The organism is Arthrobacter sp. Edens01 (assembly GCF_001307035.1).
Classification (GTDB): Bacteria; Actinomycetota; Actinomycetes; order Actinomycetales; family Micrococcaceae; genus Arthrobacter_B.
The window spans coordinates 195,007-252,677 of sequence record NZ_LKIU01000005.1 but is presented as its reverse complement, the minus strand read 5'-3'; the positions used below and the strand labels follow the sequence as shown (position 1 = coordinate 252,677).

39 protein-coding genes and 1 tRNA gene (2 of these 40 only partly in view) are annotated in these 57,671 nt (G+C 66.1%); 8 read left to right on the top strand and 32 right to left on the bottom strand.

Translation table 11 applies throughout. The features are described 5' to 3' along the window. Both AO716_RS07345 and AO716_RS07340 read right to left on the bottom strand, forming a co-directional pair. A protein-coding gene (locus AO716_RS07345; RefSeq protein WP_055240294.1) for a hypothetical protein crosses the window boundary here: on the bottom strand, positions 1–1,061 show its 5' portion. 388 nt of this gene lie to the left of the window's left edge; only the first 1,061 of its 1,449 coding nucleotides appear in the window; its start codon is at positions 1,059–1,061; its stop codon lies off the left edge, out of view. Beyond that, positions 1,058–2,374, bottom strand: coding sequence for a glycosyltransferase (locus AO716_RS07340; RefSeq protein WP_160317916.1), 1,317 nt, complete (start codon positions 2,372–2,374; stop codon positions 1,058–1,060). The genes AO716_RS07345 and AO716_RS07340 overlap by 4 nt, the downstream gene beginning before the upstream one ends. A 438-nt stretch (positions 2,375–2,812) precedes the next feature. Between AO716_RS07340 and AO716_RS07335 the strand changes: the two genes are divergently transcribed. After that, on the top strand, positions 2,813–3,595 hold the full coding sequence (locus AO716_RS07335) for an SGNH/GDSL hydrolase family protein (protein WP_160317915.1): 783 nt from the start codon (positions 2,813–2,815) through the stop codon (positions 3,593–3,595). 11 nt (positions 3,596–3,606) lie between these two features. Here the strand turns inward: AO716_RS07335 and AO716_RS07330 are convergent, their stop codons facing one another. From AO716_RS07330 to AO716_RS07300, 7 genes are all read right to left on the bottom strand, one after another. Continuing rightward, positions 3,607–4,254, bottom strand: coding sequence for an acetyltransferase (locus tag AO716_RS07330; protein ID WP_235472030.1), 648 nt, complete (start codon positions 4,252–4,254; stop codon positions 3,607–3,609). Further along, positions 4,241–5,536 (bottom strand): glycosyltransferase, encoded by a 1,296-nt coding sequence (locus AO716_RS07325; RefSeq protein WP_055240291.1) that lies wholly within the window; start codon positions 5,534–5,536, stop codon positions 4,241–4,243. The genes AO716_RS07330 and AO716_RS07325 overlap by 14 nt, the downstream gene beginning before the upstream one ends. Continuing rightward, positions 5,517–6,509, bottom strand: a complete 993-nt coding sequence (locus tag AO716_RS07320) for an NAD-dependent epimerase/dehydratase family protein (protein WP_055240290.1) — start codon at positions 6,507–6,509, stop codon at positions 5,517–5,519. The genes AO716_RS07325 and AO716_RS07320 overlap by 20 nt, the downstream gene beginning before the upstream one ends. Positions 6,510–6,556: 47 nt before the next feature. Beyond that, positions 6,557–8,296 carry a sugar transferase gene (locus AO716_RS07315; RefSeq protein WP_082413415.1) on the bottom strand — a complete coding sequence of 580 codons (1,740 nt, stop codon included), beginning with the start codon at positions 8,294–8,296 and terminating at the stop codon, positions 6,557–6,559. A gap of 654 nt (positions 8,297–8,950) precedes the next feature. Further along, complete coding sequence (locus AO716_RS07310; RefSeq protein ID WP_055240289.1) at positions 8,951–11,680, bottom strand: LuxR C-terminal-related transcriptional regulator; 2,730 nt, start codon at positions 11,678–11,680, stop codon at positions 8,951–8,953. Continuing rightward, positions 11,680–14,379, bottom strand: a complete 2,700-nt coding sequence (locus tag AO716_RS07305) for a LuxR family transcriptional regulator (RefSeq protein ID WP_268753569.1) — start codon at positions 14,377–14,379, stop codon at positions 11,680–11,682. The genes AO716_RS07310 and AO716_RS07305 overlap by 1 nt, the downstream gene beginning before the upstream one ends. Positions 14,380–14,646: 267 nt before the next feature. Continuing rightward, entirely contained in the window at positions 14,647–17,382 is a 2,736-nt protein-coding gene (locus tag AO716_RS07300) for a helix-turn-helix transcriptional regulator (RefSeq protein WP_235472029.1), read from the bottom strand. A gap of 229 nt (positions 17,383–17,611) precedes the next feature. On the opposite strand from AO716_RS07300, the gene AO716_RS07295 reads away from it, so the two are divergent. Then, the gene (locus AO716_RS07295; protein ID WP_055240286.1) at positions 17,612–18,244 is read left to right on the top strand and encodes an acyltransferase; all 633 of its coding nucleotides are present in this window, start codon (positions 17,612–17,614) and stop codon (positions 18,242–18,244) included. Between the two features lie 192 nt (positions 18,245–18,436). Beyond that, complete coding sequence (locus AO716_RS17005) at positions 18,437–21,130, top strand: WecB/TagA/CpsF family glycosyltransferase (protein WP_082413413.1); 2,694 nt, start codon at positions 18,437–18,439, stop codon at positions 21,128–21,130. A gap of 60 nt (positions 21,131–21,190) precedes the next feature. On the opposite strand, the gene AO716_RS07285 is transcribed toward AO716_RS17005, so the two are convergent. From AO716_RS07285 to AO716_RS07200, 18 genes are all read right to left on the bottom strand, one after another. Beyond that, entirely contained in the window at positions 21,191–22,555 is a 1,365-nt protein-coding gene (locus AO716_RS07285) for an O-antigen ligase family protein (protein ID WP_055240285.1), read from the bottom strand. Next, on the bottom strand, positions 22,543–23,259 hold the full coding sequence (locus tag AO716_RS07280) for a hypothetical protein (protein ID WP_055240284.1): 717 nt from the start codon (positions 23,257–23,259) through the stop codon (positions 22,543–22,545). Before AO716_RS07280 ends, AO716_RS07285 begins: the two co-directional genes overlap by 13 nt. Then, entirely contained in the window at positions 23,256–24,065 is an 810-nt protein-coding gene (locus tag AO716_RS07275) for a hypothetical protein (RefSeq protein ID WP_055240283.1), read from the bottom strand. The genes AO716_RS07280 and AO716_RS07275 overlap by 4 nt, the downstream gene beginning before the upstream one ends. After that, positions 24,062–26,059 (bottom strand): glycosyltransferase, encoded by a 1,998-nt coding sequence (locus AO716_RS17000; protein ID WP_082413412.1) that lies wholly within the window; start codon positions 26,057–26,059, stop codon positions 24,062–24,064. Before AO716_RS17000 ends, AO716_RS07275 begins: the two co-directional genes overlap by 4 nt. Next, positions 26,056–28,224: a glycosyltransferase gene (locus tag AO716_RS07265; protein WP_082413411.1), complete on the bottom strand. Its 2,169-nt coding sequence runs from the start codon at positions 28,222–28,224 to the stop codon at positions 26,056–26,058. Before AO716_RS07265 ends, AO716_RS17000 begins: the two co-directional genes overlap by 4 nt. Beyond that, the gene (locus tag AO716_RS07260; protein WP_055240281.1) at positions 28,221–29,756 is read right to left on the bottom strand and encodes a lipopolysaccharide biosynthesis protein; all 1,536 of its coding nucleotides are present in this window, start codon (positions 29,754–29,756) and stop codon (positions 28,221–28,223) included. The genes AO716_RS07265 and AO716_RS07260 overlap by 4 nt, the downstream gene beginning before the upstream one ends. After that, positions 29,753–30,880: a DegT/DnrJ/EryC1/StrS family aminotransferase gene (locus tag AO716_RS07255; protein ID WP_055240280.1), complete on the bottom strand. Its 1,128-nt coding sequence runs from the start codon at positions 30,878–30,880 to the stop codon at positions 29,753–29,755. The genes AO716_RS07260 and AO716_RS07255 overlap by 4 nt, the downstream gene beginning before the upstream one ends. Beyond that, a complete protein-coding gene (locus tag AO716_RS07250; protein ID WP_055240279.1) occupies positions 30,877–31,569 on the bottom strand; it encodes a NeuD/PglB/VioB family sugar acetyltransferase in 693 nt (230 codons plus the stop codon). The genes AO716_RS07255 and AO716_RS07250 overlap by 4 nt, the downstream gene beginning before the upstream one ends. A gap of 2 nt (positions 31,570–31,571) precedes the next feature. Next, a complete protein-coding gene (locus AO716_RS07245) occupies positions 31,572–32,714 on the bottom strand; it encodes a DegT/DnrJ/EryC1/StrS family aminotransferase (protein WP_055240278.1) in 1,143 nt (380 codons plus the stop codon). Positions 32,715–32,718: 4 nt separating this feature from the next. Beyond that, positions 32,719–33,714, bottom strand: a complete 996-nt coding sequence (locus AO716_RS07240) for an SDR family NAD(P)-dependent oxidoreductase (protein ID WP_055240277.1) — start codon at positions 33,712–33,714, stop codon at positions 32,719–32,721. Continuing rightward, positions 33,711–34,799: a Gfo/Idh/MocA family protein gene (locus AO716_RS07235; protein ID WP_055240276.1), complete on the bottom strand. Its 1,089-nt coding sequence runs from the start codon at positions 34,797–34,799 to the stop codon at positions 33,711–33,713. Before AO716_RS07235 ends, AO716_RS07240 begins: the two co-directional genes overlap by 4 nt. Before the next feature lie 163 nt (positions 34,800–34,962). Further along, positions 34,963–37,638, bottom strand: coding sequence for a helix-turn-helix transcriptional regulator (locus AO716_RS07230; protein WP_055240275.1), 2,676 nt, complete (start codon positions 37,636–37,638; stop codon positions 34,963–34,965). 14 nt (positions 37,639–37,652) lie between these two features. Then, positions 37,653–40,235, bottom strand: a complete 2,583-nt coding sequence (locus AO716_RS07225; protein ID WP_055240274.1) for an AAA family ATPase — start codon at positions 40,233–40,235, stop codon at positions 37,653–37,655. Between the two features lie 480 nt (positions 40,236–40,715). Further along, positions 40,716–41,300 carry an aminoacyl-tRNA hydrolase gene (gene pth, locus AO716_RS07220; protein ID WP_055240273.1) on the bottom strand — a complete coding sequence of 195 codons (585 nt, stop codon included), beginning with the start codon at positions 41,298–41,300 and terminating at the stop codon, positions 40,716–40,718. A 6-nt stretch (positions 41,301–41,306) separates the two neighbouring features. After that, the gene (locus AO716_RS07215; RefSeq protein WP_055240272.1) at positions 41,307–41,915 is read right to left on the bottom strand and encodes a 50S ribosomal protein L25/general stress protein Ctc; all 609 of its coding nucleotides are present in this window, start codon (positions 41,913–41,915) and stop codon (positions 41,307–41,309) included. Between the two features lie 322 nt (positions 41,916–42,237). After that, on the bottom strand, positions 42,238–43,221 hold the full coding sequence (locus AO716_RS07210) for a ribose-phosphate diphosphokinase (protein WP_055240271.1): 984 nt from the start codon (positions 43,219–43,221) through the stop codon (positions 42,238–42,240). Continuing rightward, positions 43,218–44,729, bottom strand: a complete 1,512-nt coding sequence (glmU, locus tag AO716_RS07205; protein WP_055241972.1) for a bifunctional UDP-N-acetylglucosamine diphosphorylase/glucosamine-1-phosphate N-acetyltransferase GlmU — start codon at positions 44,727–44,729, stop codon at positions 43,218–43,220. The genes AO716_RS07210 and glmU overlap by 4 nt, the downstream gene beginning before the upstream one ends. An 82-nt stretch (positions 44,730–44,811) precedes the next feature. Next, a tRNA-Gln gene (locus AO716_RS07200) sits at positions 44,812–44,883 on the bottom strand. Between the two features lie 118 nt (positions 44,884–45,001). Between AO716_RS07200 and AO716_RS17850 the strand changes: the two genes are divergently transcribed. Beyond that, positions 45,002–46,096: a TetR family transcriptional regulator gene (locus AO716_RS17850; protein WP_152969898.1), complete on the top strand. Its 1,095-nt coding sequence runs from the start codon at positions 45,002–45,004 to the stop codon at positions 46,094–46,096. Between the two features lie 81 nt (positions 46,097–46,177). On the opposite strand, the gene AO716_RS07190 is transcribed toward AO716_RS17850, so the two are convergent. The 3 genes from AO716_RS07190 to rsmA are packed head-to-tail and all read right to left on the bottom strand — an operon-like array spanning position 46,178 to position 49,895. Next, complete coding sequence (locus tag AO716_RS07190; protein WP_055240270.1) at positions 46,178–48,037, bottom strand: ABC-F family ATP-binding cassette domain-containing protein; 1,860 nt, start codon at positions 48,035–48,037, stop codon at positions 46,178–46,180. Positions 48,038–48,060: 23 nt separating this feature from the next. After that, on the bottom strand, positions 48,061–49,020 hold the full coding sequence (locus tag AO716_RS07185; protein ID WP_235472028.1) for a 4-(cytidine 5'-diphospho)-2-C-methyl-D-erythritol kinase: 960 nt from the start codon (positions 49,018–49,020) through the stop codon (positions 48,061–48,063). Then, a complete protein-coding gene (rsmA, locus tag AO716_RS07180; protein ID WP_055240268.1) occupies positions 49,017–49,895 on the bottom strand; it encodes a 16S rRNA (adenine(1518)-N(6)/adenine(1519)-N(6))-dimethyltransferase RsmA in 879 nt (292 codons plus the stop codon). Before rsmA ends, AO716_RS07185 begins: the two co-directional genes overlap by 4 nt. Before the next feature lie 232 nt (positions 49,896–50,127). On the opposite strand from rsmA, the gene AO716_RS07175 reads away from it, so the two are divergent. Further along, positions 50,128–51,360, top strand: coding sequence for a helix-turn-helix domain-containing protein (locus tag AO716_RS07175; RefSeq protein ID WP_152969897.1), 1,233 nt, complete (start codon positions 50,128–50,130; stop codon positions 51,358–51,360). A 56-nt stretch (positions 51,361–51,416) separates the two neighbouring features. On the opposite strand, the gene AO716_RS07170 is transcribed toward AO716_RS07175, so the two are convergent. After that, a complete protein-coding gene (locus tag AO716_RS07170; RefSeq protein WP_321164364.1) occupies positions 51,417–52,550 on the bottom strand; it encodes a transglycosylase family protein in 1,134 nt (377 codons plus the stop codon). Positions 52,551–52,809: 259 nt separating this feature from the next. Next, the gene (locus AO716_RS07165; protein ID WP_082413408.1) at positions 52,810–53,727 is read right to left on the bottom strand and encodes a TatD family hydrolase; all 918 of its coding nucleotides are present in this window, start codon (positions 53,725–53,727) and stop codon (positions 52,810–52,812) included. Between the two features lie 98 nt (positions 53,728–53,825). On the opposite strand from AO716_RS07165, the gene AO716_RS07160 reads away from it, so the two are divergent. The 3 genes in view from AO716_RS07160 to AO716_RS07150 are tightly spaced (at most 3 nt apart) and all read left to right on the top strand, a layout consistent with a single transcriptional unit that may run on beyond the window. Beyond that, the gene (locus AO716_RS07160) at positions 53,826–54,881 is read left to right on the top strand and encodes an AAA family ATPase (RefSeq protein ID WP_055240266.1); all 1,056 of its coding nucleotides are present in this window, start codon (positions 53,826–53,828) and stop codon (positions 54,879–54,881) included. Positions 54,882–54,884: 3 nt separating this feature from the next. Further along, complete coding sequence (locus tag AO716_RS07155) at positions 54,885–56,354, top strand: DUF58 domain-containing protein (protein ID WP_055240265.1); 1,470 nt, start codon at positions 54,885–54,887, stop codon at positions 56,352–56,354. After that, positions 56,351–57,671, top strand: partial view of a transglutaminaseTgpA domain-containing protein gene (locus AO716_RS07150; protein WP_082413407.1) — the 5' portion only. It continues 1,052 nt past the right edge of the window; 1,321 of the gene's 2,373 nt are visible here — the first part of the coding sequence; it begins with the start codon at positions 56,351–56,353; the stop codon falls past the right edge of the window. Before AO716_RS07155 ends, AO716_RS07150 begins: the two co-directional genes overlap by 4 nt.

Here is a 57,671-nt window from a genome sequence, read left to right as displayed (position 1 = left end):
AGGGCCTGCATCCCCCAGGACAGTCCGTGGTCTGCCGTGTAGCCCAGCGTGTTGGCCAGCATGGTGAACTGGTCATAGTCCTTCGTTGCGATCATGGTCCAGACCGAATCAACCTCCAGCGGCGCCTGGGTACCGGCGGCCCGCCGGGAGATATCCGCCATCGGGAAGACGAGGATCGAGGCCAGGGTCCCGGCGACTATGGCGACGTTGAAGAGCACCTTGTGTCCGCGGACCAGGGGCAGGACCAGCCCGAAGAGCACTGCCAGGGTCCAGTAGCGGGAGTTGGAAATCGGGTTGTTAACGATGACGTTCAGCCCCACGAGGGCCACGATCAGGGCTATGTCCTGGAGGGCCAGCCGGTGCTGCCTGGCACGGATGACATGGAGATAGAAGATCAGCGCGCAGAGGCAGGCCACCGTACCGGCACCGGAGATGATCGCCCGCAGCGCGTCGCCGCTCTCCGGATTGATGGCGTCCAGCGCTTCGCCGGTTTCCTGGCGGCTGAGGAAAAACACGGCAGGGCCGCCCACCTGGACTATGTACACCAGGCCTGCGGCCAGGGCAGCGACGGAAAAGATGCGCAGTACCCTCAGGCTGCGCAGCTCACGGAAGCGCAGACGCGGGGCCAGAGCCGACGGCCGGCGCAGCCGCAGGTGGTAGGCGGCGTCGAAACAGGCGCATCCCAGCAGCGTCAGCAGGCTAGCGCCGGTCAGCATCCGCTCATCAACCTGGATTGCCAGGGCTGTAGTCCGGCCGGTTGTGAGCTGGGCCAGCGGCGCCACGCCCATGCAGGTGTAGATGAAGATCCAAAAGACCCCGGAGACCGGCCGCACCGCAGGCTGGCCAAGCAGGAGCGACAGTTTCACCGCAGCATAGAGAACCACGGCATAGCGGATCAGGAAGTCGGTGTCCGTATAGAACACCGCGCTGGAAGCACGCATGAGCAGGGGAATCACCACTGCAAAAACCACGAACGCTGCCAGGGCGCTGGCCGACCGTGAACCGGCGCGCGGCTTCGTCCCGTTGGCCGCGCCGAGCGCCGGCAGCAGGGAGGAACTCATGGCTGCCCGCCCTGCAGTCCGGCTGCGCCGCGGTAAGCATCCAACAGGTCCTGCGCCAGTGCCTCGGTGGACCAGTTCTCCCGGTGGACCAGCCGTGCGTTGCCGCCGATCCGCTCACGTTCCGCGCGGTCCCCCGCCAGCCTGAGCATCGCATCCCGCACGGCAGGGACACTGGGCTCCACCACCACAGCAGCCTCCTGCCTGTCCATCAGCGCAGCAAGACCGCACTGCTCAGTCAGGATCACCGGTGCACCCAGAGCGGCTGCCTCCAGCACCGTCATGGGATACGGCTCGGACAGCGCGGGCAGCACGTATGCTGTGCAGCCGGCCATCCGCTGGCGCACCTCTGCAGGCCCCAGCTCGCCGACCAGTTCGAACCGGTCCGCGTATCCGGAACCTTCTACCAGCGCCTGGACCTTCGCCGCTTCACCCTGGTCAGGCCCGGCCACTACAAACCGTGCGTCCAGTCCGGCGGCCAGCGCCTCCAGCGCCGCCTGCACAAAAACCCCGGGCTGTTTGCGCGGTGCGAGCCGGGCTGCGAACAGGAAAACAGGTTTCTCCGGGTCTGACCAAGCCTGCCCTGGCTCGGGCGTTGCGTTCACCACGCGGCGGAACCGTCCGGGGTCAACGCCCAGCCGGGCCAGTCCGCGTTCCTCGTCTTCCGTGAGGGTCAGCCAGAGCGCCGGTATCTGCAGAACCCTGCGGGTAATCAGCCGGTCAAACATACGCAGTGCCCGGCGGTCCGACGGCAGGAGCATCCCATGAGTCTGGGCCACCACCGGCGTGCCGGCGCGCCCGAGCAAAAGAGTCGAAATACAGGTCACGAAGTCCCTGCAGAGATGAACATGCGCCACATCAGCCGCAGGCGCACTTCTGCGCATGTGCCGGGGGAACGCAAAGCTGACTGGTGCCCGGAGCCCGGCGCCCGGAACCGGACGGCGCATCCGGAACAGCCGTGCAGCTACAGCCCGTTTTCCTTCCGCACTGCTTCCTTTATCACTGCTTCCGTCATCACGGCGCAGCTGCCGTGCAGGTTCCGGGTCCTCCTGCGGCAGGGTGCCCAGCCATCCGCCAACCAGCTCGACTTCCGCGCCGGCCGCGGCCAGCGCGTCGCTCTGCGTCCGCGCGACCACCCAGACACCGCCGGCCGCTGCCCCGGGACCTGCCAGCCCGCCCACCTGAAGGACTGCCGGGGTCCATCCCGGAAGGATCCGGCGCCTGCCCGTTCGCTTCGACGCCGGCACCGGGCCAGGCTTCACAGCAGGTACGACGCCGTTGCGGGCACCGAGCGCTCCCCTCAGCGGGGCGGTCACCTGCCCACCCCGCCACATTTGAACAACAGCCGTTGTGGAGCTGCCCTGAAAGGCGTTAATGAGCCGGCCTCCCGCCGGGAAAGAGGGTTTATTCCCATTCCCGCGAAATACCGGAAGAAGAGCGGATTGGCTGCTGCTCCACCCTGTGGCCGAAATGACGCAGGCCGGTATTTGGTGAAATGCCGCCGATGCCGGACCACGCCGCCCCGCAGGGCCTTTCCTTGTGCCTGCAGGCCCGCAGTGTGTCCGGAACATAGAGGATGGTGCGTCCATCCGCCCCTTATCCTGACACCGGCCGCAAGGGCGGAGACCTTTCCCCCATTACATTTTTCCGCCGGAACGAAAACAAGTATTTTATTCATGCACTTCCCCCTGAAGCGAGTAATAATTTCTCAAAATTGGTGTTCATTTAGGAGACCGTTCGATTACAATTCAGGAATGCCTACACGACGCGGTAACCACACAGCCAGCGCCCGCTTCAAAAGGCCGCGTGCCCCCAGGAGCCTGCTGCTTCTCCTCCTTGCAGTGCTCGCGGGACTGATCTCCGCTTATGCACTGTCCCAGTCCGGGACGGGCCAGGCACAGGAGCCGCAGACGCCGGTATCCACTGCCGCAGCACTGGAGGAAACACGCGCAAGGATCGATGTCCTCGGTGATTCCTACGTGGCCGGCTCCGATGAGGGAGGCAAAGGCCTGTCCAACTGGACCAGCCTGACAGGGACCCGGTTCTATGAGGACGGCAACCCGGTGGAACTCAACCCGGTTGCGCAGCCGGGTTCCGGTTACATCACCCGCGGCGCTACCGGCCTGGTCTTCGGCGAAGCCGCCAACCAGTTCCTGAGTCCGGAAGCCGACGTCGTGCTGGTCTTCGGCAGCCGCAATGACGGCCGCCAAAGTGACGCTGCCATGTACGAGGCGGCCCGCAGCCTGTACATGGACCTGCAGACCCTCGCCCCGAAGGCAGAGATCATTGTGGTGGGCCCGGTCTGGGTTGATGCCAACGTTCCGTCTTCCATTTCCGCCAACAACCAGGCCATCGCCCGTGCCGCGGCGGACGCCAAGGTCCGCTACGTGGATGCGCTGGCCGAAGGCTGGTTCGCCGGCAGTGACAGCACGCTGATCGGGACGGACGGAGTCCACCCCACCAACGCCGGGCACGCGTACCTTGCGGACAAGATCTACCCGATCCTGGCAGAGACGGTAGCGGGACTGGCCCGGTAACCTTGCCGGGTTCACGGCTGGTCCCCGGCCGCGGAGCCGCCTGCCTCATCGGGGAACCGGTCCCCCAGCTCCTCCGGCTGGACAGCAGCACCGTAGACACGGTTCTCCCCTACTGTTCCCTTGACCACGGTCATCGGCTGGATGACCGCTGAGCGTCCAATCCGGGAACCGCCCAGGACCATGCAGCGGGACGTAACCCAGGCGCCGTCGTCAATCCGGATGGGACTGGTGATCAGCCCCATGTCGGTGCGCACCCGGTGGCTGCCGGTAGTCAGGAAACTCTCCTGGGAGATGACAACGTCCGCCCCGATCCACACGTGGTCCTGGTTGTGGAACCACACACCCTCTCCGATCCATGAGCGGGGCCCGATGTGCAGTTTCCACGGAGCCTTGACTCGGGTCCGGGGACGGAAGATCACGCCGTCGGCGATCTCCGCGCCAAAGGCACGGAGCACCGCGACGCGCAGGCGCGAGGAGATCTGCCAGGGGTTGGTGACAAAGACCAACTCACAGGCGGACCACAGGTACACCACCGGCTTGGGCTTGCCCCAGGACTCGCCTGACCCGGGCGCCTTGGACAAATCAATGACAGCCGGGCGGCGGCTCTGCCGGGCAGAGCCGCCGTTCCCTTTTGCCGTTCCCGGTTTAGGCCGCAGCATCCTGCTGCCTCCGCCGGAACCTTGATGACCCTGCATGTGCCGGGCGGGAGCGGAGATCATCAGCCCGGTCCGCGCCGGGCACTGCCCGCCGCAGCACTGCCTCGAACCGGTCAGCGATCGGAACAATCCCGAACCGACTTTCGGCCAGTGCCCGGCCCTTGGCGCCCAGTGCTTCCGCGGCCGCCGGGTCCCGGTTCAGGGACCGGAGCCAGGCAACCGCACCGGCAACACCGAACTCGGTCGGCTGGCCAACATATCCCTCCGCCGCAAGGATGTCCGTGGCGGCCGGGTTGTCCTCCGGCATAAGTCCCAGCAGCGGCCGGCCCGCGGCGAGCGAGGAGAGCACCTTGCTGGGAATGGAGAACCTCGAGGCCTCCGGTTCCAGGATGGTGACCAGCACGTCCGCGGACCCCAGCATGTCCGGCAGGTCTGCCGCCGGCTGGAAGGGCAGCAGCGTCACCGGAAGGTCCGGATCCTGCTGCAGGTCCGCGCGGAGCATGTCAATGCCTTCTCCTTCGGAAGCGACGATCAGCCGTGCCGGAAGCCCGGCCGCCCGCGCCGAGCGGAGCAGGTCCGAGAGCAGGAGCGGATTGTGCTTGCGGCCCAGCGTGCCCGCGTAGAGCAGCCTCAGCTCAGGACCTGCCGGCAGGTTCGCCGCAGTCCAGGCATTGCTTCTTGGCCGTGGAACGATCTCTTCCAGCGGCGCCCAGTTGGGAATGATCGAAACATGCCCGGTGTCCAGACCCCAGCGTCGGTAGGCGAGCCGGAACTCCTCCCCAATGGCCACCACCTGCGAGGCGCTGCGGACTATGCCTGCCTCGATCCGGCGGACGAGGGAACTTCCCCCCGCTGCTGCAGGAGCCGGAAGCCTGCGGGTCAGTTCCTCCGAGATCGCATTGCTGAACAGGTCCTGGTGCCACAGCAGCCAGGGCTGGCTGCTGCGCGAAGCGGCACGGCGGAACTGGTCCAGGGCGAACAGCGGAACGTTGCACGCCACGATGCACTCCGGGGCCGTGCGCCGGTTGTGTTCCAGCCAGGTGCGGGCGTAGGCCTGCTCGAACCGCAGCCGGCCCAGCGCACTGTACTTCTGGAACGGTGCACCGGAATCCAGCGGCGAAAAGCTCAGCAGGTCCGGGTCCCCTGCGGTGCGCTCCAGGACCCCCTTGCCGCTGCTGTACTGGGCGGAATACACGTGGTCCACACTGTGGCCGCGCCCCGCCAGTTCCCGGGAAAGCTCAGCCTGAAACGGGTGGCCGGAGAAATCATGCAGCTGGAGTCGCATCAACCAGCCTCCTTTGCGCCTTGATCTCACCCAGGATCCATTCGTAGGTGCGTTCCAGGCCTTCCTGCAGCGAGATGGAGGGCTCCCAGCCGTAGGTGGATTTGAAAAGGGTGTTGTCACTGTTGCGCCCGCGGACGCCCTGGGGGGCATCCAGCTTGTACTGCCGGTTCACCACCGTGCCGGAAATCTGCTCCAGCAGGTCCGCCATCTGGTTGATCGAGACAAGTTCCGCCGAGCCCAGGTTGACCGGTTCCGCGGAGTCCCCGTTCATGATCTCCAGGATGCCGTGCACGCAGTCGTCGATGTACATAAAGCTGCGGGTCTGTTCGCCGTCGCCCCAGATCTCCAGGTCCGGCTTGCCGGTGAGCGCCGCCGTCGCGAACTTGCGGCAGAGTGCTGCCGGAGCCTTCTCCCGGCCGCCTTCCCACGTGCCTTCGGGTCCGTAGACGTTGTGGAACCGGGCCACCCGGGTCTGCAGTCCGTAGTCCTCCTGGAAGTGCCTGCACATACGTTCGGTGAAGAGCTTTTCCCAGCCGTAGCCGTCTTCGGGCTGTGCCGGGTAGGCGTCCTCTTCCTTCAGGGCGGTCACGTTGGAGGTGGTCTGGTGTTCCGCGGCGTAGACGCAGGCGGAGCTGGAGTAGAAGAAGCGTTCCACGCCCTGGTCCCGGGCAGCGACCAGCATGTGGGTGCTGGTGAGCACCGTCAGCATGCAGGCGGCCTTGTTGTTCTCGATGAACCCCATGCCGCCCATGTCGGCTGCCAGGTTGTAGACGTGCTGCATGCCACGGGTCACCTGCTGGGCCGTTTCCAGCAGCGAGCAATCCCCCTGGATGTTTTCCGCGCCGTCGTGGACCTGGTACCACTCGTGAAGCGGCTTGCAGTCAACGGCACGGACTTCGTGCCCTTCGCTGACCAGCTTGGCAACCAGGTGTCCCCCGATGAAGCCGCCGGCTCCGGTAACGAGACTTTTCATAACTTGGATTCCTTAATGTGAGACCAGCAAATGCCGGTGGGTTTGGGTTAGTAAGCCCCGACTGGCCGCAGCAGCATTTTTGCGGTGCGCCAGAGGATGATGATGTCGCCTGCAACGGACCAGTTCTCCACGTAGTAGAGGTCCAGCCGGACGCCGTCTTTCCAGTTCAGTTCCGAACGCCCGTTGATCTGCCACATGCCGGTAAGGCCCGGTTTGATGTACAGACGCCGGTGCACGCGGTCCCCGTACTGCGCCACCTCACGCGGGAGGGGCGGGCGTGGGCCAACCAGGGACATATGGCCCAGGAAGATGTTCCACAGCTGTGGCAGCTCGTCGAGTGAGTACTTGCGCATCCAGCGGCCCACATTCGTGACCCGCGGGTCGTGCTGCATCTTGAACAGCACGCCGGAGCCTTCGTTGCGGTCCAGCAGACCGGCTAGATCGTCCTCGGCGGTCTGGACCATGGAGCGGAACTTGAGCATTTCGAAGACCTCGCCTCCGCGTCCCACCCGTTCCTGGCGGAAGAGCACCGGACCCGGACTGTCCCGCCGGACCAGCAGGGCAAGGATCAGGAATACCGGAACCAGGGCCAGCAGCGCCAGCCCGGACAGGACGATGTCCATGCCGCGTTTGAGCAGGTGTTTTCCGCCCGCATACTGGGGCAGTTCAACATGCATCAGGGGCAGCCCCTCGACCGGCCGGGAGTGGATACGTGGACCGGCAACGTTGGTCAGCCCAGTGGTGAGGATCAGCTGGACCGCGGATTCCTCCAGTTTCCAGCCCAGCTCCTGGACGTAGCTGCTGCCACCCTTGGTGGGCCCGGCAACTATGACGGCGTCTGCTCCCAGCCGGCTGACCGCGTCTACCACGTGCTCTGTATCCGAGACCACCGGAAGGCTGACTCCGTCCACTTCCAGGCTGGACCGCCGTTTGCCCGATACCGCCACGCCCACCACCTTGTAGGCGGCGCCGGCTTTAGCTGCGATCTGGTGGGCCACGTAGCGGACGTCCTTGGGACGGCCCAGCACCACCACCCGCGAGAGGAAGCGCCCGCGCTGCCGCTGGCTCTTCAGCCATTGCCTCAGCAGCCACCGGGAACAGATGAGTCCCGCTGTGCCCGCGGGGAGGACGAAGGCGAAGTACCCCCTGGCAAGTTCGACCTGCAGTGCGAAGGAGGCGAAGACCATTCCCGCGGTTACAGCGAACGTTGCGTTGACCACCCGCTTGTATTCATCCGTCCCCATGCCCGCGATCTTCGGGTCACGGCTGCGGTAGATGTGCAGCGCCAGCAGCCAGCCGGCGGCCAGCAACAGCGAGAAGACCCAGTAGGTCGTTGCCACCGGCCCTACACGCAGTTCTCCGGCCTGTGCTCCAAACCGCGCCACTGTTCCGATCAGCACTGCGGCGAAAACCACCAGGGCGTCCGTAAGGATCAGGATGCGCTCGTAGCGCCGGTTCCAGACGACTGCGGATGTCTTTGACGCGCGTGCCGCGCTGGAGGGACGGGTGATGAAGGACGGAAAGACAAAGGGCTGCGCGGGAAGCGCTGCGGCTCCAGCTCCAGGTGTTACTTTTACCCCGTCCAGTGCAGCCGGAGGCGCCAGCACGAAATCGGTTCTCAGGTTCTTTTCCGCGCCGCGCGCGGGCTGGTGCGTTTCCCGCACCCCATGCCGCAGGGGCGCAGGGTGGTCCAGGACACCGGGTGGGTTTTGGATGTTCTCCGCAACCCCCCTTGCTTCCCCCTCCAGGAACTGGCCCGGCAGCAGCCGATGTGTATCTGAGCTCATAAAGAGTCCGTCATCCTTCGTAGCTTCCCCTAACTAACGAAGTCTGAATCTAGGAGTCGGCGTGAACCGGGGCACGAGTACCGAATACTCGCCTCAGGGGACCAACCTCGCCCTCCGCGGCAGCGGTACTTGCAAGCGCTACGCGGTTCGCCGCAATGGATTTCCCACGGCCCGGAGCGGATGGGATTAGGTGCCTGGACAATGCAGGCACGGCCGGTTTCGGGCAGAAAAAAAGCACCCCGAAGGATGCTCGAAACCCAAAGCGAAGGAGCCGGCGGCGGCTGGGGGGAAGCCTGGGTCTCAGCAGACTTCGACGCCGCCGGCTCCGCTTTGGGGGGCCCGCTCAGACACCGGATGCGGGCCTGGAATATCAGGAAGGGTTCCTCTGGCCGACCGGTAAGGACTGAATCCCGGCACAGCCTGCGGTGCAGCGAAAGCTGCTGCTTTCTCCCGCCCTGACAAGCACAGTTAACGACAGCCGGCACAGCGGCACACCAGTAATTCCCACTTCAAAACGCGCACGCTCCACTCGATCCGAACGGTTCCCTACCCTATGGGCCGGTCCCGCTACTTGGGCTGCGCTGCTACTTGGGCTGCGCTGCGCGGATCATCATCGGGGCTCCGGTCAGTACGCCGGAAGGATGCCGCCGCCGGTTACAGGCTGGCGTGCGCCTTCGGCTCCGCTTCCAGTGCCCGGTAGACCACTTCGAGTTCGGTGCGCTTGCTGATGCCAAGCTTCACGTATATGCGGTAAACATGGCCTTCCACGGTCCGCTGCGAGAGTGTGAACTTCGCAGCGATGTCCTTTGTCCCGGCGCCCTCGAGCAGAAGCTCGACAATTTCGTGCTCACGTTTTGTGAGCCTCACCTGATGGACACTTGGGCTCAGGTAGGACACGGTGACACCGGCGAGCTCGTCCCGCCTGCGCCGGAGCTGCTGGATGAGGGCACGTTGCCTGCGCAGGTTGTTGTGGGCGCCGTAGTACCGGATGGCGTGCCCGATGCACTCGACTGCCAGCAGGTACTTGCGGCGGCGGACGGCTTCATCTGCGGCAAGGACCATGCGTTCGGGGTTATCGGCCGCGACTGCAGCTGCGTACGCGTGCAGTGCCTCGGCTTCTCCCCCTTCAAATCTCTCAGCAAGATCCACAAGGCGCCGCGCCTGCTTCAGGTCCCCGACTGCCAGGGCGAGTTCCAGGATGTCTTTTTCCGCTGCGTACTGCCCAAGGGACCGTGCCTGTTCTGCGAATTCCCTTACCTGCGGGGGCGGTGCATCCTCACTTCCCTGCGGAGCCAATGCGGCCGCGGCAAAAGCCTGCGATGTCAGTTTCAGCGACGGCGGGCCGGCGTACCCCAGGCTACGGAGCTCCCCGGCGAACCGGATGGCCGGCGAGGTGTCCTCCACAACAACTGCTGTATAGCCCGACACCGCCAGGGCATAAGGAAGCAGGCGCTCAGGGTCCCCGGCTCGCAGCGCTTCGATGGCGGGCCTCAATCGTCGCAGCCCCTCGCGGAAACGTCCCTGGTGGATTTCCAGGGCGCCCTCCAGCACCCCCATGCTGCCGCCCATCCTCAGCAGATGGTGAGGTGCCGCTCCCAGCTCGCTGGTGATCAGGGTGCCGAGCTTCTCGAAGTGACCGCCGTGGAGCAGCGCGAACCCATGCCGCACGAGGACGCTGCCCCGGACCCTGCTATGTGCCATCGGCTCCTGATGGAGCTCCCTCTGTGCCTGCCCGGCGGCGCGCAGTGCTTCGGAGATGTTCCCGGCTGCAGTCTCAACCTCGCATACGAGGGCATAACCAAGCGCCCTCAGCTCATGCCGGGCTGCGGATGCGGACGCCGGCGCCAGCCCGGTTTCTTCCTCCAAAAGCTCCATTGTGGTAACTGCTGACTCACCCGGAGTCAGCAGGTTTCCGTCAGCAGCCCTCGCCCACAGCGCGAGCACGCTTCGGCCGGCGGCGAGCCATGCGGTCCGGGAAGCATCGGGGCCGGTGCCGGAAAGCTGCGCGTCGCGGGCTGCCCAGTCCTCCGCCAGCGCACGCAACCGCTCTGCGGACAGATCGGAACAGGCTGCCAGTTGGGCAGTGACCAGCACAGCCAGGTCCAGGGTTTCCTGATCCGGTGCGGATTTGACCACCCCTTCCAATCCTGCCCGTGCCTCTGAAAGATTACCCAAAGCCAATTCGGAGGACGCAGCCTCCACTCGGGCCCGGACTGCCATGGGGCCTGGCCGGACGGCAAGTGCCAGCCGCAGCGCCAGCTCTGCATCGCCGTCCGCGTTCGCTGCCCGCGCAGCCTGCAGCAGCACTGAATCGGGAGGAGTTCCTCCGCTGTCAAGCGCCCATGCCACCTGTCGCGGGTCCTGGACGAGGCGCTCATCGGATGTGCCGCCGGCCAGCTGGCTGCGGATTTCGATGCTGCGCATGGGCGGAACCAGGCTGCGGATGGCGTCGGAGTGGAGCCGCTGGGCCATTCGCAGCTGGTCCGGGGTGTCCATAGCCGTGGCCAGATACCCCTCGTCCAGCAGGGACTGGACAGCCGCAGGGCCTGCGATGGCCGCGAGGCTGGAACGGGAGAGAGACCCGGACAGCGCCACAGCTTCCAGAACTGTACGCTCCTGCGCGGACCTGCCCGCGAGCAGCCTTTTGGCCAGGTCCTGAACCGTGGGTTCCAGGACTCCCGGCAGGGACCGCAGATACCAGGAGCCGTTGCGCTGCAGCAGGTCGCCGCGTTTCCGCGCTGCGGCCAGCAGTGCTTTGACATACAGCGGATTGCCCCCGGAGACCTGGGCCAGCACGGCGCTGGACGCACGCAGCACAGGCCCGCCCAATTCCTCTGCGCAGAACCGGTGCACTGCCCCCGGGGAGAGCGGTTCCAGGTCCACCCGTGACAGCAGACCGTCGCGGGCAAGGGACAGCAGCTCCTGGATGTTCTCGCTGCGGCTGCGCGCCAGCACAAGCAAACGGACTTCGCCGGACATGACCAGCTGCACCAGCACATGGCTGGAGGATTCGTCCAAATGGTGGGCGTCGTCGACGACCAGCAATGCCTGAGGATGACCGGACTCCGCACGGGCACGGAAGTACCTGCGGATGTTCCGCAGCACCATCAGGGGTGACCCGAGGTCTTCCGCCAATGCCCGCTCCATGAACGGCGTGAGCGCTCCGTACGGAATGCTGGCCAGCACCGGGCTGCTGTGGACTCGGTAAGGAGTGACGATTCCTTCCAGCCTGCCAAGGACTGCTTCGGCGAGGACACTCTTGCCCATGCCTTCGGGGGCCAGGACAATCGATCCCCGCAGTACCGGATCCAGCAGGTGATTGGCGATGGCTTCAGCTTCGGCCATCCGGAGGAAGAGACCGGTGTTTCGGACCTGGGTTTCCATCACCGCACCCCGCGTACTGCGCCGGACTGGTTTGCGCTGCCGGTCTGGCTTGCTGACAGCAAGTGGGACAGTTCCCTCCGGCTGCCGACGTGCAGCTTGGAGTAAATCTGGTAAAGGTGGCCTTCAACGGTGCGGACAGAGATTGAGAGCTCTGCGGCGATCATCTTGTTACTCGTTCCGGAGGCAGCCTGGCGTGCGATCACCCGTTCGCGTGCCGTCAGCCCGCGCAGGCAGTCTTCCACCTCGGCGTCGTTTTCTGTCTCCCCCGACTGCAGCCGCCGGCTGCGGTGGATGAAGCGGACGGTGGCGCGGTCCCCCGATCCGGCCGCGATTTCCAGGGCCCGCTCTCCGGTGTCCCGTGCGAACAGTTCATGGCCCATGGCCGCCGCAGCGTCGGACGCGAGCAGGAGCTGCTGCGGATCGCAGCCCGCCGCGCCCTTGGCGTAGTCCTCGCACAGCCGGGCGAAGCGTCCCTGCAGAACTGAGGCGGTATCCAGCAGCTGCTGGGCGGCAGCGGTGTCCCCCAGCCGCACGGCACTCAGCAGGCTAAGGACGGCGTAGGCTCCAGCGCCGCGGGCGTCGTCCTTGGCCGCAAGTTCAGCCAGCGCTTCATGGGCGTCTTCCGAGCCCAGGAGATTCCAGGCGAGCACGGTGAAATGGGCTGCAGTGCGCTGCAGTGCCCATGATGGCGTGGCCGGCACCGCGTCGGCGGTACGGAGGTGCTCCTCTGCCCGCTCGTACTGGCCCTGGAGTGCAGCGCAGTACGCTGCCACGGCGCTCACGGTGTGCTGCAGCCCGTCCGGATCAAACACGGCCAGCTGCGTTGCGGCCGGGTGAAGCAAGGCGATGGCTGCGGCCCCGCGGCCTGCGAATGCATGAAGCATCCCTTCGCAGACTTCGCGGAGGGTCCCGCCAAGACTGCCGTCCCCCTCCGTTCCGGCATCCTGGTAGAGGAAGTCTGCGGCAGCATCAAGCGCGCCGGTGACCATTAGGACATGCAGGATCCTCGCCTGGGCGGGCGCGGCCTGGCCCTCGTCCAGATCCGGCTGGTGCACGTCTGTGAGGATTGGCCACAGGGCTGCGGCAAGCTCGTGCGCGTCCGACTGCCGGTCGCTCATGCCCCACGCTACGCAGAGCCAGGAGCCCACCAGGGCACGGAATCCGCGGCCGTTTTCATCGCCGCGGGCATAAATTCCGGAGAGAAAGGAAGCTGCCTCGCTGTACTGACCGTGCTGTGTGAGGCAGCGCGCGCGCTCCAGGACCAGTTCCCGTTCCAGCATTGCCGCCTCACGGTGAGCCAGCCCCTGCTTCCTGAGCTCGGCGAGCATCCGGTCGGCGTCGCCGAACAGCGCAGCGTGCGGATCCGCAGAGCCGGAGGCAACGAATTGCTGCTCGGCGAGCGCGCGGCACCCGGACGCTGCTTCGACCAACAGCAGGCGCACTGAGTCAGGCGATACAATGCCTGTTTCGTCGAAGGAGCGGTGCCGGAGGATGGCGTCGGCGGCCTGGGCGGCATTGCCCCGACGGAGCTGGGCGCGGGACAGTTCCAGAACCGCCGCGGTGGAGGACAGGTAGTCCGGATCAGCTTCAATGTACTCCTGGGCTGCCTCCGGGTCTCCTGCCGCGTTTGCTGCACGGCCTGCGGAAAGCGCCAGCGGCGCGGACAGCTTGGCTCCCGCGCTTAGCAGCCATTCCGCGGCATGCGACGGCAAGGCAACTGCGGTGTCCGGCACCATGATCTCGAGGAGCTCCCGCCGCCTTCCGGAGTCCAGCTGTCCCCGCAGCACCGTGCCCAGGGCCGGATCGCCCAGTGAAAGCGCCGGCGCTCCTCTGTGCTGGAGCTGCAGCAGCCCCGCTTCCTGGAGAGCATCCACCTCAAGGCTGTCCAGCCGTTCCAGAACCTGCTCGAGCGGCAGCGCACCGGACAGTGCCAGCAGGTCAAGGAGCTCGCGCTGCCCTGCGGAAAGGCCTGTTAGCCGCACGGCCATAGCGGCGTAGAGGCGCGGGAAGGTGCAGTGGCGGGTCTTATCAAGGACCCAGACGCCATCCATGGATTTCACCCTGCCGCATTCCCGGTAGTCCTCCGCAACTGCCAGCAGCATGTTCGGGTTGCCGCCGCTGGCGCTGGCCAGTTCCTCTGCCGCTGCCCTGCTGATCGGGCCCCGCAGGTTTGCTTCGAGCAGGTGGGCGCACTCAGAGGGCAGCATGGGCTCCAAATCCAGCCGCGTGAGCAGCCCTTCCCGCCACAGGCCCATGAATTCGGCAGGTGCGGCGCTGAAGTCGCGGAAGGCCGCGAACATGTGAGCGGAGCGGTTGACGACCATTTGGCTAAGTACCATGGCGGAGAATTCGTCGAGTTCCTCGGCGTTGTCCACGGCGAGGATGACCTGGCGGCCGGCAGCGCGTTCCCGGATGAGCTCTGTCAGCCCGCGCAGGATCAGGACGGGGTGGGACGCAGACTCGGGTTCGAGCTCTGACAGCATGAATGTCAGGGCCCCAAAGGGAGTTCGTCCGGCAAAGGCAGATCCCCTGACATTCACCACGTAGGCGGCACCACCGTAGACGGAGAGCACGTGCCGGATCAGTGCGCTCTTGCCGGTTCCGGAATCGCCCACGACCAGGCAGCCCGAAACTGCTGATTCCGGTTTCAGGCAATCTGCCATGGCCTGAATGAGACCGGAGCGCCCGAGAAAGGGCACATCCTGGATCTGCTTTCCAACGGCTTGTTCTTGGATCAGCGGGGCATGCGCCAGAAGTGCATGTGCGCCGGACAAACGATGTTTCTCCACAGTGAGACCTCTTCCTAGCAAGCTATCTTGCCCACGGGGGGCAGTGCTCAAAAGACTAGGTAGAGCAAATGGCACCTGCCTGAGTAGGAATCACCAGTAATCAGTAGGCGGTACTTGAATTACACGGGTGTAACCGCACCCCGCTACCTGCCCGGATGCCCGGACGGACTGCAGACGCTACTTGTACACCCGGGTGGATTCCGTGGTTCTGGTGGCGCTGTCCCTCCCCGTGCCCGCGATGCCGCTCCCTTCCCCCAGCAGACGGCGGAGTTCAGCCCGTCCTGAGACGTGCAGCTTTTGAAAGATCCGGCCAAGATGCCAGTCAACCGTGCGGGGTGAGAGGTGCAGTGCGCTCCCCAGCCGCGCGCTGCTCGCTCCGGAAGCCGCACGGACGGCCAGGTCCCGCTCAAAGTCGGACAGTGTGTCCATTCGGCTTTGAAGGCTGTTGGCATCGGCGAGCATCCGGTAGCACTCGTTGGCCACCACACGGGCCCGGCGGGACAGCTCACGCTGGTCTGCGGCGTCGGCCGTTTCCTGTGCCGCGAGCGCGGCCTTGTAACCCATTCCGTAGAAACCCCGTGCCAACAGCGCTTCGGCGGCTTCGAAGAGTAACTGGGCAGATTGTTTCCAAAGCCCGGCACCGAGTTTCTGCCAGGTGCCGGCCATAGGTCCGTCTCCGGCGGCAGCCGTCGTTTCAAGCAGCTGCGCCGAGGCTAAGTCCCCGTCCAGGCCCGCAGCCGCCAGATACAGGACGGCCGCGGGAAAGCTGCCGGCGGCCGCTGCGCGTTGACCTTCCCTGGCCAGCTGGCCAGCTGGATCACCGCTCCGGCTCGTGGTGCCGCGGGAAAGGGCAGCAGCCAGCTGGAAATAGCGTGTGCCTACCAGTACGTGGCCTGCCGGGGCGGCCCTGAACTCCGGGACAGAGCCCAAATACTCCCCCATTTTGTCCCATTCCTGGCGCTCTGCGTAGCAGTACGCCATGGCTGCCCGGGCAAGAGGGAGCAGATCCCGGGGGTCGTCCACTTCAAGCTGCCGGAGTGCAGGAATTAAACACTCCAGCGCTGCGTCTGCACGTCCGGTCAGAGCGTGAATAACACCAGCAGGCAGCTCCGACCAGGCACTCAGATGGTGTTCCAGGTAGCGCACCCCGTTGGCCTGGTTCAGCATGGCCAGGGCCCGTCCGGGTTCGGCGCACATCACGTGCGTGCACAGGACGCCGCTCAGGATCTCGGAGCCGGTGGTGAGCGGGAGGGAATGCACCTGGCGCAGTCTCTCCCACAGCTCGGCAGCTTCCTTCTGCGCCTCCCCTGTCCGGCCTTCCAGGGCGAGCAACTGGCACCGGCTGGCCTGCGCACCCAGTACGAGGGCAGTGGGTGCAGTCCAATCCAGGCAGAGGGCAGATAGTTCCTCCGGGGCGGCGGAGGGGTCTGCATCCAGCACTGCGAACGCCGCACGCGCGGCGGTAATCAGGTGAAGGGATTGCGTATGCAGTGGTTCAGACTGGCCCTGCGCAGCGGTCTCTGCCTGCCGAAGAGCATCCTGCGGCGAAACGTAAGGGTCCGGCACCAGGCGGGCCACCTGTGCCAGTTCCAGCAGGGCGGGCACCAGGGTTTCGGGATCCTGGAGTCCTGTCAGGCTGCGCAGTTCAACCTCGGCAGCCGGTGCCTGATAGCACGCCCGCAGTGCCCTGGCCCGTTCAAGTTTCAGCCGGGGGTGGGGCCGGGGGTCCTCGACTGCCGCAGCGATCTTGATTGCGCTCTCGGGCGCGCCTGCCAGGTTCGCCACCGCGCACGCACGGGCGGCGAGGTCGGGGTCGACGGGGCCGCCGGCAGCGGCAGCCCATTCGGCAAACGCACGGGCCGGGATGTCTGCCCAGGTATCGAGATCAGGACCGGTGGCAAGAAGCTCCTGCCACAACTCGAAGAAATGTCCCATCGGGACCAGTTCGGCAATCAGCCGCGCGTACAGCGGTTCGCGCATCCATACCGTCCCTTCCCGCTGGGCAACGACGAGGATGCCCTGTTCTTCCAGGTTCTCCACGCTCCGCTCGTCCCCCATGGCCAGCAGCACCTGAAGCTGTATTCCGGGGCACAGGGATACCAGGTCCACGACTCGGCGCTCCGCGTCGTCGATGCGGCGGTACCAGGACGCCATCCAGTCGGCGATCTCGCCCTTGAAAGTCAGCGGCCCTGCAAGCGTCCAAATGCCGCCGCGTTCCTTCAGCCGGCCGGCTGTCATCTGGTCCCGGCACAGCAGGGAGGTGAACAACGGGTTGCCCCTGGTCTGCAGCCAGACCGAGTGGGCTGCGAGGGCGGAGAGACGGCCACCGGTAAGGTCCTCCATCAGAGCCAGCGAGTCTGGAGGCTCCAGGGGCCCTAAATCGATGCGGCGGATCATGCCTTCAGACCACAGCCGGACCAGCTCATCGCCGCAGCGCAGGAGGTCGGGGGTAGTTGCTACCAGCGCCGCGGCTGACTGCCGTATTAGTTGAACGGTGGCGGTCTGGCTCAGCGGATCCAGTTCGTGGATGTTGTCCACAACCAGCAGCGTCCGCCGTCCCCCTGCCCGCTCCTGCAAATAGGCCTTGAGCGCCCGCAGCACCTGAACGGGATCGTCCAGCGGGGTGTCCGGCAGCTCACTAAGCAGCCAGCCCAGTGCCCCGTACCCGGTGCCGGCGGAGAACCTGCTGCCGCGGATTTGGACCACATGAAAGCCCTGCCGCACTGCACGCGCAGCAGCGTTGGCGAGGGCAGTTTTCCCGATCCCCTCGGGTCCTACGATCACAGAGCCCCCGTTGGACTCTATGGCGGAAACCACCGCACGCAGTTCCTCGCTGCGGCCAACGAGGCGGATTTGGGAACTTGAGATATGTCCGGAAGGAGGATAAGGCTGTGGGGGTGGTGCAACGCGCATAGATTCCTGCCTCGAGTTTTGGGGCCCGAAAACAGAGCGTAGGTTTGGGGGCTTTGAAGTCCTACACGTAGTTATTACTGTCTTTCGACCACTTGGTTCCGGGGAATCAGCTTCAAAAGTGTCTCGACTACCTAGGCATCTCTTACTTGTGCGCGTCCGCGCGGCCAAGCGGTAGGGTGTGGCAGGCCCGGAAGACAACGGGTTGTCCCGGGAGCGAAAGGACACCGGTATGGACAACATCAATGCCACGGCAGACGTCGACGCCAACGCACAGATCGGAACCGGAACACTGATCTGGCACCTCGCGCAGGTGAGGGAAGACGCGGTAGTCGGCGCGAACTGCGTTATCGGACGGGGCGCGTACATCGGTCCGGGTGTCCGGGTGGGGAACAACTGCAAGATCCAGAACCATGCCCTGGTCTACGAACCGGCAGTGCTGGGCCACGGGGTATTTGTGGGGCCCGCCGTCGTCTTCACCAACGACACTTATCCGCGGGCAGTGAACCCGGACGGGTCGCTGAAGAACGCGGAGGACTGGAACCCGGTGGGTGTCGAAGTAAGTGAGGGTGCTGCCATCGGCGCCCGTGCTGTCTGCATCGCGCCCGTCAGGATTGGCGCGTGGGCAACAGTGGCTGCCGGCGCTGTCGTGACCAGGGATGTTCCTGCCTACGCCGTCGTCGCGGGAGTCCCTGCACGCCAGGTGGGCTGGGTTGGCCCGGCAGGGCACCCTCTTGTTCCCGGTTCCTCCGACGGCGAATGGACCTGCCCGCTCACCGGCGCGCTCTTCCGCGTTCACGACGGCGCGCTGGCACCGATTTCGGAGCATGTTTCAGACCCAGCCGCACTGACCTTCGGGGACTAACCGGCCGGGTTCGAAGCCAGCCTCCCGCAGGGTCCCGGCCCACCGCGGCCCCTACCCGCGTAGCACCTCGCAGAATTACCCTTTGCGGGCTCCACTGTCCGTGCAGAGACCAGTAGCACATACCCAGTGCCCCGCGTATGGCCCCTCCTATTGTCGCTGCCGGTAGCAACGATTGTGGAGGAGGAGCCGGACATGGCAAAGCTAGCAACGACAACGGACGGCCATGTATCCAAGGGGCGGTCATTCGGTTCCGGCCACGACAGCAGCAGGCTGTTGCTGGCCGATGTGCCGGTCGACCTCCTGACGGCTGAGGACGCAGTCAGGATGATCGTGGAGCGGGCGCGCAGCGGGGCCCGCGAACCGCTGGCTGTTGCATCCGTCAATCTGGACCACCTGCACTACTTTGGCGCAGCCGGACGATGGCATGGTGCCCTGGACGCCGCAGGACGCAGCGGAGCAGTTGAGTGGCTGAATCTGGTGGATGGGGCGCCCATCGCAGCCCGCGCCAGCGCCCTTACGCAGCGGCAATGGTCCCGTCTTGCCGGAAGCGACCTCATTGGCCCCCTCCTGGACGAGTGCGAGGAACACGGACTCAGCGTCGGTTTCCTGGGCGGAGCACTTCAAACCCAGGAGCGGCTGATGCAGGTCCTTCCCCGGCTGCGCCCCAAGCTGCGCATCGCCGGCTGCTGGGCGCCCGAACGCAGCATGCTGGGAGATGCCGCAGCCAATCTGCACCTGTGTTCGGAGATTTCAGGCGCAGGGGTGGACGTCCTGGTCGTCTGCCTTGGCAAACCCCGCCAGGAACTGTGGATCACCGAGAACGGTGCTGCAACCGGCGCGTCAGCACTGCTTGCCTTCGGAGCAGTGGTGGACTTCCTGGCCGGCAGGATCCAGCGTGCACCGGACTGGGCCAGCGCCAACGGGCTCGAGTGGGCCTGGCGGCTCGCCCTGGAACCACGCCGCCTGGCTAAGCGATACCTTCTTCAAGGCCCCCCGGCCTATCTGCGGTTGCAGCGCCCAGCCGGCCAGTCCGGATCCACGGTGCCGCCCGGCGCAGTACCGCGGCCGGCTGCTCCATCCCCCGCCCGTGTTCCGTTCCGTTTCGCGCCGCCGACTGGCTTCGCCGATGTTTGTGTTCTCTCTGTCACCCACAACAACGCCGGCGACGTCCCCGGTCTGATCGATTCCCTGCGGGCTGAGACGGATGACCTGGCCGTGCGGGTAGTCGTGGCGGACAACTCCTCTACAGACACCACCCTGGAACAGCTTGCCCTGCACAGTGATGTGCAGGTTGTGCAAACCGGCGGCAACCTCGGCTACGCCGGCGGGATCAACGCAGCTGCCCTGCATACCGGTGATGCGGGAGCCGTCCTGGTCCTCAACCCGGACCTCCGGGTCGGCCGCGGCGCCCTTAGAGCCATGCTGGAGCGCCTGCGGCAGCCGGGGACCGGGATAGTGGTGCCTTTGCTGGCTGATGAGGACGGCAGTACCTACCATTCCCTCCGACGGGAACCGAGTATTCCCCGGGCGCTGGGAGATGCACTCGCCGGGCGGCGGCTGGCGCATCGGCCGGGCTGGCTCTCGGAGATTGAGTACGACGCCGAGGCCTACCTCTACGCACATCCCGTGGATTGGGCTACGGGAGCGGCGCTGATGGTGGATATGCCCCTGGCCCGCAGGCTGAGCGGCTGGAACGAGGACTTCTTCCTGTACTCCGAGGAAACGGAGTACTTTCACCGAGCGCGCAGCACCGGTGCGGAAGTGTGGTTTGAACCGGCGGCCACCATGGTGCACCGCCGGGGCGGGTCAGGGCAGTCACCCGAGCTCACCGCGCTAATGGCCGTGAACCGGGTTCGATACGCCGAACTGCGCCACGGAAAAAGCTACGCCGCGGCGTTTCGGACAGCAGTCCTGCTGGCAGAAGTGCTGCGGACCGGCGGGGCAGGGCACCGCCTGGCGGTCCCGGCGCTGCTGCTTTCCCGGCACCGGAGGCGTCTCCCGGGGGCCGGCCGCGCCTCCGCCGCGGAAACTCCAGCGGCCGCAGACGAGGGCGCCGTATCCCTTCCCCGGGGCACGATCATCATTCCCTGCCACAATGAGGAACGCGTGATCGGCGCCACCCTTGATTCCCTGGCGTCGGTGATTGCCGCCGGAACCGAAGTCATCGTGGTGTGCAACGGCTGCACCGACGGCTCGGCTGCTGAGGCCGGGGCACGTGCGGGAGTGCGGGTGCTGGAGATTATGCAGGCGTCCAAGACAGCGGCCATCAATGCCGGCAACGCCGCCGCTTCCTTCTGGCCACGGCTGTATCTGGACGCGGACATCACGGTGGGCGAGGAGACTGTTCGCGCGGTTTTCGAGGCACTGGATACCGGGTCCCTCGCCGTTCGCCCGCCGGTGGACTACGACCTGAACGGCGCAGCTTTGCTGGTTCGCTCCTATTACCGTGCCCGCCGCCATCTGCCCGGGGCGGGGACAGCACTGTGGGGCGCCGGCGCCTACGCACTGAGCGCCGAGGCCGGGCAGCAACTGGGTACGCTCCCCCCGGTAGTAGCCGATGACCTGTACGTGGAGCGGTTTTTTCCGGCAGCGGAGAAGTCCGTCCTTGACTGCCCCCCAGTCCTGGTCCGGCTTCCCCGTGACGTTCCCAGCCTGCTGGCTGTCCTTCGCCGCACCTACCGGGGCAACGCCGAGCAGGGCGCCCTCAACAGCACAGCGCTAAACAGTGCCGCGGGGATCTTCGGTTCCGTTCGAGGTCCGCGAAGTGCGTTCGACGCCGTCGTCTACACCGCTTTCACCCTCGCGGGCCGTCGGCTTGCGGCAGCCTCGCACCCGGGAACAACGTGGGAGCGGGATGAAAGCACCCGGACCATGTTCCGTGCCTGACACGGGCCCCGCCTGCGTAGTGGTCGATCGTTGGCTCTGGCGGGACCCGGGCCGGAGAACTCATTCCCTGAGCGGGTCTCCGTCCGGCAGACGGATTCCGGTCCAGCTCCCTCGGCGTTCCCCGGACCTGTGCAGCCCGCGGTAGGCGCCTGCGAGTCCAACGGAAAGGAACAGGAGGGCCGCCGAGACGGAGAAATTCAACCCGTCGAAGAACGCCAGCAGGACGGCCCCGGCCAGGATTGAAGCGGCCAGGCCTGCCCCGAGCTCCCGGGCCCGGCTTCCGGCAGGGAACAGCCGGTACCCCGCGCCCAGGGTGTTCCACACGGCACAGAGCAGCAGCAGGACCAGCAGCATCAGTCCGACCAGCCCAACCTCCACCAAGGCGGTCAGGTAGCCGTTGTCGAAGATGCGGTAGCGCGGGAGGAACGTTCCAAAACCGCGGCCAAAAAAGAGGTTCCTTGTCGCGATCTCGATGGCCACACCGTAACTGTCCGTCCGGGACAGGGAACTTGAGTCATTGCCCATGCTCTGGAACATGCCGCGTGCCGTTCCTGCGACGCCGGGGACGGTGACGTAGACGATCCCCAGCAGCACCGCCAGACCGCCCAGCACCCGAATCCGGACAGCCCCGGACCAGGCAGGGACCAAGATGATGATGCCTACCGCAGCTCCGATGAACGCCGATTTGGAGCCGGACAGGATCGTAGCGAGGGCCAGTGCGAGCACGGGCCACCAGCGGGCGGCCTGGTTCCGGTGTTTGTCCGTCAGCGCGAGGGTAAGTGCCAGGGGCAGCGCCATTGACAGCACGACTGCGTACTCCAGAGGCTGCGTGGCCAGTCCTGACGGCCGGATGAAGTCTCCGCGAGTGGACGCTGAGTGCGCACTGTCAGCACTGAAGCCCGGGAGCGTAAGCCATTCGAGCAGGCTTTGGCCTGCAACGAACTGGGCCAGGCCCAGCAGTGCGGCCAGTCCACCGAGCAGAGTCATCCTGCGGACCAGAACCAGCCAGCGCTCCGCTGAACCAATCCCGTCGTTGGCCAGCAGCCCAATCCCCACCCAGCCGGCGGTCCGCAAAAGGCCGCTGTCAGCCGGTGAAGACTCGTTTGGCGGAATTCCCTGGAGATTGGATACGGCGTAGCTAATCAGCACCGCTGCCAGGAAACCCAGAAGCGCCCAGCGCACCGCCGAGGATCCTGCGTTCAGCCGGGTGGTGCGGCGCAGTCTTTCAAAGGCCCACCAGGACAGTCCCAGCAAACCCCACAGGGTTGAGGGCCGTCCCAGGGAGCCGAGTGCGGTGATGGTGAGGTAGGACGGGAGCGCCAGGGTAAGCAGGAGGTAGACAGACAGGAAGGTTGACACATCGCGCGACGTGCCGTTGGACCCCGCCGCCGGTGCCGCCGATGGATATTTCTTCAGCCCTGCCATGCCGCTGCCTCTGCCCGGGCTCTCTTTCCGTTACCGCTCCTGTGCCTTCGCCCGGTGCGGGCCCGGCGCAATGCCATCGCATCCGTTGCTGCCGCCGCGGCGCAGGACAGCCCCAGACCCGTCACGGACAGGACAGTCAGCGCCTTCGCCTCCCCCATCTTCGTCTTGCCAAAAGAGGTGATGATGAGGTCCTCCGGCGCGCGTTCCACGCTGATCATCGACGATGGGGCAGCTCCTGCATCGGCCTGAAGCGCTTCGCTCACGGCACGGACCTCAAGCAGGACCCGCTCCATCTCGGCGGAGACTTCTTCCGGAGACGGCGCCGCAACCTGCACGGACAGTACCGGGCGGCTGAAGGAAGAGAGCCACTGGCCGCCGGTGTCCAGCATGCTGATCGAGGTTCCCTGCCGGATCCCCGTACCGAATAACGACGCCGTGGGTGAGGCGAGTTTTGTGGACGTGGCTCCGGCCAGGACCTTGCGCTCCACAATGGCTGTGAAGTCGATCAGCGTTTGGGGTTCGGTGCCGGTAAGGGAACGGCCCTGGCCCGGAAGCCCCGGCTCTGCGAAAACGAAGTCCGACTGGGCTGCGTAAACCGGTGCGGATTGGCTAAGGCCCCAGTAGGCCAGCCCGGTGCAGCAGAGCCCTGCCAGCAGCACGTACCAGCGCCTTCGCAGTGTGGCCAGGAGGTCTGCGGACGTCACCGTGTACGCAGGTCTTCCCCGGTAACGGATTCCTGCGGCTTCTCCCCCGCTGCAGGCCGTTCTCCTCCGGTCCGAGCCGTGCGCTTTCCCTGGCTGTCTTTCCTCTCTCCGGCTCTCCGGCCGGCACCGCGGACATGAACATCACTTGCCGGTCCGGGTACGGATGCTTTTTGGTGCAGGTTCTCTTCGGCTGCAGGTTTGAGCCGGCGCTGCCGGGAGAGCAGCAGGCCGTCTGCCAGTGCCGTGAACATAAGCGTGCCTGCCAGCCCTATCGCGACGGCGACGGCCACGATCTGCAGTGTCTGCTTCACGTTCAGCGTCCCCTCGGCGTCCACAACCAGTGGCATGATGTCGATTCGCTGCTCCGGCGTCACCTCCAGGTCATCCTGCATGCGGGTGAGGACGGCCGGGAGCGTTTCCATGGCGCGGTCCAGCAGTTCCAGGGACTCGGCGTCGTTCTCTGCTGTGGCCTGCACAACCACAATGGACCCGCTGGTGCTGCGGTCCGGCTCAATCGTGTAGGTCGCCGACGGATACTCGTCGAGCACCTGGTCACGGACAGCGGGGGCGTTTGACTGCCGGACCAGTACGTCCAGCGCTTCGCTCATCCCGCCCAGCTGCAGGTAAGGGTTGCCGTCCTCGCCCACATTCGCTGACGGCGGCATCAGGACCATGCTTCCCTGCGCATCGTACGACGGCGGGACCAGCAGGCTTGCAGCCCAGCTGAGGAGGGCGGTGAGCACTATCCCGGAGAGGACCAGGTACCAGCGGCGGACAAATACCAGCAGGCTTTGCCGTGTTGTCACTGCTGCCCCCTCACAAGAACGCCCTGCATTGCACCAATCCGGTTCTTGACCCGGTCAAGGCCGTCCTTGCCCATGGTTCGAAGGAGCACGGTCTTTGCTGCCGTGCGCAGTCCTGCTCCTGCAGTCCTGCGCGGAGTCTCCAGCAGCAGTTCCCGGATACGTTCACCGGCGGTAGGAGCCTCAGCACCGCCCAGGAGTCCTTCAAAGCGCGGGCTGTGGATCTCAGGAACCGCCCTGACGCCCCGGACACGGTTGCTGACGTTTCCGCCATGGACAACCTGGAGCCATCCCGGGGGCCCGGGAACTTCCAGTACCGGCATGCTGCGTCCCAGCAGCGTGTGCCAGTCTGCCCAGCAGGTCACGGCGTCCGGCCACGGCTCAGCAACGGAACAAAATGCGTTGGTCCGGTCAGTCCTGGCAAAGAGCCTTCTCCCGGCGAGGATGAGGCCGTTTGGCAGATACAGCGCGGTGCGGCGGCCACCGGTCTTTCCCGCCGCGTGCTGCAGGCGGTCCACAAAGTCCGCTGCCAGTCCGTCGTCGTTGTCCAGGTTGGTGGTCATCAGTTCTGCCGCTGGTTCAGAGACCATGCTCCGCAAGTCCACCAACAGCTCGGTGCGTCCCACGGACGAGCGGTAGACAGGCGTGAAAAGTCCACCGGCCGACCATGCCCGTATACGTTCGATGAGCCAGGCCGGGCTCTCGGGATCGAAATAGATGATCCAACGAAACCGGGCGTTGGACTGCGCGGCCACGGAGGGCAGGCAAAAGCGCTCGAAGAGTCCGGCCCGTTCCTTCAGCCACCCTTCACGTGCCCGCACCAGTGATTCCGGACCGGGTGTTGGGAGGTTGAAACGGGTGATCAGGAAATGGTCGCCCGCCCATTCCGGGCTGGCGGCGCCGGCGGCGTCGAGAAGGGTACGTGCCCGAGCATCCCAGGAATGCGTACGCGCCAGCAGCTGCCTTTCCCGTATATGGCCGGCATCCGGAGCCTCGCCCAGTGCGCGGGTCACTGCGTCAGTGAACCCTTCCGGAGTGCGCTCACGCTTCACGTGGGGACTGCCAAGCCAGCGGGCCGCCGGGAGGTCGGTTGCCACGACCGGCAAGCCGGCAGACAGGTAGTCGAGGGTTTTCAGCGGAAAACTTGCCTGGTTGAAGGCTGTGTCGGCGTAGGGGGTGATGCCAACTGCCGCGGAGCTGAGCCGCTGCGGCACCTCCTCGGCAGGGACCTCAGGCTCCCAGCTGACGTTTCCCAGCGCAAGCAGGGCATCCAGTCTGGCTTGCACCGCCGGGTCCCGGGCCGTTCGGGGGCCGATGACGGCGAGCTCAATGCCCGCGGCTGCCACCGCGTCCAGAATGTCGAAGTCCAGCCGCTCGTTCAGCTGTCCGAGGAGTATGGCCCGTCGGGAACGGGGTCCCGGCGGGCGGGCCGGGAAAGGCACACAGCCGTTGGGCAGGTGGAGCACCTTCGTGCCGGGTGACAGGTCCTGGAGCCTGTCCGCCAGATCCTCAGTGACTGCGGCCACCAGGTCTGCTTCGGCAATGTTCGCGAGCATGCAGCGGCGGATCCGGCCCGCATCAATACCCATGAGCGGGGCTCCCGCCAGCCAGTCATCAGTCACGAAGAACACCTTCGTTCCAGTTGTCTTTCGCGGAAACCGGCCCAGCGGTCCCCCCACGACGACGACGGCGAACTCCGGGTCGGCATCCCGGGTCGCCGAATGGATCCCCCGGTGCAGGAGCCAGGTGGCCGCACGGTTCAGCACGGGACGCCAGGCGCCCGGCAGGACCGGCACGGTCAAACGGCTGAGCCGCGGCAGGACTTCCTCCAGCACCGGGTGCAGGCCGGGTGCGCGTCCTCCAAACAATGCTGCCGGAGGATCGACCCACAGCACCTGACGATGCTGCGCGAGTGCGCTGGCCAGCTGCTTTTCCGTCCCGCTGACGGCTGCCCATGGCGTTCCGGCGATCCATGCCACGGCGCCTTTTCCGCTCACTGCGCGCTCCCCTCTGTTTGCTGGAGAGCCTGTTCTCCGTGGTGCTTTTCTTGCACCGGAGGCCTGTCGGATCCCGCCAGTATCGCCGTCCCGCGTACTGGTTCGTGCCCCAGCAGAACAAACCGGCTGCCGGCGGTCAGCCCGGTCAGCAAGCGGTAGCCGCCGGGCGTCGTGGTATCCGTCAGGACCACCAGGGCACACCTGGAAAGGAACTCGGCCGACCCTTCAGCGGCTCGCGCATCCGCCACAAAAGCTGCTGTCCGGTTCGTGCCGGTCCCGCGTTCCGCGTCACCGGCTGCGCCGGCGATTACGGAGGTATCGACCTGTGCGGCGCGCACCACGGTCAGTGGCGGGAGCGACGGATTCAGCTCCAGTCCCCGCCGCATCGCGCGCTGCAGCCGGTCGCCGGCGGGATCTCCAAACAGAACAGCCGATTCGAGCCCTTCCCGGCGAAGGATGTCGGTGAGCGTCCGGGAAAATTCATCTGTCAGCAGCCGCTGTTTCAGAGGCGAAAGTCTTAGCCGAAGCTGCCGCACTGCGCCCGTGCGCATCCGCCAGCGGATCCGGCGAAGCAAGCGCTTCCGAAGGAGAGCTGCCGGGCCATGGCCTGGCACCACCGGAGCGGGAGTGGAAGCCGCAGTGGGCGCGGCGGTGAACCGCAGACCGTCCCGTGACTGGCCGCACGCCATGAGTGCATGGGCCAGTGTGGCTTCCCACTTCCCCTGTGAGGTTTCCGGAACCGGGCAGATGGAAGCACGGGCAGATCGCACCGCTGCCGTTTCAAGGCCCAGCAGGCTGCGCATCCGGTCCAGTTCCCGGTGGCTCAAATGCGGGAATCTCCGTGCCCCGGCCACGGCCTGTTCCCGCTCTCCGGAGCACAGCAGCGCCCTGAGATGAGTGGCCCAGAGGACCGGATCCGGGTCCGGTGCGGACCGGTCCGTGAAAGTGTCCACCAGCGCCTGCGTGGTCCAGTCCCGCGCTGCTTCAGCGTTGCCTGCAGCGAGTTCGCTAAAGGCTGCCCCGATCACCGCTTCAGGAATGAAGTAGAAGTTGAGGCATTTCAGGAACTCCCGCCGGGCACCGTCCGGATCCGGTTCCTCCAGTAGGTGCCAGCCGGATGCAAGGAACTGCCTGTCGCGGCCGCCCGCGGCGAACGGCACCTGTGTGCTGTCCTTTGGCGACAGGAACAGGCTTCCTGCTGGGGACGCCTGCACTATGCGTTCGGCCGGGGAGCGCACGGCCTGCAGCTGCAGCCACTCCAGGACCTGGCTGCGGCGGGACTGTACGTGCCTTTCCTGGACCAGCTTTTGGCCAGCGCGGACCACAGCCTCCAGACGGCCGGGATCCGCGAGCAGCGCATCAAGTTTGTCCGGTATCTCCTCAGCCTCTCCCAGCACGCAGTTCTCCAGGTCCACGAACCCGAATGCAGCGACTGCCGGGGTATCCTCCGCGATGAGGCAGGCACCGGCTGCCGGGATTTCCAGGTGCTTGCGCACCAGGTCCCTGGACATGCTCCCGCATGCGGGAACGAAGACACTGGCGCTGAGCAGGCGGGCGTAGTCTGCACCGAACACTGTGCGGCCCCCGCTTTTGCCCCATCCGTAGTGCGGCATGGTCATGGTTGCGAAGTTTCGGGACAGTGTCCGGCCCACCGCGTTACGCCAGGGATAGTGGCGCTCCTGGCTGCCGGTGAAGAGGACCGGAATATTCTTCTCACCGGGATAGGAGTGGAAAACGGCAGGGTCCACGGAGTTGGGCCAGACGAATAGCCGGTCTGCTATCTCGGGAGTGTATTCGGCCATGGCCACCGAGGTGGTGAAGTATTCTTCGACGCCCCACCGGTCCATGTCCGAGAGGAAAACCGCACGCGCCAGGTCGTAGGGATCCGAATGCAGGAACCCAAGTTTGGGGATCTCCGGCCGGCTGGCTGTGTTCCGGATACTCCGCTCCCCCGCGTAGACGCCCGATTCAAAAACGCAGAGGTCCGGGGAAAAGGCATCACACTCGGCCGCATAATCACAGTCCCGGTCAATGACACGGACGTCAAAGAAATGTTCCAGGGTCTGCACATGCTCGTCCAGATGCCGGTTCAGGAAACCGGGGAGCCCGGGCTTGGCCCAGCGGAAGAACAGCAGCCGGGGCAATGGCTGGTCAATCGGTCTCATTGGATGCTCTCCTTGCTTCGCTGCCGCAGCGCAGGCAGCGTGCTTTCCAAACGGTCGTAGAAGGCCAGCAGGGTTCCCGCCCTGCCCCGCACCGCCGCAGGCAGCGCACGGCGGAGCATTGGTGCGCTCAACACCAGATAGGCGGCTGTCCCGGTGAGTCCGCCGAGAATCAGACGCGGCACGTCACCGCTGACGGGCGAGGCAGCGGCCAGGCCCAGCAGCGCGGCCCCGGCAGCCGCTGCCGCCGGAGCGCCTGAGGCACGCACCAGGAGACGGCCGGCCGCGGGAACGGTCCCGCGAAGGGCCCGCAGGTAGAGGGGCATGATGACAATCGCAATGACCGCCACGTGCACCCACGCTGCCCCTGAAAGGCCGAAGGGTCCAAGGCTCAGTCCAACGGCGGGGATCAGGACAATCAGCCAAACGGCCTGGACTGCAAAAACGGATCCTGCCCGGCCCTGGCCCACCAGCAGGTTGGACATCAGCAGGGACAGGGCGAAGACACCCCCATACAGGGCAAGTATCCGCAGCACGGGGGCTGCGGCCGCCCAGGTGCTGCCGTACAGGACAGCCACCAGCTCTCCGGCGAGAGCAATGGTCAGTGCCATGACCGGAAACGCGATGAGGGCCACCATGCGGGAGGTCCTGGCCAGGAAACCGCGCAGTTCGGCGGATCCGGATTGGAGGGCGGAGAACGCGGGCATCGCAACGGAGTTGATGGTTGAACTCATTACTGATGTGGACCAGGAAGCGACTGTAAAGGCCAGCGTGTAAATACCAAGCTCCGCCGGTCCCAGAAAAGCTCCGATAATCGCATAGTCGGCATTGAGCAGGCTGTAGCCCAGCAGATTGGCGCCGGCCAGCGGCAGTCCAAAGCGCAGAACCGGCCCAACTTGTGCACGGCGCAGACTGGGCCAGTAAGTTCGGTCAACGCTCAGTGCCATGACGATTCCACTGACCAGCTGGCTGACCACACGCGACCAGGCGAACGCCATCGCACCGTCACCGCCGATCGCCAGGAGAATCAGTACCAGGTTGGTCGGCACAAACGCCACCGCTGAGGCGAGGAACACCTTGCCCTGACGGAACTCACGCACCAGGAGCGCGCCGGGAACTGTGAAGACCCCGCCCAGGAACACGGCAATGGAGAGCACCCGGATCGGTGCAGCAGCTTCCGGGGCACCCAGCAGGCCGGCGAGCGGATCGGCAGCCAGCACCATGCCGCCGGCCAGCACAAAGGAACTCACGAGCGCCAAAACAGCTACCGTGGATGCCACCTTTTCGGGGTCAAGGTCCCGTCTGGCAACACACGATGAAAGGCCGAGTTCCCCGAAGCTGGAAACAATCGCGTGCACGACCAGGGCAGCAGCAAACACTCCGAAATCGTGCGGCGTTACCAGCCTCACCACGACCACCATGACGGCTATTCCCGCCAGCTTCATCATGAGGGCGTTCGCGCCGGACCAGAGAGCGCCCCTGGCGGCCCGTGCACCTATGCTGCCCAGGCCGCTGGCTTCCGGCGGCGCTGTCACTGCAGGGCCGCCGCGAGGGTTTCAGCGACGTATTCCTGCTGGGCGCGGCTCAGGTGAGGATGGAGCGGCAGCGACAGCAGCCGCGCCGCGGCGTCCTCACTGACAGGGAAGTCTCCGGGACCGTGGCCCAGGTGTGCGTAGGCGCCGGTCAGGTGCACGGGAACTGGATAGTGGATTCCTGCGCCGATTCCTGCGGAGACCAGAAGCTTCAGGATCCGGTCCCGCTCTTCAGCCGGTACCCGGACACCGTAGATGTGCCATACGTCCGTGTTGCCTTCTGCGCTGAAGGGCAGCACAAGTCCGGGAATACCCCTCAGCAGCTCGGCGTACACTGCAGCCGCTGTACGCCGCCGTTCGTTCCAGGCCGTGAGGCGCTTGAGCTTTGCACTCAGCACCACTGCCTGCACGGCGTCGAGCCGCGAGTTCATCCCGGGTTCCTCGTGCCGGTACTTGCTGCTGCTGCCGTGGTCGGCGAGCATCCGGACACGCGCAGCGACGTCAGCTCTGCCGGTCAGGACGGCTCCCGCGTCCCCGGCAGCACCCAGGTTCTTACCGGGATAGAAACTGGTTCCCGCTGCGTCCCCGAGGGTTCCGGCCCTTCTGCCGAACCGCTCCGCGCCCTGTGCCTGGGCGGCGTCCTCCACGATCGCCGCACCGCAGCGCCGGGCTGTGGCCTCCAGGGCTTCCACCGGCGCGCTTTGCCCAAACAGGTGCACCGGCATCAGTGCACGGGTCCTGGGCCCGACGGCGTTTGCCGCGCTCGCCGGGTCCATCAGCAGGTGCAGCGGGTCAACGTCAGCCAGCACCGGCCGTGCGCCCAGTCTGGAGACTGCTTCAGCGGTGGCAATAAACGTGTTGGCGGGCAGAACCACTTCCGTGCCGGGCTCAACACCGCAGGCCCGAAGTGCCAGTTCGAGTGCATCGGTGCCGTTGGCCACTCCGATGCAGTGCGCGCTTCCAAGCCACTGGCTGTAGGCGGCTTCAAAGTCGTCCACATGTCTTCCGCCGATGAACGCCGTCGCTGCGAAGACATCCTTAAGTCCGGCCTGTATCTCCTCCTCCACCTCGGCGTGTTGGGAAGCCAGGTCAACCAGCGGGACCGTCATCAGTTGCTGCGCTGTCATCGCGGGTCCTTCCACGAAGTGTCCGGTTCAGAAATCGGGAACTGCAGGCTTGGCGCCAGCGGCCTAAGTTCCCTGGCCGGCACCCCGGCCCAGGTTTGTCCCCCGGGAACGTCCCGGAGGACGGCCGCGCCCATGCCAACCAGAGCCCCGGCTCCGATCCGGACCCCCTGCCGCACCGTTGCGCCCATGCCCAGATAGGCACCGGACCCCACACGTGCGCCTCCGCCCAGACAAACACCGGAGGCCAGGGTCGCGTAGTCCTCAACCACGTCATCGTGCGTCAGCGTGCAGTTAGGCATGACAGCCACGTGCCGGCCGACCGCGACCGCAGCCGTCAGGACGGTTCCGGCAAGCAGGATGCTCCCCGTTCCCACAGCACAGCTGCCGGTTAGGCGGACGGCAGGGTCGATGAAGGTTGCGAACCGGTCCTCTCCGATCCCCATGCCTGCGAGTGTCTGAACCATGCCCGCGCGGGCCGTTCCGGAGCCGGCACAGGCCAGGAACCGGCTGCGGGGGTACCCTGCCGCGCCGCCCAGGCCTCCCAGCACGGGAACCCCGTCGACCACCGTTTCGTGAAGTGCCGGATCGTCATCCAGGAATCCCGTAATCCGGTACTCCCCGGTCATCCGTATGGCGGCCAGGACCTCCCTGCCCAGTCCCCCGGCGCCAAGCAGCAGCAGTGTCGGCATGGTCACCGCTTCCTGCCGCTGGCGGCCACGGCATCGATGACCCGGCTCTGCTCGGACTCGGTCATCTCGTGGAACAGCGGCAGGATCAGTGTGCCGGCGCTGAGCCGTTCGGTGACGTCCAGCGAAGCCGTACCGGTGTCCCGGTTCCGGTAAGCAGGTTCCAGGTGCGCTGCCATGATTCCGCGCCGTGCGGAAATCTCCTGGCCGGCGAGCGCCTCAAGGACTTTGTTGCGGTCTGTCCCAAATCCTGGAAGCACCTCAACCCAGTACGACTGGAAGTTCGACTCGCCCCAGGGCGGATCGGCTACCGGACGCAGGAACTCAAGTTCCGCGAAGGCCTTGCTGTACGCGGCGGCCAGTTCGCGGCGCCGTCTTACGACTGCGTCGAGCCGTTCGAGCTGGACGAGTCCCACGGCAGCCTGCAGGTCCGTCATCCGGTAGTTGAACCCCACCTCGGTGTAGGCCTCCGCCGGGGCAAGGACACTCGCGCTGCGTTCGGCCGCTGACAGGCTCATGGCGTGTTCGCGCAGCCGCCTGGCCCGGTCCGCCCAGTCAGCACGCTGCGTTGTTACCATCCCGCCTTCCCCCGTGGTGAGGATTTTCCGCGGGTGGAAGGACCATGCAGCGATCTCGGCTCCGGCTCCGGCCGGTCTTCCGGCATAGCGCGAACCTGCGGCACAGGCTGCATCTTCCAGCACGGTAATCCCCCTCGGGTCACACAGTGCCCGAAGCTGTGCCAGGTCCACCGGAACCCCACCCTGGTCGACGGCGATTACCGCCCGGGTGTTCGGGGTCAGGGCGGCCTCAACGGTGCCGGCGGTCAGGTTCCCGGTTTCGGGATCTACGTCGGCAAAGACAGGCCGTGCCCCCACGTAGGTGGGCGCATTGGCTGTGGCGATAAAAGAGAAGGAGGGAACTACGACGTCGTCTCCCGGCCCCACTCCCGCCACCACCAGGGCGAGGTGCAGCGCCGTCGTGCAGCTGGATGCCGCCACCGCGTGGCCGGCTTCCATTTTCTTTGCGAAAGCGGCCTCGAACCGTGCAGTGCGGGGTCCCTGGGCTATCCACCCGGAGGAAATCACCTCGCTCACGGCAGCGATTTCCTCGGCTCCAAGCCACGGTTTCATGACGTTGATGCGGCTCATGGGTCTACGCTTTCCGTCCGGCGGCGATCTCGGACCGCAGTGGAAGCCACCACTCGACCAGTTCTGCCAGTCCCTTGGCCAGGGGCACCTCGGCTGTGAATCCCAGCTCCTTGTGCGCTTTCGAGGTATCAGCCAGCCGCCTGCTGACCCCGTTTACGGCCCGTTCCGGACCGAACTCCACATCGAGGTCTGAGTTCATGACGGCCAGCAGCTGGCGGGCCAGTTCCAGCAGGCTGGTCTCCGTGCCGCTCGCGATGTTGTAAATTCCTGCGGGGGTCTCCTGCGCTGCGGCCAGGAGGTTGGCCCGGGCAATATCCGTAGTGAAGATGAAGTCCATGGTCTGGGCTCCGTCCCCGAAGATCAGCGGCGGAAGCCCGTCCGCGATCCGTTCCATCCAGCGGACCAGCACCTCGGTGTAGACACCATGGACATCCATGCGCGGTCCGTAGACGTTGAAGTACCGCAGCCCGGTATAGGACAGCCCGTTCATCACGTGGAAGCTGCGGAGCATGCCCTCGTTGAAAGCCTTTGCAGCTCCGTAGAAGGTGTCGTTGTTGTGCAGATGATGGGTTTCCGGCGTCGGGAACTGCTCTGCCAGTCCATAGACGGAAGCACTCGAGGCCGCAATCACGCGCTGCACGCCGTGGGCGGCGGCCGCTTCAAGTACGTTGAAAGTTCCGTCAGCCAGCACTTCCAGGGCCAGCCGCGGTTCCTCGGCGCACTGGGTAATGCGGATGGCAGCCTGGTGGAAGACGAAGTCAGCACCGGCCGTGAGGTCGTTCACCGCATCCCGGTCACGGATGTCAGCCTCGTACAGGCCGACGCGGGAATCAGAGAGCGCGTCTGCCAGGTTGGCACGCCGTCCGCGGACCAGGTTGTCCAGCACGCGCACCTCGCGGGCACCGGCATCCAGCAGCTGGTCGACGATCGCCGAGCCGATGGTCCCGGCACCGCCGGTTACCAGCACGGCTGCTCCGTTGAGAGGATGTGTATGTGTCATGAGGCAGATTCCAGTTCGAGAGTGGGACTAAGCAGGACAGGGGAACCAGACAGCTGGCTGCGTGTGGCGGCTTCGAGGACGGACAGGACCCGTACTCCGGCGGCGCCGCCGGTCTGGGCGGGCCTGCCCGCCCTGATGCTGCCGGCGAATTCAGCAACCATGGCCGCGAGGGCTTCATGTTCGGGAAGCGCCGGCGACCACGTGTCCCCCAGCCGGTAGGAGATGTTGGATTGGGAGCGTTCTTCCTCCCCGGTGTGGCGGCTAAGGTTGACGCCGCGGTCATAGACACTGAGCCGCTGCTGCGGGTTGAGGTCGTCCCAAACCAGGGTGCGCCGGGTTCCGCCGATAACCAGCTGCCGGATTTTCGTTGGGCTAAGCCAGTTCACGTGGATATGGGCCATTGCCCCCGTGCCCAGTTCCAGGACCAGGTGCCCAACGCAGGAGGTACCGGCCCCCAGGGGATCGGATCCGTGGGCGGAGACCCGCACCGGCTGCAGTCCGCCGGGCAGGACGAAGTCGAGGATGGAGAGGTCGTGGGGTGCCAGGTCCCAGAAGACGTCGACATCCGGCTGGATCAGGCCCAGGTTGATCCGCACGGAGTCAATGAACAGGATTTCTCCCAGTTCACCCTGCTCCACGAGCTCGCGGATCTTCAGGACAGCCGGGGTGTAGCAGTAGGTGTGGTCCGCCATCAGGACCAGACCGGCTGATTTTGCCAGCCGCACCATCTCCTCACCCCTGGCGAGTGAGTCTGCGAGTGGTTTCTCCACCAGGACGTGCTTGCCGGCTGCGAGCGCGGACGCTGCCAGTCCGTGATGGGTCCGGGCCGGAGTAGCGATGGCAACGGCGTCGAGCTCCGGGTCTGCCAGCAGCGACTCCAGGGAGTCTGTGACGGCCACCCCGCCTACGCTCAGGGCAAGGCGGGAGGCTCGTGCGGTATCCAGGTCGCAGATGGCCGCCAGCCGCCAGCCCGGGCTTCCATGGAAGTTTCGGGCGAGGTTGGGGCCCCAGTAGCCTGCGCCGATGACCGCTACTGACAGGGGCTTCTCGGGAAATTCTGTTCCAGCGGTCGGGTAAGGGTGCACTTTGGAGACCTGCGTTCTGTGTCCGCAGCCGGGCGGCTGAGCTCTGTTACTGCGGGACACCCTACGAACCGGCGCGGGCAGGCCGGATGAGTACCGTCTACCGGTCCATACTCGGCCTTACCCGGGCGCACCCCGGCACACTGCGTAGTCAGTACCGGAAGGCTTACTCCTGAAGCAGTTCGGCCGTCAGCTCCTCACGCTTACCGATGCCGAGTTTCTCGAAAATCCGGTAGATGTGGCCCTCCACCGTGCGCACCGAGAGGTGAAGCCGGCCTGCGATCTCGGCGTTGCGAAGGCCCTTTGCCACCAGGGCGGCAACGTCCGTCTCCCTGCGGGTCAGGATCGGCGCGGTGGAACTGCGCGAGCTGCTTGTGCCGTTGTCCGTTTTGCTGATCACACGCTGGACCCGCTGGATCTGGGTCCGGTCCCCGGACGCTTTGGCGAGCCGGAGCGCTTCCTGCAGGGCGAGCGGTCCCAGGGCCCGGGCGTCCGGATCCGCCGGTTCGGCGGCGAACCGCAGGAGACCGGCTATGTCATGGTCCAGGACTGCCCGGGCGAAAATGTTTACGGCCCTGCCCCGGGGACCTTCGACTTCCAGTTTCAGCAGGCGGTTCATGACGGTGGGATCGCCCAGGTACATGCTCAGGCAGCGCAGTTCGAATTCGGCTGCCACCAGTCCCTGCTCTTCTGCCTGCTCCGCCGTCTCGCGCAGGGCCGCGAGTATCCTGGGGTCGTTTGTCCGGGCGTAGCCTGCTGCCAGCCGGTTGCCCCTGGTAATTACCCGGGTGCTTAGCCCTCCCCGCGGCGGCGCTTTGTCGCACTCGGCGAGCATCTCGTCGGCTGTATCTGTATCGCCGGCGCCGGCAGCCAGCTGGGCTGCGATGGCTAGGGCGAGCCCCAGATGGCCTTCGGGGTCATGGGTGCGCATGCCTTCAACGGCTGCCGTGAGCTTGAGCAGTGCGGCCGGCATATCTCCGCGGCGCAGCTCCCTGACTGCCAGGCACATGTCCACCGTGCCTCCGATCCGCAGGGCGCTGCGGGAGGAGATCACCAGGTCCTGATTCACTGAATTGGCCATCTCATCCCAGGCACCTGCCCAAAGCAATGCCGAGAGGTGCCGGTGGAGCACGAACTCGTGATAGTTCAGGAACCGGTGGTCGCTTCGATTAACAATCCCCAGGGCTTCCCGGGTGTAGACCATCGCCGTTTCCGCTCGTCCGCAGGCAGAGTGGATTTCACCCAGCAGCGCCAGTGACACCAGTTCCGCTTCAATGTCCCCGGCAGACCGTGCTTTCTCCAGGAGGGAAGAGATGCCCGCCTCGCTGCTGCTGTAGGCGCCCTTGGCCACGTCGATCAGCGCTTCGAGAAGCGCTGCACCCCGCCAGGATGACTCGATGTCGGCGCGCAGTTCGTCGTTGAGCGTCCCCGCAGCTTCCGCCTCGGCGGCTATGCGCTCGATGGCCTCCTGCCAGGCTCTGCGAGCCTGGTCCAGTCCGGCCACGTCGCTGGCCAGCCGCTGGTGCAGCTGAACCCGCAGCAGCGTCCCGAGCTTGACAGTGGTCAGGTCCGCTGCCTGTTCCACGGTGCCGGTGACAAGCTCCTGCGCGGCGTCGAAGTTCGCCCGCTGGTAGTGGGCGCGCGCAGTCTGCACACGGGCGGCAGGTTGAAGCGCCGGATCCTGGATTTCACGTGCGGCGCGCAGCGCGAAGTCACTGTCGAAAAAGTTGTTGGCCATGTACGCCGCACGCAGCAGTGTTTCGTCCGGCACTGTGGCACCGCAGTCCAGGGACCAGCCGACGCTGCGCAGCAGTCCATCCATCGACTCAGTGTCCTCGGGCAGGACTTTTAGGACGCGCTGGCGCAGGCGCGCGCTTCGCGCCGCTGGAACCATATGCCGGACCAGCTGCCCGTACAGGGGATGCCGCGGACGAAGCAGCCGGCTCCCTGCTTCCTCCACGCTGACCAGGTTGGCAGCGGTCAAGGCATCCACTGACCGGTGCAGGCCGAGCCGAAAGGCGACGGCAACCGGCACGGGTTCAGCGAGCGCTATGATCTCCATTGCTTCACGCTCTTCGCTCGACAACCCGGAGAGCTGTGCTTTCAGGAGGTCGGCCAGCCTGCCCTGGGGCGGATCCGCGTTGACCCCCATGAGCCATACTCCGTGCCGTTCCGTGAGGCTTCCGGTCCGCCTGGTTTCGGCTAGGAGCGCCAGGATAAACATCGGATTCCCGCCGCTCCTGCGCGCAAGTTCGGCGCTGGTGGTGCTCAGGATCGCTCCCCCGAGCACCTGCGAACAGAGTTCGTGGACCTGCGCGTCGGTCAAGGGATGCAGATGGAACCTGGCAATGACACCGCTCCACACCTGGGCCGGGATCCCTGCAGGGATGTCAGTGATGCTCCGGGTGAGGATCAGCATACGGACCCTCCCCGAAGCCATCAGTTGGGACAGCAGGTCCGCTGTGGACTCGTCCAGTGCATGGGCGTCGTCAACAACCACAAGCGGCGTAGCCTGCCCGCTGCCGGCCCCGGCAGGGCGCAGCCGGCCCAGCAGTGCACGCATTACTGCAAGGGGCGAGTCCGTGTCTTCGGCAGAGAGCACCGGCAGCAGCGGTGCCAGTGCCCCGAACGGTATTCCCGTCAGCGCCGAGCTGGCATGGATGCGGTGCACCGGCATTTCCTGGGCGAGTTTCCCCGCCACGACGTTGGCGAGGGCACTTTTTCCCATCCCTGCCTCCGCCACAATGAGTGCACCACGCAGCTCAGGCGAACGAAGGGCGGACAGGACGGCGTCGACTTCCCTGTCCCGTCCCACCAGCTCCTGCGAAGCAAATCCCTGCATTATTCCCCCAAACCTCACCCTGCGCTAAGCAGGACTTCCCTCAACTCGGTCCGCCCGGTTACCCGGAGTTTCCGAAACAGCTTGCTCAGGTGCCAGTCCACCGTGCGCGGAGACAGATGCAGCTCTTCGGCGATCCGGGTTCTGGACCAGGTCCCGGCAGCCATGTCCACCAGCCGTGCTTCAAAGTCAGTGAGTGAACCAAGTATGTGTTCCAAACTGTTTTCACGCCGGAGCTTACGGTACGCCGCGTTCTCCACGGCGGCGGCACGGCGCGCCAGGCTGCCCCCGGGCGCCGGTACGTTGGTCCGCACCAGTCCCGCGGCCCGGTAGGAAAGGAACTGATGCCCCAGCTCGGCGGCTCCCCTGGCAGCTGTCAGGAGCAGGTGCGGGTCGTTGGACAGGAGCCCCCTGCCGTAGGTGGAGAGCGCTTCGGCCCAACGGCCGGTTGCCGTTGAACTGATCCTGGCCAGTTCCGCGGCTGCAGCCAGGTCACCGCGGGACGCGGCTGCTTCATAGCAGGCCATGGCCATGGAGACGTTGCCGCGGGACTCCGCTTCCTCACCCATCCGGATCAGCCGCCGGCAGACCGCTCCGGCCATCTCCTCCGGCAGTGAAAGGGTGTGGAAGAACGTGGTCACCCGTTCCGCATGCCAATAGGGGCGATGCCTGAGCCGTGGCGCCAGGAAACGGTAGGAGGCCGCCTGGGCAGGGTCGCCGCGCATCCCGTAGGCATAGGAGAGAAGGGCCGTAGCAAGGGGCAGCAGGTCCTCAGGGTCGCAGAACCGCAGCTGGGCAACGGCCGGCACCAGTGCCTCGATGGCGGCATCGGCTTCTCCTGCTGCTGCACGGATAACGCCGCCGACCAGCTCGCCGGCGCTGCCCCGGTAGGAGTTCCCCGCACCGTCAATGTTCTCGTGGACAAAGCGCACGGCCTGGTTCAGTTCCCCTGCCGCGAACAGGGCGTAGAACAGGCGTGTGACAATGACGCTCTGGTCGGGAGCCGGCAGGGGCGTCTGCAGGAACCGCTGGGCCTCCCCGATCAGAGCCAGCGCATCCGCAGCATGTCCGGTGACAGCCAGTGCCTCGGCTGCTGCCGACGATGCCAGGGCCCGCACCCTGTCGGATACCCCGGCCCGCCCGGCCAATTCGCGAAGCGGCCCCACAGCCAGGGCATAGTCGCCCTCTGCCATCAGCAGTTCCGCCCGGGCCAGCTCAACTGCGGCTGCTGCCTCCGTGGAGTCTCCCCGGGCCCCGGCACTGTCCAGCACCGCCTGGGCGTCGCCGAGCTTGGGAAGGCTGCGCAGGAGGGCTGCCTTGTGCAGCATCAGGTTCATCCAGCTTTCCCGCTGGTTCGGGTCAAACCCTGGTTCAAACTGCGTCAGCACCGCATACGCATCCTGGTACTCTCCCAGGGCGGACAGCGCACGTACCTCTTCACAGACCAGTTCCTGGCCCCGGACCGCGGACTCCACCGAACGAACAAAGCCCAGTGCATCCGATGGTGTGCCCGAGTCATTCGCGTACTGTGCTGCGCGCAGGATCCGCTCAGGTCCCGGGTCCGCTCCGCACGCGAGTGTCCATGCGACGAAACCTGCCAGGGCAGGGGGCGCCAGCACGTCTGTGTCTTCAAGCAGTGCTGAAACTTCATTCCACAGCTGGTGGCTGCGTCCAAGCGGTATGTTCGCCGCGATCACGGAGGCCCCAAGTCCGTTCCCCAGCCGGATGGAAGGAACCGGCCCCGGTTCGAACTCCACTGTTCCGTCTTCTTCCAGCGCGTCCAGGGTTTCGGGTGCCGTCAGCCCCAGCCCGAGCTCCAGGGGAAGCGGACTGATGCGGGAGACGACCTCTATCAGCTTGCGCTGGTCGGCCGGGAGCTTCGCGAGGCGCGCCGCCAAAACCTCTGCAACCATTCCGCTGTGGACAAAGGAGCGGGCGCGCACCCACGTCCGGTCGGAGAGGATCAGCCTGCCCCGGTTCACCTGTTCCTTTGTCATAAGCATGGTGAAGTGCGGGTTCCCGTGGGTTTCCTGCCACATTTCCCGTCCGGCGCGCTCGGAGACCGGACCGCCAAGGATCCGTTCCATGAGGCTGCGGGACTGCGCCGGGGTCAGCGGCTCGACGTCGATGCGCTGTATGAACCCGTCTGCCCAAAGGGACAGCACCTCCGGGTCGGCTCTTAGGAGATCGGTGGCTGTGGCAACCACCGCGGCGTCTCCCCGCCGTGCCAGCTGGGAAATCACGAGGACGGAGAACTCATCCAGGTCATCGGCATCGTCAACCACGATCAGCAGCGGAGCGGTGCCTGCCTTGCGCCGCAGCAAGGTGTGAATCTGCTGCAGTGCGTGCATTGGCTTCAGGGTCCCGGACAGCGGAAGCTCGCTGAGCAGCGGAGCCAGTGCACCGTAGGGACTGCGCCGCGAGACCTCGGTTCCGTAAAGGGTCTCTACGTAGTACCCGCGGGCGCCCTCCACCAGGGCACGGGCGAGCGCGGTCTTGCCGATACCGGCCGGGCCAACAATAAGTGCTCCCCGGCCGCCGGCCAGCGCGGATTCAACCTGCTCGAGGACAGCATCCCGGCCCACGAGGCCTGCAGCCATCCCCGCCTGCATCACGCGAGACCGTCCGCCGGTCGGTGCCGCAGCCTCTTCGGGCCAATTGGAACAGGCCTTCCCATAAAACTTCCCCCCATTATGCCTATTTCAACCCCCGGCAAAGCGCGTCCTGCGGGCTCGGAACAATGCAGAACCCACTGCGCAAGAATACGCTTCATCCGACGTCATAGGAAGGCATGAAAACCCCGCAACTCCGACTGGGCACAGGCATTTTCCGCTGGATTGATCCGGGTATGGGGTGTGCAGGGAAAGTGATAAGGGACCGGCGCCGGGATGGGGGTGGCCCAGTCTCGGAGGCCTCCCGACGCCGGCCCCGCTTCAGGAGCCCGAAGGCTACCGTCAGTGTAGGCCCGGGCAAGGACCCATACAATGCTTCCGCCTTAGCGCGTTGGCACTGGTCTTATACCCGAAAATGTCCGGGCAGTTACTCGTACTTCGCGATCTGCTGGGATGGGCGCGGAGCAGTCAGGCGACGCTGTGGAACTTTTGCTGGGCAGCCACAAGACCGTCTGAGAGCAGCAGCTCAACGGCATCCGCGCCGTCGGATACCAGGAACGGAAGGTCCTTTGATTCGGTGGTGCCGAAGTCCTTCAGAACCCAGTCCGCAGTGTCCATCCGGCCGGGAGGACGCCCTACCCCTACCCTCACACGCAGATAGTCCTTGGTGCCCAGTGCTTTGCTGATGTCCCGCAGTCCGTTGTGGCCGCCTTCGCCGCCGCCCAGCTTGAGCTTGACGGTGCCGAAGGGGATGTCGATTTCGTCGTGAACGGCCACCACGTTCCCCGGTTCGATTCCGTAGAAGCGGGCCAGCGCGGAAACCGGTCCGCCTGAGAGATTCATGTAGGTCAGCGGCTTGGCCAGGATTACGCGTGGCCCGCCGATGCTGATGCGGCCTTCAAGTACCTGTGCACGGGATTTGTGCGATTTGAAGCTGCCGCCCATACGGGACGCAAGTTCGTCCAGGACCATCTGGCCCACGTTGTGCCGGTTACGGCTGTAGCCGGGCCCGGGGTTCCCGAGCCCGGCTACAAGCCAGGTGTTACTGGTCAAAAAGGACTACGCCTCTTCGGTGGCGGCAGGTGCAGCCGGTGCTGCTGCCTCTTCTTCGCCTTCGCCCAGATCCTGGACAGCGGACTCGGAGATGTTGATGACCATGGTCTCGGGGTCGAGCAGCAGCTCAACGCCGGCCGGCAGTTCGAGGTCGGAAGCGTAGATGTGCTCGCCGGCCTTGCGGCCTTCGATGCTGACCACGATGGTCTCGGGGAGGTTGGTGGCGTCGGCCGAAACCAGGACGGTGTTGGCTTCCTGGTTGTAGACCGAGGAGCCCGGTGCCAGTTCGCCTTCAACGTGGACGTTGACCTCAACCTCAACCTTTTCGCCCTTGCGGACGGTCAGGAGGTCGATGTGCTCGATGATCTGCTTGATCGGGTCGCGCTGGATGTCCTTGGCCAGGGCCAGGTGTGCTTCGCCGTCGACGTCGATGTCCAGCAGGGCGTTCGGGGTGCGGACGGCCAGCGTGGTTGCCTTGGCGGGCAGCAGGATGTGCATAACATCGGCGCCGTGCCCGTAGATGACTGCGGGGATCATGCCGGCGACGCGGGCCTTGCGGGCTGCACCCTTGCCGAAGTCGGTGCGGGTGGTGGCTGCGAGCTTCTGCTCAGACATTGCTAACTCCTGTTGTGGTTCTTCCGGGATTTCAGTTGCCTATTCGGCGCCGGTATCGGAACGAACCAGCTGCATCGTCTGCGTTCAGATTGAACGCGTGCAGTTGAGAAGTTGCCAGCCACCGTCGATAACGGAGTGCCGCCGGAGTTTTCCGGGGCCTCCCTCGCCTAGGCATCGCAGTCAATGTTACCAGCTTGCCGCCGCCGGACTTTCCGGCTGCCCGCCCAGCCGGTCCCCACAACCGCCGAGAGGCCAGTCACGGCTGGTTTGAGGGCTCAAACCGGCCGCAACTGGCCTCTCGGCGAAAAGGACTCCGGAAAGGCTAGGCCTTGCCGTCGAAGAGGCTGGTCACGGAACCGTCTTCGAAGACCTCGCGGATCGCGCGGGCGATCAGCGGGGCGATCGAGAGCACGGTCAGCTGCTCGAAGCGCTTGTTCGCCGGGATCGGCAGGGTGTTGGTGACAACCACTTCGCGGGCACCGGACTCGGCCAGGGTGCGGGCGGCCGGGTCGGAGAACACTGCGTGGGTAGCGGCAATGATGACGTCCTTGGCGCCGGCTTCCTTCAGCACGCGCACGGCGCCGGCGATCGTTCCGCCGGTGTCGATCATGTCGTCGATCAGGACGCAGGTGCGGCCTTCGATCTGGCCGACAACCTGCTTGGAAACAGCCTGGTTGGGGACAGTGAGGTCGCGGCTCTTGTGGACGAATGCCAGCGGGGCGCCGCCCAGGCGCTCAGCCCACTGCTCGGCAACGCGGACGCGGCCGGTGTCCGGCGAGACCACGGTGACGTTGGAGACGTCAACGCGGGTGCGGATGTAGTCCGCCAGCAGCGGGATGGCCATGAGGTGGTCGACGGGGCCGTCGAAGAAGCCCTGGATCTGCGAGGTGTGCAGGTCAACGCTCATGATGCGGTCGGCACCGGCGGTCTTGTACAGGTCTGCCACCAGGCGGGCGGAGATGGGCTCGCGGCCGCGGCCCTTCTTGTCCTGGCGGGCGTAGGGGTAGAACGGGGAGACCACGGTGATGCGCTGGGCCGAGGCACGCTTCAGTGCGTCGATCATGATCAGCTGTTCCATCAGCCAGTTGTTCAGCGGGGCGGGATGCGCCTGGATCACAAAGGCGTCCTTGCCGCGGACGCTTTCACCGGGGCGGACGTAGATCTCGCCGTTGGCGAAGTCGTAGGCAGCGAGCGGCAGCAGGTCGGTGTCCAGGCACTTGGCTATCTCCTCCGCCAGCTCCGGATGTGCCCGTCCCGTGGCTAGGACAAGCCTTTTTTCACCTTGTGCGGTGATTACGCTGCTCATGACTGTTCGCTTTCTCGCGTGGGGTTATCAGTACCGGAGAGGGAAGTCTGTGTCTGGGCGCGCTCGGCGGCCTGCGCTGCTGCGGAGCCCGGGCGGTTGGCCGCCACCCAGTTCTCGAGATTGCGCTGCGGAGCCACGTTGATGGCCAGCGAGCCCGCCGGAACGTCCTTGCGGATCACTGTTCCAGCTCCACTGTACGCCCCGTCCCCCACGGTGACGGGCGCCACGTACATGTTGTCGCTGCCCATCCGTACGTGCGATCCGACCGTGGTGTGGTGCTTCTTTTCACCGTCGTAATTGACGAACACGGAGGCTGCGCCGATGTTTGAATACTCGCCGATGGTGGCGTCCCCCACATAGGAAAGGTGCGGGACCTTGGAGCCTGTGCCGATCTGTGCGTTCTTGGTCTCAACGAACGTGCCGATCTTCCCGCGCTCGCCCAGCTGCGTTCCGGGGCGGAGGTAGGCAAAGGGCCCGACGTCGGCGCCTGCACCGATCACGGCGTCGGATCCGTGGGTGCGGATTACCTTGGCACCCTCGCCGATCCTCACGTTGCTGAGGGTGGTGTCCGGCCCCACAACGGCGTCGCGCGCAATAGTGGTGGTGCCGTGAAGCTGGGTGCCCGGAAGGATCGTGACGTCCTCGTCCAGGGTGACTGTGGAATCGATCCAGGTGGTCGCCGGATCGACGACGGTTACGCCGGCGCGCATCCAGCGCTCGAGGTTGCGGCGGTTGTGCTCGGCGTTCAGGGCTGCCAGCTGCACACGGTCGTTGGCACCTTCAACCTGCCACTGGTCCGTGGTGACGACGGCGGCAACCCGGCCGCCGGCGGCGCGCGCGATGGCCAGTACGTCGGTCAGGTACATCTCGCCCTGGGCGTTGTCAGTGCTGACTTCACCCAGTGCCGAGCGCAGCACCGCTGCATCAAAGGCATAGATGCCTGAGTTGATTTCGTTGACCGCCAGCTGTTCGGCTGTGGCGTCTTTCTGTTCCACGATTCCGGTGACGGTTCCGTCTTCTGCACGCAGGACGCGCCCGTACCCGGCGGGATCCGCAACCCGTGCGGTCAGGACGGTAACGGCGTTTGAATCGACGTTGTGCACGGCCACCAGTTCACGCAGGGTGCCGGCTTCCAGCAGCGGGACATCCCCATACGTGACGACGACGGTTCCTTGAACCGGGCTGAGCGCGTCGATGGCTTCCATCGCTGCCTGTACTGCCCGGCCGGTGCCCGGAACCTCGTCCTGGTCCACGATCATGGCGCCCGGCATCAGGGCTGCAACGTGGGAGGCAACCTTCTCGCGTTCGTGGCGCACCACCACGGCGAGGGTGGCCGGATGCAGCTCACCGGCTGCGTTCAGGGCATGGCCGACCATTGAAATACCCCCGACGGGGTGGAGGATCTTGGGGGTGCGCGACTTCATCCGGGTGCCGGCCCCGGCTGCGAGGACTATGACGGCGGCTGGCGCTGCGCCTTCGTTCGGTCCGGTACCCTGCGTTTCCTGCATGCTCACGAAAAAGCGCTCCTACACGTTGTCCGGCTCCGGCGCAGGGGCTGTCCCCACCACACCGCGCGGCTGCTTCCCAGCGTTCCGCCCATAGGATTCGAACCTATACTCCACGGCTCCAAAGGCCGGGGTGCTGCCATTACACCAGGGCGGAAAATGTGCCGCTGCTGCTGCACACAAGAGACCAGTTTGCCATGCTCGAAGGCCCCTCCGCGACTTGGTGAGTGAGTGTGCCCGCGGGTGCGGCCGCCGTGATTGCGTAGACTGAGGGCGTGGCGAGAATAACAACTGCGCGGTCGCGGCCGCGCATGACCGGAGTCCAGCGGCGGGCCCAGCTGATCGGCGTCGCCCGTTCGCTTTTTGCCCTGCGGGGCCTTGAAGGCGCGACCATTGAAGACATCGCGGCCGGGGCCGGGGTTTCCAAGCCCGTGGTGTACGAACACTTCGGCTCCAAGGAAGCCCTCTACACCGAGGTTGTGGACACCGAGTTCGACCGGCTGCTGGCAGCCATCACGGAAGCGCTCGGGGCCGACGCCGGCCCCCGGGTACTGCTCGAACGCGCGGCCTACTCGCTGCTTGACTACATTGAGAACCACACGGACGGTTTCCGGATCCTGGTCCGGGATGCTCCCCCGTCCCAGCCCGAAGGCACCTTCTCCACGCTGCTCTCCCGCATTGCTGCGGACGTGGAGCACATCCTTTCGAAGGAGTTCGGCAGCCGGGGGCTCAGCGCCGAGGTGGGCGGGATGTACGCCCAGATGCTGGTGGGCATGGTTGCCATGACCGGCCAGTGGTGGCTCGATGCCCGCACCCCGGACAAAGCCACTGTGGCGGCCCACCTGGTGAACCTGTCCTGGAACGGCCTGACCGGGCTGCAGAAGGAACCTGCCCTTGGGCACATCCCCGGCGGAGGCATCCCCCTGGTTCTCACGCTCTCCGCGGTCCTGCTGCGCGACGGCGACGGGCGGATCCTGCTGGTCCGCAAGCGCGGCACCCGGCGCTTTATGCAGCCGGGAGGAAAGCTGGAGCCGGGCGAGGACTTCCGCACCGCGGCAGCCCGTGAGGTAAACGAGGAACTGGGCCTGTCCGTTATCCCCGGGGACCTGACCGACATCGGCCGCTGGTACGGTCCGGCTGCCAACGAGGCCAATACCTTCATCGATGCAGGCCTTTTCGCGCTCACTCTCCCCGGGCCCTGCGGAACCGGGAACGCCGTGGCGCCCAGGGCCGCCGCCGAGATCGAGGAAACACTCTGGCTGACCCCGGCCGAGGCATTTGCCCGCAACGACATCTCCCCGCTGCTGCGCGACCATGTGCTTCCCGAACTGCTGGCGCAGGAAAGCCCGGCTCCCGGCGTCGACGGCTAGCCCGGCCGCCCGCGGTCATCGATATGACAGAAACTGCCCGTATCAGCGCTGATACGGGCAGTTTCTGTCATCTCGGCGGGGTTACTCGAGGATCTCGGATGCCTCGAGCCACTCCATCTCCAGCTCCTCCTGCTCGGCGGCCACCGCCTGCAGTTTGGCGTTCAGGTCCGCGAGCACTTCGAAGTCGGGACTTCCGCCGGCCGTTTCGGCATTCATCTGCGTGTGGATCTTCTCAGCCTGGCCGGCGAGCTTGGTCAGCTGCCGCTCAATCCTGGTCAGGTCCTTGCGCGCGTTGCGCTTCTCCGCCTCGGAATACGCCGAACCTGCCACGGCCGTAGCCACGGAACCGGTCCCCGCGGCGTCGGGCCGCGAGGCGCCTGCCTGCGCAGCCCTGCTGGCCTGCGAGGAACTGCCGCCGCCGGCGCCGGAGGCCAGCGCAGCCTCGCGCAGCTCTAGGTACTGGTCGACGCCGCCGGGCAGGTCCCGCAGCTTGCCGTCACCGAGCAGGGCCATTTGGGTGTCGGTGACGCGTTCCAGCAGGTAGCGGTCGTGGGAGACCACGATCAGGGTTCCGGGCCAGCCGTCCAGCACGTCTTCGACCGCAGCCAGGGTGTCGGTGTCCAGGTCGTTGGTCGGTTCGTCGAGCATCAGCACGTTCGGTTCCCCCACCAGCAGGCGCAGCAGCTGCAGCCGCCTGCGCTCCCCGCCGGAGAGCTCACGCACCGGCGTCCACTGCCGCTGGGAACTGAAGCCCAGCTGCTCCACCAGCTGGCCCGCGGAAAGCTCACGTCCGCCCACGTTGAAGACGCGCTTTTCGTTTTCAATGACCTCGATGACGCGCAGATCGGCGACGTCGTCCAGTTCACGGACTTCCTGGGTGAGGACGGCGGTCTGCACGGTCTTGCCGCGCTTCAGCCGGCCGGATGTGGGTTCCACGGTGCCGTTCAGCAGCCGCAGCAGGGTGGTCTTGCCGGCACCGTTCACGCCCACGATGCCGAGGCGCTGCCCGGGAGCCAGCCGCAGGGTGATGTTGCGGAAGAGCTGGGTGTCCCCCAGTTCCAGGGAGACGTTCTCCAGGTCCAGCACGTCCTTGCCCAGCCGCGCCGTCGCCATCTTGTTCAGGGACAGCGTGTCCCGGGGCTCGGGCACGTCGGCGATCAGGGTGTTGGCCGCCTCAATCCGGAACTTGGGCTTGGAGGTGCGGGCGGGAGCGCCACGGCGCAGCCAGGCCAGTTCCTTCTTGATCAGCTGCTGGCGCTTGCCTTCCACAACGGCGGCCATGCGGTCGCGTTCGGCGCGGGCCAGCACATAGGCGGCGTACCCGCCGTCAAACGGTTCCACCACGGCGTCGTGCACTTCCCAGGTGCGGGTGCACACTTCGTCCAGGAACCAGCGGTCGTGGGTGACCACCAGCAGCGCGCCGTCGGTGGCCCGCCAGCGCTGCTTCAGGTGCCGGGCCAGCCAGGCAACACCCTCGACGTCGAGGTGGTTGGTGGGCTCGTCCAGCATAATTACGTCGTCGTCGCCCATCAGCAGCTTCGCCAGGGCAACGCGGCGCCGCTGGCCGCCGGAGAGGGAGGACACCTGCGCGTTCCAGTCCACTTCCTGGACGAGGCCGCTCATGACGTCGCGGATTTTCGGGTCCGAGGCCCATTCGTAGTCAGCGGCATCACCGACGATTGCCTGTCCCACGGTGAGGTCGCCGTCGAGTACGTCGGACTGGTCCAGGTACCCCACCGTGACGTCGCGGCGGCGGGTGACGCGGCCGCCGTCGGCGCTCTGCCGCTCAGCGAGCAGCCGCATCAGCGTGGACTTGCCGTCGCCGTTGCGGCCCACCATGCCAATCCGGTCCCCCTCGTCGAGCCCCAGGGAGACGCCGTCGAGGATGGTGCGGGTGCCAAAGGCGATGCTGAGGTTCTCAGCGCCAAGCAGGTGTGCCAATCGGAACTACTTTCGTTGGTGATTCAGGTTTTGTCTGCCGTCATCCCGGCACCCGCAACGGGGCCGTGGACGGCCAGGGCATTGTGCCCCTCGGCGCGCAGGGCCGCCTGGAGCTGCGCGGCAGCACCGGCGTCCCCGGCCAGGAAAGCGAGGGTGGGTCCCGAGCCGGAGACTAATCCGGCCAGGGCACCCAGTTCGCGTCCGCGGTTCAGGACCGTTTCCAGCTCCGGCGCCAGGGACAGCGCCGCTGGCTGGAGGTCGTTAGTGATAACGCCGGCCAGGGCCGCTGCGTTCCCGGAACGCACCGCTTCAAGCACGCGGGGAGCCGCGGCCTGCGGTTCGGAAGCCGTCGGAGCTCCAACGGTTTCGGCTTCGGCCCGAAGCGCGTCCAGCCGTCCGTAGACCGCCGGCGTGGACAGCCCTGCGCCGGACGCTACCAGGACCCAGTGCAGCGCTTTGTCCGCAGCTACGGCTGTGAGCTCGTCGCCCACGCCCAGCCCGACGGCGGCACCACCGGCAAGGGCGAACGGCACGTCCGCGCCAAGGCCTGCCGCCAGCCTGGAAAGTTCAGTCTGGTCAAGGCCGGTGTCCCAGAAAAGGTTGCATGCCATCAGGGCAGCGGCGGCGTCGGCCGACCCGCCGCCCATTCCGCCGGCTACGGGGACGCGTTTGGTAATGGCCAGGTGCACCGCAGGATCCTGGATCCCGGCATGCTCGGCCAGTGCCGCAGCCGCGCGCGCCACCAGGTTGTCCGGTCCCAGCGGAATCCCGTCCACGGCGATTCCCAGCGGACCGCCGCCGGTGACGGATACGGTGATTCCCGGATGCGCTCCGGCGGCAGCAAGAACCTCTTCCCGCAGGCTCACTGCCAGGTAGACGCTCGCCACGGCGTGGTACCCGTCCGGGCGCCGCGGACCAACCTGCAGCGAGACATTGATCTTGCCCGGCGCGCTGATGCGAACGGAGGAAGGCACAGCGGTCACGATGCCGCCTTCGCCTCGGCGATCCGGGTGTAGGCGTTGATATCCAGCACTTCGCCGCGGGCACTGGGGTCAACGCCTGCTGCACGCAGAGCGGTTTCGGCCGCAGCCGGACTGCCCGCCCAGCCTGCCAGGGCTGCACGCAGGGTCTTGCGGCGCTGCGCAAAGGCGGCGTCGATGACCGCGAACACTTCTTCGCGCGTGGCAGTTGTTGCCGGCGGCTCATGGCGTTCGAAGCCAACCAGCCCGGAAGCGATCTTGGGCGCGGGCCAGAAGACGTTCATGCCGATGACGCCGGCCTTGCGCATGGTGCCGTACCAGGCAGCCTTGACGGAGGGAACCCCGTAGGTCTTTGATCCCGGACGGGCGGCCAGCCTGTCGGCAACCTCGTCCTGAACCATAACAAGGCCGTGGCGCAGGGTCGGGAAAGTTTCGAGCAGGTGCAGTACCACCGGCACGGCCACGTTGTAGGGCAGGTTGGCCACCAGGGCCGTGGGTTCTGCCGGAAGATCGGTAACGCGCATGGCATCAGCCAGCACCACATGAAGGTTTTGGGCCTGTTCCGGCCGCCAGGTCTGGACGGTCAGAGGAAGCCTTTCGGCAAGGACCGGATCAATCTCCACCGCCACCACTTCCCGGGCAGCATCAAGCAGGCCCAGGGTGAGGGAGCCGAGGCCCGGCCCCACTTCGAGGACGGTTTCGGCCGGGTCCACGGACGCGGCGGATACGATCCTGCGGATTGTGTTTCCGTCAATGACGAAGTTCTGGCCAAGGGTCTTGGTGGGCCGCACGCCCAGCTCTTCTGCGAGCTCCCGGATATCGGAGGCGCCAAGGAGCGGTTTGGGCCGGGGAACGGGCGCGGAAACAGATTCAGTCACTGCCTCATACTAGCGCCCGGGACCGGCTCTGCCCTTGTCGGCAGGTAAAGGCGCTAGTCAGGCCAGTCCCCCACGGAACGGGCGGACGACTGCTGGAACGGTAGCTTGAAAAGACTCATTGGATTCCTTCCGCGCTTTCACTGTTGCTCTGCCGCTGGAGGAAACCGGACTGTAGCGTCTTTCTCCGCGGCTGATCCAAGTCTGGCGTACCGGAAGAACGGCGGTAACGGTGATGGGTAAAATCTTTGGTGAAAAGCTTCGAACAGTCCGGCAGGAGAGGTTCCTTAGCCGCAGGGAACTGGGGACACCCCGGTTGCGTGAACGCGAAGTCTCACTGTTGGAGGCTGGACGCCGCGAACCGGACATTGAACTGATCTCCAGCCTTGCCGGGCGCCTGGCGGCAGCTCCCGGGAGCCGCCCCCGGCCCGGCGGTCCCGACGGCGCACTGTTCCTGGCCCTGGCCGCCTGCCAGTCCTGGGATGAACGGGACTATTCGGGCTGCCTGGGGCTGGCGCTTGCCGCTGCCCGGGCAGCGACGGCCGAACATGATCCCCAGGAGTGGTGGCTCTCGTCCCTGCTTGCCGGGCAGGCCCGCCTCAAGCTGGAGGACTACAGCGGCTGCATCCGGCAGGCAACCGAACTTGCCGGTCACAGGCAGGTCCTCAAAAGGCCGGACCTGCGTTCCCGCGCCCAGGGCCTGGCGGCCCGTGCCTGCCAGGGGGCGGGGAAGCTGCCCGACGCCGTCCGGCACGGCAGGGCTGCAGTGGTCTCCGCACAGGATGGAAAGGCAGGGGCCGAAACAACCCTGGAAGCCTATCTGTCCCTCACCGCAGCGCTCGCTGAGAGCGGGCAGCTGCCGGAGGCCTGGGAACTCTGCAGGGTGATGGTCCTGCCGCTCATCGATTCAGTGCCGGATACACTGCTGGCCGGCAAGGGATTCTGGACAGTCGGCAACGTGGCTTTCCGCCGCGGCGACTCCGCCGCCGGCCTGAGATTCCACCAGCGTGCCGGCGCACTGCTCAGTCCCCGGCTGGACGTGGGACTTTGGGCTTCGTTCAACAAGGCCTCCGCCAGTATGCGGCTGTCCTCAGGTCTTCACGACGACCAGACGTTCGCCTGTATCCGGCAGGCGGAGGCTGCTCTCGCCGTCGTGGGCGCCTCGCGCATCGACACGGTGGACCTGATCCATACGCACGGGCGCTGGGAGCAGCTGAGCGGCAACTATGAGCATGCCGTTGACCTGCTCTCCGAGGCGTACGCCCAGCGCAGTTCGCTTCCACCCCAGACAGCGGCCGAAGTGGCGCTGCAGCTGGCGCTCAGCCTGGCGTCCCTGGGACAGACCCAGGCGGCAGCGGATCGGCTGGAAGAGAGCGAATCCCTGTTCAACACGGCCGGTGCGGTTGACCGGAGGGGACATGTCCGGGCTCTTTCAGCTTCACTGGCCCGATACCGCAGGATCCCGTAGGACGGAAAAAGCCGGCCGCAAGGGCCGGCTTTTCCGTGTTTGCAGTGCAGTGAGGGCTAGAGCAGCCCAAGCTTGCGTGCGCAGGAAGGCCAGTGGCCCCAGCCGCCGTTCGCCCGCAGGTTCTCCGCGACGGCGATCTGCTGCTCCGGAGTGGCGTCGCTGGCCACCGGGGCGTAAGCCCCGCCGCCTGCGCCGAGCCAGCTCTGCGTGCTGAACTGCAGGCCGCCGTAGTAGCCGTTGCCGGAGTTGATGTGCCAGTTTCCGCCGGACTCGCACTGGGCCAGTGCGGCCCAGGCACCGCCGGCAGGCGCAGTGCCTCCGGGCGCTGCCGCCGGGGCAGGTGCGGGGCGCTTCTTGGTTCCCACGGCGACTGTCTCGGTTACGGGCTCCCGCGTGACGTCTTCCCGGACCAGTACCCGGTTGACCTCGCGACCGTCGACGACCACTGTGTCAAAGACCAGGATGCGTTCGCCGGCAGCTCCGGCTTCGGTGACCTTCTTTTCGCCTTCGAAGAGTTCCGCGTCCTCAACGCTGCGGGTTTCGAAGGGCACAGGTTCGGTAACGGTGTCCTCGGTGCCGGAAACCACGCGGGTGACCTTCAGCGTCATACCGTCCGCCACGTCTGCCCGGGCGGGGACGGACAGCCGGTCGGAGGAGCCGACAGCGATGCCGGCTTCAGCCAGGACTTCCCCGACGGTGCCGGCGGTGGTCTCCAGCTGGCGGGTCTGACCGTCAGCCAGCAGGGTGACTGTCTTGGGGGTGGAGATGGAAAGGCCCTGAAGTGAAAGCAGGGAGGTGTCCAGTGACGCGGACACGGAGGACTTCGCGGAGACCCGGAGTTCGGAGATCAGGTCCGCCACCGTGGCACCGGTGGTCTGGATGGTATGCCCGGTGCCGTCTACGTTGACGTCAACGGTCTTGGCAGTGGTCACTTCAATTGTGGTGCCGTCCTGCACCTCGGTGGAGGCCGCGGGAACAACGCGGTCTGCTGCCGCGAGCTGGATGTCGGCCTTTGCCAGTACATCCTCAACGGTGCCGCCGAAGGTAATGATGTCACTGGTTTCGCCGTCCACGTTCAGGACGACGGACTTGTTGGTGCCAACAAAGGCCACGAGTCCCAGGATAAGGGCCACCATTACGGCCGCCTGGCCTCCGAGCTTCAGCCCGCGCCTCACGATTGCAGTTGCCACGCCAATTCCAGACTTTTCGAGCTTCCGGGCACGGGGACTTGGGCGCACACCAGGACAGGGCTCCGGGTCTCACGGAGTGCCGGCGCGCGCAGGCAGGGACCATCGCCTTCGTGGTTCGCCTGCTGCCGGAGCAGGGCATGGTTCGCTAAGGCGGTGGTTATCAGTCCGGAAGCCTTCCCCGACCCCGGCTAATAGGTCCCTACCGTAACCGAACCGTGACCTGCGGGCAAACTCCGGTTTCGGCGGGCGGTATTGACACTTAGTCCCAGGACCCGTAGACGGCAGACGTGTTCGCGGCAATCGAGGTGCAGATCTCCGCCAGGTCGGCGTTCCGGATTTCTGCCATGGCGCGCACCGTGTAGGGGATCATGTAGCTGGCATTGTTACGTCCCCGGAAGGGGTGCGGGGTCAGGAAGGGCGCGTCGGTCTCCACCAGGATCAGGGACGGATCTGCGATCGCCAGGGCGTCCCTGATCCCCTGGGCGTTGCGGAAGGTCACCGTTCCGGCGAAGGACATGTACCAGCCGTTTTCGTTGCAGATCCGGGCCAGGCCAGCGTCGCCGGAGAAGCAGTGGAAGACCACCGCGGGCGGCAGGGGTTCCTCCTTCAGGATCCGGACCACGTCATCGTGCGCGTCGCGGTCGTGAATCTGCACCGCCACGCCCGCCCGGCGGGCAATCCCGATGTGCCGGCGGAAGGAGTACTGCTGCGCGTCCATGCCCTCCGGGCCGGTGCGGAAATAGTCCAGTCCGGTCTCCCCCACGGCACGTACCCGCGGCCGGGCGGCGAGCGCCCCGATCTCCTCAAGCGCCGAATCCAGGGTTCCGGCAGCTGCCAGTTCCGGTGCGTCGTTGGGATGGATTGCAACGGCGGCCAGGAGGCGTGGCTCCTCTTCCGCGAGCCGGACCGCTTCCCGGGAGGATTCAAGGTCCGTACCCACCTGGACGGCGCCGCGGACGCCCGCTGCCTGGGCGGCGTCGAGCGCTGCCGCGGCAGTGCCGGCACCCGGGACCCCAAAGTCCAGGTGCGTGTGGTTGTCCATCACCGGTACGGGCAGCGGTTCGGGCGCCGGAGCCCAGGATTTCTTCGTGCCGGGGGAATCCTCCCGCTGGGTGTGTCCCTGCGCAAGGTAGGTCTGCGGTATTTCCCCCGGAACATAGACGCTGTCAATACTCATGTCTTTAAGCCTAAGTGAGCTTGTACCCTGTACGTACTAACCACCAGCCGGGCCTGCTCCTGCCCCGGGCTGACTGTGCCGAGGCTTGGAAGGTATCCATGGACACTCGCAATACATCCGCTGCCACCACCGGATTCGATGCTCCGGGGGCCGGAGCCCCTTTCGCCGGAGGACCGGCAGAGGAAGCGGATACGTTCCTGGCTTCCAGCGCCCGCATCCTGAACGCGATCAACACGGTCATAGACGGCAAGGATGAAGCTGCCCGCCTGGTACTGACGGTGCTGCTGGCTGAGGGCCATGTGCTGCTTGAAGATGTTCCGGGCGTCGGGAAGACCATGCTCGCCAAGACACTGGCCCGGGCAGTGGACTGTTCCGTGACACGCATCCAGTTCACTCCTGACCTGCTGCCCTCGGACGTGACTGGGGTGTCGATCTACAACCAGGATGCCCACCGGTTCGAGTTCCGCCAGGGTCCGGTCTTCGCCAACATCGTGATCGGGGATGAGATCAACCGGGCGTCAGCGAAGACGCAGTCCGCCCTCCTGGAATGCATGGAGGAACGACAGGTGACGGTCGACGGCGGCACTTACCGCCTGGCAGAGCCTTTTATGGTGGTTGCCACACAGAATCCGCTGGAGATGGAGGGCACGTACGCCCTGCCGGAGGCACAGCGGGACCGGTTCATGGCACGCATTTCCCTTGGCTATCCGGATACGGTCTCGGAAATCGAAATGCTGGAAACACACCAGTCGGTCTCCCCGCTTGATTCGATTGTTCCAGTGGTCTCAGTGCGGGACATCGCCGCGATGACCGCCCGTGTCCGGGATGTGTACGTCTCAGGTGCCGTGAAGGAGTACACGGTTGCCATCGGAGCAGCGACCCGGGAACACCCCCAGGTCCGCCTCGGAGCCAGTCCCCGCGCGCTGCTGCAGCTGCTACGGGCTTCCAAGGCCCGTGCAGCGCTGGAGGGACGGGATTTTGTCCTGCCCGACGACGTCGCGAGGCTCGCCGGATCGGTTCTGCCGCACCGGCTGATCCTGGAGCGAAAGGCACTCAGCTCCGGCGAGACTCCTGCTTCCCTGCTTTCGGCCATTCTTGCCAAGGTCCCGGTGCCCAGGCCACCGGCAGCACGGCCCGGCCTGGCGCGGACGTAGCCCATGCGGAAGCCGGCACAGTTCAAGGTGAGCAGGCCTGCGCTGACCACCCGCGGCTGGGGGTTGGTGGCCGCAGGCGTGGCAGCGCTGCTCGGAGCCCAAATCCTGGGCCGCAGGGACCTGCTGCTGCTGGGCGTTTTCCTGATCCTGGTGCCGCTGATATCCGTCCTGGCGCTGCGGCTGCTGAAGCCGCAGTTCACCGTACAGCGGACCTTCAGCCCCTCAACTGCCGAGGCTGGAACCGCAGTGGGCATCACGCTGGCTGTGCAGCCGGTTCGGCCATTCGCAGGCACCGCACGGATGAAGGAGGAACTCCCGGCACGCTTTGGGGCCAGTCCCGAGTTCCACTATCCCGCGGCCCAGACTGACAGTTCGCGGGCCAGCCGGTATTCATACCGGCTGCGTTCCACCCGCCGGGGCCTGTACCGCATCGGTCCGGTCAGCGCAGGCTTCCCGGACCCGTTTGGCCTGGCCGTGGCCCGGCATACAATCGGCGGCACAGCCGAACTGGTCGTGACGCCGGCTCCCCTGGACCTGCCGCCGGCCGTACTGGAAGGGCTGCGGGGAAGCGACGGCTCTGTCCCCACCCGCGTGCAGGGAAACCCGAGCCAGGATGACGTCACCACGCGGGAGTACCGGCACGGGGACCCTATGCGCAGGGTGCACTGGTCAGCCACGGCCAGGCACGGGGAGCTGATGGTCCGGCAGGAGGAAACCGTGGCCGCTCCCCGGGCGACCCTGGTACTGGACCAGCGCGAATCCAGTTACGAGCAGGGATTCCTTTCCTCGCTCTGGGCAGAGAGCGCAGACGACTCCGCGCCGGCCAGTTCCGAGGCATTCGAATGGGCAGTCTCGGCGCTGATGTCGGTGGGAGCGCACCTGCTTGAGCACGGATTCGAAGTCCGGATCCTGGATGCCCTTGCCCGCCCCGGCCTGCAGCGTTCGCCCTCCGCAGTGCTGCCTGACGTTGATCTCTTCAGCGGAACCGCTGCCGTGGCGGACCTTGGTGAGGGCCTGGCTGCACTGGGTTTGGAGGCAGCCGCGTCCTCCGGCGCGGGCGGGCCGCTGCCCCTGCGTTCCAGGCCGTGGCGACGGTCCGGAAGCGCTCCCCCGGCGGGAGCGCATCCGTATCCGGAGCGGACTCCGTCTGCGGCCCAGGCTGAACGGGGGCCGTTCGGTGACAGCTTGCTGCAGGCGCTGCAGGATGGCCGGCACCGGGGACCCCTGGCAGTGATCACCGGCGCGCTCACCGAAGAAGATGCCGCACGCCTGGCGCCGATGGCCGATTATGTGCCTTCCGCCCTCGCCCTCGTCGTAACTGAACGCCCAGCCTCTCTCTCGGCTCAGCTGGCGGTTCTGCGTTCCGCCGGCTGGACTGCCGTTGCCGCATCCCCGTCACAAGCAGTCGCGGCAGCGTGGGCAGGGGCTGCCGAGCATGCCGCTTCCCTGGCGAACCCGGGACACCGCCCATGACCGCAACACTTGCCCCGCCGCGTCCGCCCCGGGCCGGCCCGCCAATAAGGACTCGCCGCACCGGCAACTCCCAATGGCTGTTTGGCGCCGTGTCCGCAGCGGCCGTAATGCTCTGTGCCATGAGTATCCACGGCGTCGTCGAAGGCTCCGCCTGGATCTGGCCGCTGGGCATGGCGGTGGGTGCTGTGGCCGGAGGTGCCGCCCTGGCCAGGTGGCTTCGGTTCCCGACTGCGCTTGTTCCCGCGGCCGGGCTGGCTGCGCTGGCCATGGCACTGACCCTGATGTTCGCCGCGGACGAAAGTTTTCTCGGCGTCATTCCCACCGGCGGGACCCTGGCCCGTGGCGGCGAGCTGCTTGCGGGTGCCCAGACCACCGTAATCACTCAGGTCATCCCCGTAGTCCCGGATGCGGGGGTCGTGTTTATCGCCTGCCTCGCCGTCGGTCTCGTCGCCGTACTGGTGGATACCCTGGCGGTCACACTGCGCATGCCGGCTGCCAGCGGCCTGGGGCTTTTCACCCTCCTGCTGGTCCCGGCTGTAATCAAGCCGCAGAGTGTGGGGGTCGCGGGTTTCACGGCCGCAGCAGCCGGGTACCTGCTCGTCCTGGCAGCGGGAACCTGGCAGGACCGGAGGGACCGCTCAGCCGAAACCAGCGTTGCCCGGCCCACGGGTCCCCAAGCCGCCGGAGCAGCCGGGATCGGGGCCGCAGCGCTGGTGGCCGCACTGCTGGTTTCGCTGGCAATCCCGGGTTTTACCACCGGCGCATTCCCCCAGGGTGCCCGCTTCACCATCTTCAGCGGTTCCACGGGCCTGAACCCGGTCGTCACGCTTGGAAATGACCTGCGTCAGCCCACGGCCACGGGCCGGATCACCTACGCAACCGATTCCACGCGCCCGGTGTACCTACGCTCAACCACGCTCGAGGACTTTTCCGGCAGCCGCTGGGCGCCGGACCCCCGCAATCAGGAACGGCGGTCCGGGATCTCCGGGATGGAGCCGCCGGAAGCACTGGATTCGGCTATCCCCACGGATACCGTCACCACTGTGGTCAGCTCCCCTAGTTATGCCAGTCCCTGGCTGCTGGCTCCATATGCACCCTCGGAGGTCTCGGAGCTCAGCGGATCCTGGACATGGGACCCGGCAACAATGACCATCCTGTCCGCCAGCGGCAGCTCCGAGCCGCGGGCCGGCTACCGGGTGCTCAGTGAGACCCCGGTTGTGACCAGCGAGACTCTCTCCGGACTGCCTGCTGCGTCCCCGGACTCCGTGGAACCGATGTTTACCAGCCTGCCGGACAACCTGCCCCAGATCATCCGTG

Excerpts from the sequence above, each read along its gene's own strand:
- AO716_RS07250 (WP_055240279.1), bottom strand. The coding sequence starts at position 31,569 with ATGCCGACACTGCTGCTGCTTGGCGCCGGGGGACTGGGCAGGGAGGTC.
- AO716_RS07160 (WP_055240266.1), top strand. The coding sequence starts at position 53,826 with ATGGACACTCGCAATACATCCGCTGCCACCACCGGATTCGATGCTCCG.
- AO716_RS07230 (WP_055240275.1), bottom strand. The coding sequence starts at position 37,638 with ATGCAGGGATTTGCTTCGCAGGAGCTGGTGGGACGGGACAGGGAAGTC.
- AO716_RS07215 (WP_055240272.1), bottom strand. The coding sequence starts at position 41,915 with ATGTCTGAGCAGAAGCTCGCAGCCACCACCCGCACCGACTTCGGCAAG.
- AO716_RS07325 (WP_055240291.1), bottom strand. The coding sequence starts at position 5,536 with ATGCGACTCCAGCTGCATGATTTCTCCGGCCACCCGTTTCAGGCTGAG.
- AO716_RS07295 (WP_055240286.1), top strand. The coding sequence starts at position 17,612 with ATGGACAACATCAATGCCACGGCAGACGTCGACGCCAACGCACAGATC.
- AO716_RS07320 (WP_055240290.1), bottom strand. The coding sequence starts at position 6,509 with ATGAAAAGTCTCGTTACCGGAGCCGGCGGCTTCATCGGGGGACACCTG.
- AO716_RS07310 (WP_055240289.1), bottom strand. The coding sequence starts at position 11,680 with ATGGAAACCCAGGTCCGAAACACCGGTCTCTTCCTCCGGATGGCCGAA.
- AO716_RS07285 (WP_055240285.1), bottom strand. The coding sequence starts at position 22,555 with ATGGCAGGGCTGAAGAAATATCCATCGGCGGCACCGGCGGCGGGGTCC.
- AO716_RS17005 (WP_082413413.1), top strand. The coding sequence starts at position 18,437 with ATGGCAAAGCTAGCAACGACAACGGACGGCCATGTATCCAAGGGGCGG.
- AO716_RS07175 (WP_152969897.1), top strand. The coding sequence starts at position 50,128 with ATGGGTAAAATCTTTGGTGAAAAGCTTCGAACAGTCCGGCAGGAGAGG.
- AO716_RS07245 (WP_055240278.1), bottom strand. The coding sequence starts at position 32,714 with ATGAGCCGCATCAACGTCATGAAACCGTGGCTTGGAGCCGAGGAAATC.
- AO716_RS07165 (WP_082413408.1), bottom strand. The coding sequence starts at position 53,727 with ATGAGTATTGACAGCGTCTATGTTCCGGGGGAAATACCGCAGACCTAC.
- AO716_RS07240 (WP_055240277.1), bottom strand. The coding sequence starts at position 33,714 with ATGACACATACACATCCTCTCAACGGAGCAGCCGTGCTGGTAACCGGC.
- AO716_RS07155 (WP_055240265.1), top strand. The coding sequence starts at position 54,885 with ATGCGGAAGCCGGCACAGTTCAAGGTGAGCAGGCCTGCGCTGACCACC.
- AO716_RS07210 (WP_055240271.1), bottom strand. The coding sequence starts at position 43,221 with ATGAGCAGCGTAATCACCGCACAAGGTGAAAAAAGGCTTGTCCTAGCC.
- AO716_RS07255 (WP_055240280.1), bottom strand. The coding sequence starts at position 30,880 with ATGACAGCGCAGCAACTGATGACGGTCCCGCTGGTTGACCTGGCTTCC.
- AO716_RS07225 (WP_055240274.1), bottom strand. The coding sequence starts at position 40,235 with ATGGCTGCAGGCCTCGTGGGCCGGGATGCTGTCCTCGAGCAGGTTGAA.
- AO716_RS07335 (WP_160317915.1), top strand. The coding sequence starts at position 2,813 with ATGCCTACACGACGCGGTAACCACACAGCCAGCGCCCGCTTCAAAAGG.
- AO716_RS07330 (WP_235472030.1), bottom strand. The coding sequence starts at position 4,254 with ATGCTGCGGCCTAAACCGGGAACGGCAAAAGGGAACGGCGGCTCTGCC.
- AO716_RS07300 (WP_235472029.1), bottom strand. The coding sequence starts at position 17,382 with ATGCGCGTTGCACCACCCCCACAGCCTTATCCTCCTTCCGGACATATC.
- AO716_RS07315 (WP_082413415.1), bottom strand. The coding sequence starts at position 8,296 with ATGAGCTCAGATACACATCGGCTGCTGCCGGGCCAGTTCCTGGAGGGG.
- glmU (WP_055241972.1), bottom strand. The coding sequence starts at position 44,729 with ATGCAGGAAACGCAGGGTACCGGACCGAACGAAGGCGCAGCGCCAGCC.
- AO716_RS07265 (WP_082413411.1), bottom strand. The coding sequence starts at position 28,224 with ATGAGACCGATTGACCAGCCATTGCCCCGGCTGCTGTTCTTCCGCTGG.